Here is a 57,671-nt window from a genome sequence, read left to right as displayed (position 1 = left end):
GCGCCAGCCCGAAGGTCCGCACGTATTCGTCCACAGTGGAGGGTCTGTCGTGCCGGAAAGCCAGGGAGCGCAGGGATATTTCCGGCAGGATGTCACGCATGACGGTGTGGATGGCACCGAGGTCGCGCAGTAGCAGGAAGCGGGCGACGTCGTCCGGCACGCGGCTGTCGTCCATGGCCAGCGCGAGCCGCCCGGCCTCGACGGTCACGTGCGGGATGCAGAAGGTGAAGCTCAGATCCAGATACCGCAGAGCGAAGCGCATCGCGTCCCCCAGCGTCGGGCTGCTGATGCACGCGAAGCCGAAGATGCCGAACGCGCTGACGCGGTACCGCCTGCTCAACCGCAGCGCGACGTCGTCCCCGCCGCCGAGGCCGCGGACCAGGCTCCGGACCACCGCGAGCTCCTGGCGCGCGTCGACCTGGCCGTCGACAGGGGCGTGTTCGTAGGACTCCAGTCCCGCGATGCCGTTCTCGGCGGCGAAGCGGGCCATGAGGACGATGCTCGCCGTGCCGCGCGGGTAGTCCCAGTCCCGGATCACCGGCGGCGGTAGTTCCATGGCCGGGATTATGGATCCCCCCGCAACGATCGGCGCATTGAGGACCGTAACTGTCCTTGATCCCCTTTAGGGTGAGCGGCATGTCCGACACGTTGAGCAGGCGCGCGCTGAACCGCGCCATGCTGGACCGGCAACTGCTGCTCCGGCGTTCGAAGATGACCGCGCTCGAAGCGGTCGAGCAGCTCGCCGGGTTGCAGGCGCAGGCGCCGAACCCGCCGTACTTCGCGCTCTGGACGCGGCTGCACGGCTTCCGCCAGGAAGACCTGGCAGCCCTGCTGGTGGACAAGAGTGTCGTGCGAATCGCGCTCATGCGCGGCACGGTGCACCTGGTGACGCCTTCGGACGCGCTGGCCTGGCGGCCGATCGTGCAGTCGCTCTACGACCGCTCGGTGGTCGGCAACACCCAGTTCGGCCCCGACCTCAAGGGCCTCGACCACCAGGAGATCGCCCGCACCGCCCGCAAACTGCTCGGCGAGCGGCCGCTTTCGTCGGCCGGACTCGGCGCGGAACTCGCGAAGCACTGGGAGGGCACGGCGCCGTCGTCGCTGGTGCATGTCGCGCGGGCGCTGCTGCCGCTGGTGCAGATCCCGCCGCGCGGCGTCTGGGGCAAGTCGGGGCAGCCGACGTATCAGACCACCGGCGACTGGCTCGGCGCCGAACCGGACGAGTCGCCGTCCCCCGAAGCGATGTTCCGGCGCTATCTGGCCGCTTTCGGGCCGGCCAGCGTGCAGGACGCGCAGGCGTGGGCCGGGATCACGAAGCTCGGCGAAGTCGCCGAGCGGCTGCGGCCGGAACTGCGGACGTTCCGTGACGAGAACGGCCGCGAGCTCTTCGACCTGCCCGAAGCCTCTCACCCCGATCCGGACACGCCCGCGCCGGCGCGGCTGCTGGGTCCGTTCGATCAGACCGTCCTGTCCTACGCCGACCGGACCCGGGTGATCAGCGACGAGTACCGCAAGGTCGTCATCACGCAGAACGGCCTGGTCAAGGGCACCATCCTGGTCGACGGGTCCGTGAAGGGCTTCTGGGAGATCAAGGTGGTGAAGAAGGCCGCTTCGGTGGTGATCACGCCGTTCGAACGCGTCCCGAGACGCGATCTCGACGCGCTGGAGAGCTCCGCCCACCGCCTCCTGACCTGGGCGCACCCCAACGCGGAGAGCCACTCGGTGGAGCTCGTGGCCGGAAATCTCGATTGAGTGGCCGGTCGTGTACTTCCTAGCGGGGTGAGGGCTGCGTAGCTTCGATCGGCATGGGCAAGACGAGCGTGCTGATCGTGGGAACGGGCTTCGGCGGGGTCGGGACGGCGATCGAGCTCAAACGCGCCGGGTTCGACGAGTTCACCATCCTGGAGAGCGCGGACGAGCCGGGCGGCGTCTGGCGGGAGAACACGTACCCCGGCGCGGGCTGCGACATCCCATCTCCGCTGTACTCGTTCTCCTACGAGCCCAATCCCGACTGGCCGAAGCGGTTCTCGCTGCAACCCGACATCCACTCCTACCTCAAACGCGTGGTGCGCCGCTACGGCCTCGAACCGCACATCCGCTTCGGAACCCGCGTGACCAGCGCTTCCTTCGACGAGGAACGAGGGCTCTGGCGGGTCGAGACCGCGGGCGGCGAGACGTTCGAAGCAACCGTCTTCGTCCCCGCCGTCGGACAGCTTTCGCGGCCGGTCCAGCCGGACATCCCCGGCCAGGACACCTTCGAGGGCCCCAGTTTCCACTCCGCACGCTGGGACCACGACGTCGACCTGCGCGGCAAGAAGGTCGCGGTGATCGGCACCGGCGCGAGCGCGATCCAGTTCGTGCCCGAGGTCCAGCGCCAAGCGGGCGAGCTGACGGTGTTCCAGCGCACCGCGCCGTACATCATGGCCAAACGGGACACCCACTACCGGCGCTGGCAGCAGCGGCTGTTCCGGCACCTCCCGGCCACGCAGCTGCTCGGCAGGCTCCGGATCTTCCTCCTCGCCGAGTACGCGACCTACGCGATGACCAAACATCCGTTCCTGGCCAAGGTCTTCGAACTGCGCACGGCCCAGCTGCGCCGGCGTCACATCAAGGACCGGGCGCTGCGAGAGAAGCTCACCCCGGACTATCCGCTGGGCTGCAAGCGGATCCTGTTCACCAACGACTACCTGCCCGCGCTCGCGCGGCACAACGTCGCCGTGGAGACGCGGCACATCAGCGCGATCACACCGTCCGGGGTGCTCACCGAGGACGGTGTCGAGCACGAGGCCGACGTCATCGTCTACGGAACCGGCTTCGCGGCGACCGACTTCCTCGGCGAGCTCAAGGTGGAGGGTCTCGGCGGCCGGGCGCTGTCCGACGCGTGGAAGGGCGGCGCGCGGGCGTACCTCGGCATGACCGTGCCGGGGTTCCCGAACCTGTTCTGCGTCTACGGGCCCAACACGAACCTCGGCGCGGGCTCCATCATCTACATGATCGAACGGCAGGCCCGCTACATCCGCCAGGCCGTCGAACACCTGAGCCGTCCCGAAGTGTCCTATATGGACGTCGTCCCGGAGGTCGAGCAGCGGTACGACGAGGAGGTCCAGCGACGGCTCGGCCGCAGTGTCTGGACGACCTGCGTCAGCTGGTACCGCCAGGAGAACGGCCGCGTGAGCACGAACTGGCCGGGTCTGGTGACCGAATACGACCGCCGGACGAAGACGCTCGACCTCGGCGACTACCGGACGGCGGGACCGCGATGAACTACGACGTGCTGGTGATCGGCTCCGGTTTCGGCGGCAGCGTGACCGCGTTGCGGCTCACCGAGAAGGGGTACCGCGTCGGTGTGCTGGAGACCGGCCGCCGGTTCGCCGACGACGAGTTCGCGAAGACCTCGTGGCGGCTGCGGAAGACCCGCAGTGGGCGCACATCACCGACTGGAAGGCCGAGCTCGCCCCGCATTACGACCAGGCGAAACGGATGCTGGGCGTGACGGAGAACCCGCTGGTCACCCCGGCGGACGAGGTGCTGCGCGACGTCGCCGAGGACATGGGCATCGCGCACACCTACCGGCCGACCCCGGTCGGCGTCTACTTCGGCGAGCGCGACGTCGACCCGTTCTTCGGCGGCGAGGGCCCCACGCGGAAGCCGTGCACGCACTGCGGCGAATGCATGTCCGGCTGCCGGGTCGGCGCGAAGAACACGACCGTCAAGAATTACCTGTACCTGGCGGAAAAGGCGGGTACGGAGGTCCATCCGCTGACCACCGCGGTGTCGGTCCGGCCGATCGACGGCGGATACGCTGTCGACACCGTCCGAACAGGACGATGGGCTCGCAGGACCTTCACCGCCGAGCAGGTCGTGTTCGCCGCCGCTTCCCTGGGCACGCAACGGCTTCTGCATTCCTTGAAGGACTCAGGCACCCTGCCGGAGCTGTCACCGCGCCTGGGACTGCTCGCCCGGACGAACTCCGAGGCCGTGCTCGCCGCGCGGTCACTGCGAAAGGACACCGACTTCACCCGCGGCGTCGCGATCACGTCGTCGATCCATCCCGACGCCGTCACGCACGTCGAACCGGTGCGCTACGGCAAGGGCAGCAACTTCATGGGCCTGCTGACGACGGTGCTCGTCGACGCCGAGCCGGGAAAACGCCGGTGGGCGCTGGGCCTGCGCGAGCTGTGGCGGAACCGGCGGGACCTGGTGCGGCTGTACAACCCGCGACGGTGGTCGGAGCGGATGGTCGGGCTGCTGGTGATGCAGACGCTGAACAATTCCGTGACCACGTATACGAAACGCGGGCTCTTCGGCCGCCGGATGACCACGAAGCAGGGCGTCGGCGACCCGAACCCCGAGTGGATCCCGGCCGGGCACGAGGTCACCAGGCGGGTGGCGGACAAGATCGGCGGGCTGGCGCAAGGCGCGTGGACGGATCTGGCGAACATCCCGATCACCGGCCATTTCATCGGCGGCTGCGCGATCGGCGACAGCGCCGAGACCGGCGTCGTCGACCCGTATCAGCGGGTGCACGGCCATCCGGGGCTGCACATCGCCGACGGCTCGGCGATCTCGGCGAACCTCGGGGTGAACCCGTCGCTGACCATCACCGCGCAGGCGGAACGCGCGATGTCGTTGTGGCCGAACAAGGGTGAGGCCGACCCGCGGCCGCCGCTCGGCTCCGCCTACCGGCGGCTCTCGGCTGTCGCTCCGCTCAAGCCCGTCGTGCCTCCGGAGGCCCCGGCGGCCTTGCGGTTGCCGCTCACGCCGCTCTGACGTGGAAGAGACGGGTGCCGTCGCCCGCGCGACGCCGGCACCCGCCCGGTCTAGCGGCGGATCATCACGGGAGGCCGGCCAGGCCCGCGCTCACCGTGTTCGACCACGAGTAGCCCTGCGAGGCGTCCCAGTTGATCGACCAGGTCATCGCGCCCCGGATCGTCGGGTACGTCGTCGACGGCTTGAACGAACCGCAGTTCGTGCCCTTCGCCAGGCAGTTCAGCGCGTTGACCGTGTTGCCGGGCGACTGGTAGCCACCGCCCGCGGCCGAACCGGAGGCGGGCAGGCCGAGACCGACCTGGTCGGCCCGCAGGCCGCCCTGCAGCTGAAGACAGGCCAGCCCGGTGAGGAAGTCGACGGTGCCCTGCGAGTACACCTTCTGGTCGCAGCCGAGCATCGAACCGCTGTTGTAGTACTGCATGTTGACGATCGTCAGGATGTCCTTGACGTTCAGCGCCAGCTTGAAGTACTCGGCACCGGTGCTCTGCATGTCGATCGTCTGCGGGGCCATGGTGATGACCGTGCCGCCACCGGCGTGGATGGCCCGCAGCGCCTGCGCCATGTAGGTCGAGTTGACGCCGTTCTCCAGGTCGATGTCGACGCCGTCGAACCCGTACGCCGAGATGAGCGACTTCATGCTGTTGGAGAAGTTCGTCGCCGCGGCCGAGGAGTCGACGCGGATCGTGCCCTTCTCGCCGCCGACGGACAGGATGACCTTCTGCCCGCGCGCCTGCGCCGTCTTGATGTCGGCCTTGAACTGCGCGTCGGTGTAGCCGCCGAGCTGGCTCGACAGACCCGAGTCGAGGGTGAAGGTGACCGCGCCCGGCGTGGTCGTCGCGTCGGCGAAGGACACCGCGATGATGTTGTACTTCGTCGGGACGTCAGCGAGCTTGAGTGCCTTCGCGCCGTTGTAGAAGTTCTGCCAGTACCCGGTGATCAAGTGCTTCGGCAGGTCACCGGGGTTCGGGTTGGTCGTCGTGGTCGTCGGCGGGTTCGACGTGGTCGGCGTGACACTGGTGGTGGGCGACGACGTGGTCGTCGTCGGCGTCGTGGTCGGCGAGCCGCCGGGGCCGTCGAGGTTGACGTCGTCGGCGAAGTACGCGGGCTGGCCGTACCAGCCGTGCAGGTAGATCTCGACGCTGGTGGTGGACGCGCCGGTGGTGAAGCTCAGCGAGAGCTGCGACCAGCTGCCGGTGCCCGGGGTCCAGGTGTTCTTGTCCCCCGTCCCGGTGCCGGTGACCCCCAGGTAGGTGTAGCTGCCCTGCACCCAGGCCGACAGTGTGTACGCGGTGTTGGCCTTGACCGGCACGCTCTGCGAGCAGCGGGCGTTGTCCTGCCCGGCGGGAGTGGCGCTGAGCGCGCGGGTGCCCGAGTGGACCGGCGTGGTGACCACCGACGACGTGCCGGAGCAGGTCCAGCCGCTCGTGGTCCCGAGTTCGAAGCCCGGGTTGGTCAGGATGTTGGCGGCCGAGGCACTGCCCGAGACCGCGAAAGTCACCCCCAGGCACACGGCCAGTGACGACAGCAGGGCGAGGAACGCGTGTTTCGGCTTGACTTTCACAGCTGGCCTCCACGAACAGGTGACGTCGGCCACATCAAAATGGTACAGACCAATACAACTGTCAAGGGTTCGGTTAGGGGAGGCCATACGAAAGTCGGCTCGGCACGAGCGGCAGAATGCAGGGTCCGAGAGCACCCGAGGGCGGATTCAGGAGCGTGGGAGTGAGCGTGCAGGACCTGCAGACAGTCGAGCAAAAGATCGCCGAAGAACTCGGTGTGCGCGAAGGGCAGGTCAAAGCGGCCGTCGACCTGCTGGACGGCGGATCGACCGTGCCGTTCATCGCCCGGTACCGCAAAGAGGTCACCGGGATGCTGGACGACGCCCAGCTGCGCACGCTCGAAGAACGCCTCCGCTACCTGCGGGAACTCAACGAGCGCCGGGTCGCGGTGCTGGAGTCGATCCGTAGCCAGGGCAAGCTGGACGAGGCGCTCGAAGCCTCGATCATGGCGGCGGACACCAAGTCCCGCCTCGAGGACATCTACCTGCCGTACAAGCCCAAGCGGCGGACGAAGGCGATGATCGCCCGCGAGGCCGGTCTGGAGCCGCTCGCCGACGGGCTCATGGGCGACCCGAACACCGATCCGCACGCCGCCGCCGCGGTGTTCGTCGACGCCGACAAGGGTGTCGCGGACGCGCAGGCCGCGCTGGACGGTGCCCGCGCGATCCTCGTCGAACGCTTCGCCGAGGACGCCGACCTCATCGGTGAGCTCCGCGAGAAGATGTGGTCGCAGGGCCGCCTCGCCGCCAAGGTCCGCGACGGCAAGGCCGACGAGGGCGCGAAGTTCTCCGACTACTTCGAGTTCTCCGAGCCCTACACCAAACTCCCCTCGCACCGGATCCTCGCGATGCTGCGCGGCGAGAAGGAAGAGATCCTCGACCTGACGATGGAGTCCGAGGAACCGTCTGACGAGCCGAAGACCGGGCCGACCGACTACGAGACGCGGATCGCGCACAAGTTCGGCATCAAGAACGAGGGCCGTCCGGGCGACAAGTGGCTCGGCGACACCGTCCGCTGGGCGTGGCGCACGAAGATCCTGCTGCACCTGGGCATCGACCTGCGGATGCGGCTGCGCCAGTCGGCGGAGGACGACGCCGTCCGCGTGTTCGCCGCGAACCTGCGCGACCTGCTGCTCGCCGCCCCGGCGGGCACCCGCGCCACGATGGGCCTCGACCCCGGTTTCCGCACCGGCGTCAAGGTCGCCGTGGTCGACGCGACCGGCAAGGTCGTCGGCACCCACGTGATCTACCCGCACCAGCCCGCGAACAAGTGGGACCAGTCGATCGCCGAACTGGCCGCGCTGTGCGCACGGCACAAGGTGGACCTGATCTCGATCGGCAACGGCACCGCGTCACGCGAGACCGACAAGCTCGCCGGCGAGCTGATCAAGAAGCACCCGGAACTGAAGCTGACCAAGGCCGTCGTCTCCGAAGCGGGCGCTTCGGTCTACTCGGCGTCGGCGTTCGCGTCGCAGGAACTGCCGGGCATGGACGTGTCGCTGCGTGGCGCGGTCTCCATCGCGCGCCGGCTGCAGGACCCGCTGGCCGAGCTGGTGAAGATCGACCCGAAGTCGATCGGCGTCGGGCAGTACCAGCACGACCTGTCCGAGATCTCGCTGTCGCGTTCGCTCGACGCGGTGGTCGAAGACTGTGTGAACGCGGTCGGCGTGGACGTCAACACCGCGTCGGCGCCGCTGCTGACCCGCGTTTCGGGCATCACCACGAGCCTGGCGGAGAACATCGTGACGCACCGCGACGAGAACGGGCCGTTCAAGACGCGGACCGGGCTCAAGGAGGTCGCGCGGCTCGGCCCCAAGGCCTTCGAGCAGTGCGCGGGCTTCTTGCGGATCCCGGACGGCGACGACCCGCTCGACTCGTCCTCGGTGCACCCGGAGGCCTATCCGGTGGTGCGGCGGATCCTGTCCTCGACCGGGACCGACCTTCGCGCGCTGATCGGCAACTCGCGGACGCTGCAGGCGCTGAAGCCGTCCGAGTTCGTCGACGACACCTTCGGCCTCCCCACGGTGACCGACATCCTCGCCGAACTCGACAAGCCGGGCCGCGACCCGCGTCCGGCCTTCAAGACCGCGACCTTCGCCGACGGCGTCGAGAAGATCGGCGACCTCAAGCCGGGGATGCGGCTGGAAGGCGTCGTGACGAATGTGGCCGCGTTCGGCGCGTTCATCGACGTCGGCGTGCACCAGGACGGGCTCGCGCACGTCTCGGCGCTCTCGAAGAACTTCGTCAAGGACCCGCGTGAGGTCGTGAAGCCCGGCGACATCGTCAAGGTGAAGGTGCTGGAGGTCGACGTGCCGCGCAAGCGGATCTCGCTGACGCTGCGCCTGGACGACGAGCCCGGCAAGCCCGCCCGCGAGCAGGGCGGCGGCGGTGGCGGCGGCGGTCGTGACCGCGGCCAGGGCGGCGGTGGCCAGCGCCAGGGCGGGCAGCGTCAAGGCGGTCAGGGCGGCGGCAACCGCGGTGGCGGCGGCCGGGACCGGAGCGGGAACTCCGGGGGCGGCGGCGCCATGGCGGACGCGCTCCGGAAGGCCGGCTTCGGCAAGTAAGCCCAGAAGTCCGTGAAGGCCTCCTTCCCTACTCTCAAGGTAGGGAAGGAGGCCTTCACGGGTCTTTACGGGTTCATCGCGTAGGCGCCGGAGAGGTCCCGCACGAGCGACCACACGTGGTCGAAGCGGGCCGCGTCCACGACCGGCTTCCGGATCGACGCCAGCGCGAGCGACTGCTGCGCCTCGGTCGAGGAAGACTTCCCGTGCAGGTCGATCGCGGCGACGCTGAAGTCCTGCACCAGCGTCCCGAAGATCTGGTCGACGACCTCGGTCTCGATCCCGGTGATCTCCGCCTGCTCCAGCACCAGCTGCCCGTAGACGACCAGCGTGAACAGCTCGGTCAGCGCGAGCCCGAAGTCGAGGTCCTGCTGCTGCGCCTCGTCCGGGGCCGCGTCGGTGAACAGCTTCACCAGCGCCTCGGCCTGTTCGGTGAACCGCGCGACGTTGGGGATCGCGGACGCCTTGGCGTAGGCCTCACGCCAGTCGTGGAACCGCACCTTGGACAGCCCGCGCGCGGGGCCCTGGCGGAACAGGAACTCGTCGTCGGCCGCGTCGGAGCGGGTCGGCACGGGCTCGTAGTCCTGCGGCGCGAACAGGTACGCGGGCACGAACTTCGCGATCAGCGCGAGGTTCACCGCCACCGTGCCTTCCAGCTTCGGCAGGCCGTCGATGTCGTTCTTCGACATCGCGAGGTAGGTGTCGGCCTCGAAACCCTTGGCCGCCACCACATCCGCGACCAGGCCGATGACCTTCTGCGCCTCGGTGGTCACCTTCATCTTGGTGATCGGGTTGAACAGCAGGTACCGGCGGTCTTCCGGGCCCGCGCTGCGGAAGTAGTCCACGGCGCGGTCGGAGAACAGCTTCATCGCGACGAGCCGCGCGTACGCCTCGACGAATCCCCGGCGCACGTGCGGGAAATCGGTGACCTTCTTGCCGTAAAGCACCCGGTTGTGCGCGTGCGTGATCGCCTCGTACAGCGAGTGCGTCGACATCCCGATGCCGCCGAAGCACAGGTTGAACTTGCCGATGTTGACCGTGTTCAGCGCCGCGGAGAACGCCTCGGCACCGACGTGCAGGATGTCCTCTTCGGACACCGGGTAGTCGTCGAGCTCGAACTCGGCGACGTACATCTGCGACGGCACGACGTTCTTCACCACACGGTAGTTCGGGTGCTCGGAGTCCGCGTAGAAGAACACGTACTGATCCGGGCCCTCGACACCGTCGATGCGGCCGAACACCGACACGGTCCGCGCGCAGTTGCCGTTGCCGATGTAGTACTTCGACCCGTTCGCGCGGTAGCCGCCCGCACCGTCCGGGGTGAGCACGAGGTCCGACGAGTAGATGTCGGCTCCGTGCTCCTTTTCGGACAGTCCGAACGCGGCGACGCCACCGGCCGCGAGCGAGTCCGCCGCGCGTTTGCGGGCGGCCTCGTTCGCGCTCTGCCACACCGGGCCGAGGCCCAGGATGGTGACCTGCCAGGGATACCAGTAGTTGAGCCCGTAGAAGCCGAGGATCTCCGACAGGGCCGCGACCCTCGCGGTGTCCCAGCGCTTGTCGGGATTCCCCTCGGCGTTCGCACCGGGAGTGAGGAACGTGGCGAACAGGCCTTCCTTGCCCGCGAACTCGATGAAGTCCGCGTAGAAGGTCTGCTCGTGGTAGTCCTCGACGAGCTTGCGCTTGCCACGCTGCTCGAACCACTCGATGGTGGCACGCAGCAGGCGACGCGTCTCCGGGTCGAACTGCCGTGGGTCGTACCCACCCGGGTTCAGCAACAACGCGGTCGCCTTTTCGCTCATGGTCACTCCTGGTCAGCCGAAGTTACTACTCGGTAACCGTAGCGTGCCGCTTCGCCGTCCGGCCACCGAACTCGACCGAAGTCACCCGTCCACGCTCGTCGCGCAGGAAGCGGGCGGTGGGTTTGCGGGTGTCGGCGGCCGGGGCGATCGCGTCCCCGCCCAGGAAGACGGCTTCGAACGGCGGCGGCGACGGGAAGTCTTCGATCTCGGCGACCAGCTGAGCCCACAGGGCGCCGTCCCGGTCGGTGACCAGGAACGCCAGGTCACCGGTCTGATAGCGCCCGAGGTATTCGGCGAGGTCCGGCTGGGGTGACGGCGCCGGGGTCGCGAGCGGAGGCAGCCCGAGCAGGTTTTCCAAGCACCAGTCGACGACCTTCGCGCCCAGTGCCGCCCCGCCCGCGCTGTTGGTCAGCACCGTGACGGCGAAGTCCTCCTCGGGCAGGGTCACGAACTCCGAAAGCTGCAGGTTGCTCACGTTGCCGCCGTGCCGGACCAGCCGCGCCGCGCCGTGGGTCGTGTGCAGCCAGCTCAGCCCGACCTCCTCGAACCGCAGCGCGGCCTTGCGCTGCGGCGCGCGCAGGAGGTCGCGGGTGGCGGCGCTGATCGGCGGCTTGCCCTCGGCCTCGCCGGTCAGGAAGAACCGGGCCCACTTCAGCTGGTCGCCCGCCGTGGACCACAGGCCCCCGCTCGCACTGTCCGCCCTGGTCAGGCCCACGGTGTGCTCGACAGCGGGTTCGCCATCGCGCACCACGTGACCGACGGCGTGACGGCGGGTGAGCACCTCCCACGGCAGGTAGTACGACTCGGTCATGCCGAGCGGTTCGAGCAGCCGGGCGCGGACCACGTCCTCGAAGGGCTCACCCGACACCACCTCGACGACCCGTCCGGCCAGCTGGAACCCGGCGTTGCAGTAGGAGAACACCTCGCCGGGCGCGAAGTTCTGCGGCAGTTCGCCGAACCGCTCGATCGCCAGCGCCAGCGCGTTGTCACCCCATCCGGTGGTGAAATCGACGTCGCCGAGGAACCCGGCGGAGTGCGTGAGCAGATGACGCAGGGTCACCGTCTCCCGCGCCACCGGATCCGTCAGCGGGAGACCCGGGAGATGGACGGCGACCGGCTCGTCCAGGTTCAGCGCCCCGTCTTCGACCAGGGCGAGCACGGCGGCCGCGGCGAAGGTCTTGCTGGTGGAGCCGATCATGAACAACGTGCCGGGATCGACCGGAAGCCCGGTGTCCACACTGGACACCCCGGTGGCGAACACCGACTCCGCGCCCCGGTGCGTCACCCCCACCACGGCCCCGGGGACGCCCGCCCCGCGAGCCTCCTCGTCGAGCACCCCTTGCAGCTCCTGAACGTTCGACACCCGTGTCCCCTTTCGTCCGGTCAGGCCAGCGTTTCACCGTGGCACGGGCATCGGATCGTGGAAACCGACGAACATCGGCCGCCCGCTTCGTCGGTACCGGCAAGCCGTGACCGGGGTGCGGGCGATATCACGTAGCCCGGGAGATCACGGCCCGGGTACACTGATCGTGCGGTCCGCTCAGTTCTGCCTCGGGCCGCGTTTCGTTGTCGAAGACCACGCGCCGCGGCCCCCGAGGTCTGCGCCGGGCAGGACAACCCTTTCTATCCTTACGGAGATACCAGGGCGCACCCGCGTCCATACGCTTATGAGCACACCTACTTTCACCGAACTCGGCCTGCCCGAGACCCTCGTCGACGCGCTGGCCGAGCAGGGCGTCACCAGCCCGTTCCCGATCCAGGCCGCCACGCTGCCGCATTCGCTGGCCGGCCGGGACGTCCTCGGCCGCGGCCGCACCGGCTCCGGCAAGACCTACGGCTTCGTGCTGCCCGTCCTCGCCCGGCTGGCCGACGGCCCGACCCGGCGCCGCCCCGGCCGCCCGCGCGCGCTGGTCCTGGCGCCGACCCGCGAACTGGCCACCCAGATCGAGGCGTCGTTCCTGCCGCTGGCCAAGCCGCTCGGCCTCAAGGTCACCACCATCTTCGGCGGCGTCAGCCCCAACCCGCAGATCACCCGGCTGCGTGACGGCGTCGACATCGTCGTCGCCTGCCCCGGCAGGCTCGCCGACCACATGCGCTCGGGTGAGGCGAAGCTTGACCACGTCGAGATCACCGTGCTGGACGAGGCCGACCACATGGCCGACCTCGGCTTCCTGCCCGACGTCCGGCGCATCATGGGCGAGACCCCGGAGCGCGGGCAGCGGCTGCTGTTCTCAGCGACCCTCGACGCGGGCGTCGACGTGCTGGTCAAGCGCTTCATGCACGACCCGGTCACGCACAGCGTCGACTCGGCCCAGTCGCCGGTCTCGACCATGAAGCACCACGTGCTGCACCTGGAGGAGACCCACCGGCTGCCGGTGCTGATCGACCTCACCGCCGCGCCGGGCCGCACGCTGGTGTTCACCAGGACCAAGCACCGTGCCAAGCAGCTGACGCGCAAGCTCATGGCCTCCGGCGTGCCGGCGGTCGAACTGCACGGCAACCTCGGCCAGACCGCGCGGACGCGCAACCTGGAGGCGTTCGCCTCCGGCGCGGCGAAGACGCTGGTCGCGACGGACATCGCCGCCCGCGGCATCCACGTCGACGACGTCACGCTGGTCATCCACGCCGACCCGCCGGTCGAGCACAAGGCGTACCTGCACCGCTCCGGCCGCACGGCGCGCGCCGGCGCGTCCGGCACCGTCGTCACGCTGATGACCGACGAGCAGGTCAGGGACGTCCGCGACCTCACCCGCAAGGCGGGTATCAAGCCGACCACGACGCAGCTCGGCCCCGGCCACCCGCTGCTGTCGGAGCTGGCCCCCGGTGAGCGTTCGTTCACCGCGTCGCCGCGGCGGCCGATCGTGGACACGCGCCCGAAGAAGGTCACCGCCAGCGGCGAGGCCATCCGCGGCAAGGGCGAGGAAGAAGAGCGTCCCGTCAACCGGGGCACCAGGACCGGTCGCGGCCGTGGCCCGTCCGCCGGTGGCCGGGGTGCTTCCGGTGGCGGCCGGGGTCGTGGTGGCTCCTCCGAGGGTCGTTCGCGTCAGCCGCGGACCGAGGGCGACCGCCGTGGCGGCGCTTCCGCCGGTCAGGGCCGTCGTGCGGCCGAGACCGCCGGCGGACGTCGCGAAGGCGCACCCAAGGGCGGCCAGGCTCGCCAGGGGCGCCACAGTGCCTCCGAGTCCCAGCCGCGCCGGGGTGGCACTTCCGCCGGTGCCTCGAAGTCCCAGTCCTCGCGGAACCAGTCCGGTGGGGCTCCGGCCCGCCGGGGCGGTGCCGCCGCGTTCTCCTCGGGAACGCGCGCCGGCTCTCGCCGCTCTCGCTAGGTCTCTCCGGACACGCGTGTCTGGAGCCGGATCACGAAGTTCCGGCTTCAGACACGCGAGTTTCCCCTCTAATCACGCGAGTTCCGCCTCTGATCACGCGAGTTCCGGCTTTGATCACGCGCGTCGGGCGGCGGAGCGGGCTTCAGCGGCCGCGCGACGCTCCTCGAAGCGCGACGCCTGGGTTTCGAGGGCCTTCAGGAACTGGTCGAGTTCGTCTCGCGCCTTCTCCCCCTCCTCGCCGAGCCCTTCCAGCTCGAAGATCTTCCACTGCCGCAGTAACGGCCAGATGACCTCGTCGTGGTGGATCCGCAAGTCGTAGATGCCCGCTTTCGCGATCAGCGCGGCCTTCCGCGTGAAACTCGGGATCACCGCGCCCGGCATCTGGAACTGGATGACCTCGTCGGTGATGGCGCGCATCATCGCGTCGGGGGAAAGCTCCAGCGACGCCTGCACCAGGTTCCGGTAGAAGAGCATGTGCAGGTTCTCGTCCATCGCGACCCGCGCGAGCAGCTTCTCGCACAACGGATCCTGCGTGTACTTCCCGGTGTTGCGGTGCGAAATCCGCGTCGCGAGCTCCTGGAACGACACGTACGCGAAGACGTTCAGCAGCGCCTTGTCGCCACTGTCGTACCCGGCCTGCATGGTCTGCATCCGCGCTCGCTCCAGCTCGACCGGGTCCACCGCGCGCGTCACCAGCAGGTAGTCGCGGATGCAGATGCCGTGGCGGCCTTCTTCGGCGGTCCAGCGGTGCACCCACGTGCCCCACGCGCCGTCGCGGCCGAAGGCGCGCTCGATCTCGCGGTGGTAGCTCGGCAGGTTGTCCTCGGTGAGGAGGTTGACCTCCAGCGAGGTCCGCGCGATCGGCGACACCCTCGACTGCTCGGGATCCCAGGGCTCCCCGCCCAGTTCGGCGAAGTTCTTCCCCTCGCTCCACGGCACGTACTCGTGCGGCATCCACTCCTTGGCGACCGTGAGATGCCGGTTGAGGTTCTCCTCCACCGTCCCCTCGAGTTCGAGCATCAGCCGGGTGCTTTCGGGGACCGCCATGCGTTTCTTCCTTCCGGGGTACGGGAAACGCTACCTACGACACCGTAACTTACGGTGCCGTAGGTAGGCCACCTCCGGGAGATGAACGCCGGGACTCGTGAGTGGCAGGGAGGCGCCTTTGCCCTGCCCCTCGGTAACCGTCATCGCCACTCACGAGGCCAGAGATCCCAGCGGGCACCCGAATCGACGATGAAGGATTCAGGACACTCAATGTCCCCATTCCTTCACCGTCGCGAGGTCGCACGGCTTCGGGTCGGCTTCGGATGTCGCGAAAGCCACTTTCGGGACGTCTGATGTCCCGAAAGTGGCTTTCGCGACATCGGGCGTGGCGGTGAGGTGGCGGTACAGCGGGTCGTGAGTGGCAAGTGTCGCCCTAACGCGACTTACCACTCACGAGGCCGGAACGGCCGCCGGTTTCGGCACCAGCTGCTCGATCGCGTAAGGGATGCTCAGCACGGTGTTGAACGAGATCGCGGCGCCGACCGGCGGGTTCTCGTAGGTGATGAACAGATCCCGCTTGTCCGCCGAGACCTTCAGCTTGCGCCGACCGGCCGGATCCCGAGCGCCAGCACGGCGTCGTGATCGGACAGGCCGAGGGTGACGATCCGCGACGGCTGCTTCTCGACCGTCGTCAACCCGTACTTGTGCTCGACGGTCACCGGGAAGGTGCCGCGCGCCTCCGCCGGTACCAGCGTTTCGTCGACCGATTGCGAAGCTCCGCATCCGGCCACCAGCAACGACATCATCAGCACGGTCAGGCAGCCTGGCCAAAGTCCTAAAGGGACGCGGTGAGACCTCGGGCACGCAGGACCGAGCGTTCCAGCGGCCGGAAGACCAGCAGTTCGATACCGACGCCGACCAGCAGGATCAGGAAGATCGCGGAGATCACGCCTTCCATGCTGTTGAACGACGAACCTTCGTTCAGGTACGCGCCGAGCCCCTTGCCGAGCGCCGGGGACAGCGCGATCAGCTCGGCGGCCATCAGCGAACGCCACGAGAACGCCCAGCCCTGTTTGAGTCCGGCCAGGAAGCCGGGCAACGCCGCGGGCAGCAGGATGTGCCGGGCCGACGAAAGCCGGTTCGCGCCCATCACCTGGCCGACGCGCGGCAGGATCGGCGGGATCTGGTCGATGCCCGAGACGAGGCCGTTCGCGATCGAAGGGACCGAACCCAGCAGGACGACGAAGTAGATCGAGGCGTCGTTCAGCCCGAACCACAGGATCGCCGCCGGCACCCACGCCACCGACGGGAGGCTCTGCAGCCCGGTCAGGAACGGCCCGACCGCGGCGCGGACGAGCCGGACCTTCGCCACCAGCAGGCCGAGCGGGGTCCCGATGACCACGCCGATCAGGAAGCCCAGCGCCGCCCGGTGCACCGACGTCCAGACGAACTCGAAGATCTCGCCGGTGGTCGTGATGCCGACGAGTTCGTCCCACACCGCGAGCGGAGCGGGCAGCATCGCCTCCGGCCAGAACGCGGCGGCCCACAGGGCCTGCCACAGCGCGACCAGCAGGGCCAGGAAGACCACCGGCGGCACGAAGCCGCGCAGGAACCGCTTCCCCCGGCTTTCCCGGTTTTCCCCGGTGGGGGTGTCGAGCGAGTCGAGCCCCGCGCCGACGGCCTCGTCCGCCGCTGTGTCGGGGCCGTCAAGCCGCGGCATGGGTACTGATCACCTCCCGGAGATGACCGGTGATCTCCAAGGTCAGCTCTTCGGCGTCGGAGGCTTGGACGTCGCGCCATTCCCGCACGACCCGGCCCGGCCGCGACGAGAGCAGCACGACCCGCTGGCCGAGCCGGACGGCCTCGCGGACGTCGTGGGTCACGAACAGCACCGACGTGCCGGTGCTGCGGTAGACGCGCAGCAGTTCGCCCTGGAGGACGTCGCGGGTGATGGCGTCGAGCGCGGCGAACGGCTCGTCCATCAGCAACAGCGACTGCTCCGGGTCACCGCCGACGCGCAGGGTCGCGGCCAGCGCCCTGGCGAGCGCGACGCGCTGCCGCATCCCGCCGGACAGCTCGTGCGGCCGCTTGTCACCCGCGCCCCCGAGGCGGACGAGTTCGAGCAGTCCGGCGGCCTTCTCGCGGCGCTCGGTCCGGCTGAACCCGGCGAGGCGCAGCGGCAGTTCGACGTTGCGGGCCGCGGTCAGCCACGGCATCAGCGCGGCCTCCTGGAACATCACCGCGGGCCGGGAGGTCTCGAGCGTGATCGAGCCCGACGTCGGCCTGTCGAGGCCCGCGACCAGGTTCAGCAGGGTGCTCTTGCCGCAGCCGGAGGCGCCGAGAAGACAGACGAACTCGCCGGGGGCGACCGTCAGATCCATCCCGTCGAGGGCCACGACGGCGCGGCCGGTCGGCCCGAACACCTTCCGGACCCCGTCGAGCCGCACGGCGACACCGGTGGACAGGCCGGGCTCCAAGGTGGTCGTCATCGCTGATCCCCTCCGGTCACTTCGTCAGCCCGGGCGCGTTCACGCCGGGCTTGCCCTGCTCTTTGAGCACGGCGTTGAGCGGGCCGAAATCGGCGAACCCCTTGAGGTCCACCGCGGACTTCACCACGCCCGCGGTCACCGAGTCCTGCGCGAGCTGGGTGAAGGTCGACGCCACCGGATCGATGCCGAGGTCGATGCCGGAGAAGGCGCGGTCGAGGACCGCCTCGCTCAGTGTGCTGCCCGCGAGCGCCTTCAGTTCTCCGTTGACCACCTTCTTCGCCTCGGCGGGGTTGGTCTTCGCCCAGTCGATGGCGGCGAGTTCGCCCTTGAGGATGGCGGTGACGGTCTCCGGGTGCTGCTGCAGGAACTCGCTGCGCACGATCACGACCGTGGTCGGGAACTTGCCTTCCGGCCACAGGGTCTTCTCGTCCAGCAGGACCTTCGCGCCCGCGTCCAGCACCAGCCGCGAGGACCACGGCTCCGGCAGCCAGCCGCCGTCGAGTTCGCCCTTCTTGAAGGCGTCGAACGTCTTCGGGTTGTCGAGGTTGGTGATCTTGACGTCAGGCAGTTTCTTTTCGGCGATGAACTTCTTGAGCGCGACGTCCTGGGTGTTCGCCAGCGACGGCGTCGCGATGTTCTTGCCGGTGAGCTGCTCGGGCGTGGCGATCTCGGGCTTCACCACCAGTTGCGCGCCGCCGCTGACCGCGCCGGAGACGAGCTGGATAGCGCCCTTCGACTTGGTGAAGGCGTTGATCGCCGGCCCGGAGCCGATGAAGGCGATGTCGAGCGAGTTGCCGAGCAGCGCGTTGACCTCTTCGGGGCCGGCGTTGAACGTCTGCGTGGTGAGCTTCGTCGAGCCGAGTCCCTTGGCGAAGAAGCCGTTCTTGACCCCGATCAGCGCGGGCGTGTGCGTCACGTTCGGGAAGTACCCGACGCGCACCTCGCCCGCGGCGCCCTGGCTTTTCTGCTCCGACGGCGCCGCGGCGTTCTCCGCGCGTGAACACCCCGCGATCCCACCGGCCAGGGTCAAGGCGGCGAAGGCCGCGGCCAGCAAGCGGGTTCTGTGGTGGGTGCTCACGGGGATGTCGCCTTTCGGGGGATACAGCTCAGCCTCGGGTGGTGGCCGCGAGAGTCGCATGTTCACCCACCTGCCTGCATCGCCATCCGGATGACGGGAAAGATGCTGAGAAAGCTTGACACCAGGCGGAACCGTTGTTCCACATGTCAGGACAGTCGTCCCGGACGCCGCTCCCCCGATCGGGCGCCCTCCCGGTGTAACGGTCCGGGCCGAACGGGCGAATGACGCTTAGTGGTGACGCACCCTCGGACCGTCGCGATGGCGGGCGTGCTGACCGCCGGTATCGGGCTGGGCGTCGTCGCGACGACGCTCAAGATCGCCGACGGCACGCACACCGCGCTCGACACCACCCTGTCCACCACGACCGGGTTCCTCTTCCTCCTCGCCGGCGCCGTCGCGCACGTGCGCCGCGCCTCGAATCCCATCGGCGTCCTCATCGCCTTGGCCGGGCTCGCGTTGTTCGCCGAGGACCTCCAGTTCGCCGGGAACGCCGTCGCGCACACCACCGGGCTGGCGCTGACGGCCGCGTCCAGCCCGGTGATCGCGCATCTCGTGCTCGCCTTCCCCCACGGGCGGCTCCGGTCCCGCTGGGAACGCGTGCTCGCCTTCTCCGCCTACGCCGTGGTCTTCGGGTCGGCCGTCCTCGGCCTGCTGGTCAACGACGATCCGAAGAACCTCGCCGCGATCGCCGCGTCCCCGGAGGCCGAACAGCTGGTCAAACGGCTGCTGGAACTCGTCGGCGCGCTGATCGGCGGCGGGGTCGTGGTGGTGCTGCTCTACCGCTGGCTCGCCGGACGGCTTCCGCAGCGGCGGCTGCTCTCCCCCGTCCTCGCGATCGCCGTGGCCGGCGCGGTGAGCACCACCGTCGGCAGCGCGCTCGGCTCCGCGAATCCGGCGTCCGAGCCGCTGCTGGAGGTCTACCGGATCTCGTTCTGCCTGTGGCCGCTGGCGTTCCTGATCGGGGTGCTGCGGGCCAGGGTCGGCAACGCGGAGATGATCCGGCTCCTGCTGGAACGCGACGGCTCCGGACTGGCCGCGCTCGTGCAGGGCGACGAGGTGTGGAAGGACAGCCGGTCGATCGACGCGCTCGACGCCGCCGCCGGGCTGGTGCTGGACAACCAGCGGCTCGCCGCGGAACTGGAGGAACGCCTCGTCGAGGTCCAGGCCTCGCGTGCCCGCATCGTGGCCGCCGCCGACGACGAGCGCAGGCGGGTCGAACGGGATCTGCACGACGGCGCGCAACAACGGCTGGTCAGCGTCGTGCTGCTGCTGAGGATGGCCGAACGGCGGCTCGGGGACGACCTCACCCCGGCCGTCGCGACCCTGCTGACCGGCACCGTCGACGAACTGCAGGCCACCATCACCGAACTACGCGAACTCGCGCGTGGGCTCCGGCCCGCGATCCTCACCGAGGCCGGGCTGATCCCCGCGGTCCGGTCGCTGCTGGCCAGGGTCCCGCTCGCCGTCGACCTCGCGGGGGCGGACGTGCCCCGGCTCAGCGGCGCCGTCGAGGCGACGGCCTACTTCGTCGTCTCGGAAGCGGTCACCAACGCCCTGAAACACGCGCGGGCGCGGGAGGTCCGCGTGCGCATCGACGTCGAGGAGGACAGCCTGCGGGTGGACGTCCACGACGACGGCACCGGTATGGCCGACCTCGACGGCGGCTCCGGGCTGCACGGCCTCCGCGACCGGGTCCGCGCGCTGGGCGGCGAACTGACCGTCGACGGCGAGCCCGGCGCGGGCACCACGGTTTCGGCCGTCATTCCCCTGGGTGGTTAGGCCAGCCCGCGGATAGTGCGCGCGGGCGGGCGCACGCCCTGGATCGACGCGATCATCTCCAGCACCTGGCGGGTGCGCTTCACCTCGTGCACCCGGAACACCTTCGCGCCCTCGGCCACCGCCCACGCCGTCGCGGCGAGGGTCCCGTCGACCCGCTCCGCGAGCTCCACGCCGAGCGTCTCGCCGACGAAATCCTTGTTGGACAGGGCCATCAGCACCGGCCAGCCGGTGTCGGCCAGTTCCCGCGCGTGCCGCAGCAGCGCCAGGCTGTGCCAGGTGTTCTTGCCGAAGTCGTGAGTCGGGTCGATCAGCACCCCCGCACGCGGTACGCCGAGCGCGACGACAGCCTCGGCGTGCGCCGTCGTCTCCGCGACGACGTCCGCGACGATGTCCGGGTAGCGCACCCGGAACGGGCGGGTGCGCGGGACGGCGTTCCCGGTGTGCGAGCAGACGTAGCCGGTGCCGAATTCCGCCGCGACCTCGGCCAGCTTCGGATCGGCCCCCGCCCAGGTGTCGTTGATCAGGTCCGCGCCCGCCTCGGCCGAGCGCCTGCCCACCTCGTGGCGCCAGGTGTCGACGCTGATCACCAGGTCGGGGTGCAGTTCGCGGATCCGTTCGACGAACGGGACCACCCGTCGGATCTCTTCCTCGACGTCGACCTCCGCGCCGGGGCCCGCCTTGACCCCGCCGATGTCGACGATGTCGGCCCCCTCCGCCACCGCCCGCGCGACGGCCGCGAGCGCGTCCGGGTCCGAGAAGGTCGCGCCCTTGTCGTAGAAGGAATCCGGGGTGCGGTTGACGATCGCCATGACCAGGGCGCGGTCCCGGGCGACGCGGCGCCCGCGGAAGGTCAGCTCGTTCACGGACCGATCGTAGGCGAGCGGGGAGCGTTCGCGGAGAATGCCGCCCATCGGGACCGTCCCGGGGACCGGGAACGGCCATTCGAGTGGCATATCTGATATATGACGCAAGAGATCGGATCTCTCTTGACTCGTCGTCGAGAAGGCGAGTAGACGTTGTCCCGCAAGGAAGTTCAGCCCGGCGACCAGGTCGCCCCACAGCTGGTCGGGATGTCGACGGACGGCGGATCGGCATCCCGGCCACCACTCCCCCGGTTTCCCGGCGCAGGAAGGGCCTCGAAATGTCACCGGATCCTCTTCGCGCGGCACGGCTCTCGCGGCGCACGGTACTGGCGGGAACCGCGGGCGCCCTCGGCGCGCTCGCCCTGCCCGGCGTGGCCACGGCGGCGCCTGTGGACCTGTCACGGGCCGTCGTCGACTCGACGATGAAGCGCTACACCCCGGCCACCCTCGGCGGCTGGGGCTACACCCGCGGCCTCTACCTCTACGGCCAGTACCTGGTGTACCGGCGTACCGGCGAGAAGGCCTACCTCGACTACATCCTCGCCTGGTACGACCGGTTCGTCACCGAAAGCGGGATCTCGAACGGCTTCACGAACCTCGACGCGATGCGGTCCGGGCAGATGTTCCCGTTGCTGTACACCGAAACCGGGCAGGCGAAGTACAAGACCGCGGCGGACCAGCTGCGCCACCGGTTCCCGTCCTATCCCCGGACGTCCGACGGCGGGATGTTCCACGCCACGAGCAAGACCGGGCAGCTGTGGGCGGACGGCGTGTACATGGCGCAGCCGTTCCTCGCCCTGTACGGCAAGACCTTCGGCGATCCCGGCTACTGCTACGAAGAGGCCGCGAAGAACGTCAGCGTCTACTTCGACCGGCTCAAGGAGCCCGCCAAGGGCCTGCTCTACCACGCCTACGACGAGGACGGCTCGGAACCGTGGGCGTCCGGCGCCGGACGGCATTCGAAGTACCACTGGGCCCGTGCGATCGGCTGGCTCGGGATGACCTCGATCGACCTCCTCGAGATCCTGCCGGCCGGGCATCCGCGGCGGCAGCGTCTCGTCGACGTCGTCAAGTTCCTCGCGGCGGGCTACACCCGCTGGCAGGACCGGGCTTCGGGCCGCTGGTTCCAGCTCGTCGACCGGGGCGGCGACAAGGACAACTGGCTGGAGACGTCGGCCTCGGCGATGTACACGTTCCTGCTCTCCCGCGCGGTGGAACGCGGCCACGTCGGCCAGGAGTACCGACCTGTCGCCGCGAAGGGCTATCGCGGCGTGTTGTCCCAGATTTCGACCGGTTCCGACGGATTGACCGACATCGCGAACATCTCCGAGGGCACCAATGTCGGCGACACGGCGTATTACTACGGGCGTAAGCGCAACACCAACGATTTCCACGGTCTCGGCGCGTTCCTCATCATGAATGAGCAACTAGCTTTCTGAGGTCACCGCACCGGCCGAAAGACGCTTTCCCCAGGTCACGAGCGGGGAAGGCGTCTTTCGGTCGTTTTCCGGGCAGTGCCGGGGCTTGACGGGAGGCGCTAACATCGCACGCTGCGACGCCCACTCCCAGGAGGGACGACCGGATGCGCGAGACGCCGACCCAGGCTTCTTATACCCGGCTCGAACTCGGTGACACCAGCACGATCCCGGTAGGTGTGACGGTTTCCCCGCACGTCTCACTGGTTTCGATGCTCGTCGAGGTCGTCGGCGGATACGACCGCGGCCTGCCCGCAGCCTGGCGCCGCCAGGTGGGCTCGGCGATCCCCGAGCAGGGATACCGCGCGGCGAGCGCGCTCGCCCGCCGGGGCACCTCGGTGCAGCCGGACTTCATCGTCCCGATCAGCCCCGGCGCGGACTCGTCCGCCGCCGCCCAGGCGGAAATGCTGCGCGAGCTGACCGAGGCCGACGTCCTGAAGGGGCTGGAGGAGGTCTTCGGCGACAGGCTGCCCGCGCAATGGCGGCAGGCCGCCGACCATCCCAGACGCTGGGTCGCCTCGCTCGCGGACGCCTTCACCGCGACCAGGCTGGCGACCGAGAACCTGTGGACCAAGGCCCGGCCCCTGCTCGACCGCGAGATCGAACGGATCGGGGTCGCCTCCGTCCGCGGCGGGACCGACGCGGTGCTCGGCCTGCTGCGGCCCCATTTCCGGTTCAGCAACGGCTCCCTGCTGCTGCCCGACGCCGAACCGGCGCGGTACACCACCCGCGGCCGCAAGCTGATCCTCGTCCCGATGCTCGCGGGCTGCCGGTCGGCGGTGTCCAACTTCGACGAAGAGGACGCCATCTGGATCGGCTATCCCTTGCCGGGACTCGACGGCCTGCTCGAGAACGGCAAGCAGGAAACAGCCCCCGGAGTCGACGGACTCGACCTGGTGGTCGGCGCTCACCGCGCGAAACTGTTGCGGCACCTGGGGAAACCCGCCCGGATGGGGGAGATCGCGAATCTGCTGTCCTGTGCCGCGAGCACCGCGACGTACCACTGCGAACAACTTGTCTCGGCGGGCCTGATCCAACGGCACCGCGAGGGTCAGGTCGTCCTCGTGGTCCGGACGCCTCGCGGCGACGCGCTGGTGGACCTGCTCTCGTGAGTGGCAAAGACGGTTCTGACCATCCTTACCACTCACGAGCCCCCTAGACCTTCTGCAGCCCCGGCTTCCCGGCCTCGACGACGTAGCTGCGGTCCGCGGCCAGGGTCACCTTCGAGAAGTCGTACTCGGCGGTGTCCGAAACCGTCATGAAGTCCGCCCGCATCTGCGTTTGCGACGCCGTCACCCGGACGTAACCGCGTTTTCCCCGGCAGTACTTGATATGCGGGTTGTTCGACAGCCACGCCGACGACGGGTCGGTCGCGGTGTCGCTGTTGCTGGTGACCGAGGTCGTCACCAGTTCCGAACCGAACACCGGGTCGCTGTGGTTGAAGTAGTCGCGGCGCAGATCGGCCGCCCAGTGCCGATGGACGTCGCCGGTCAGCACGATCGGGTTCGGCACCTTGCGGTCCACGATGCCCTTCGCGATCCTGTCGCGCGAAGCCTCGTAGCCCTGCCAGGAATCGGGGCTCTCACAGGTCGCCTTGTTGCCGTCGCCGTCACGGGTGGCGAAGAAGACCTGCTGGCCGAGGAAATCCCACTTCGCCGGCTGCGTCTCCAGCGCCTTCAGCAGCCACGCCTCCTGTGCGGTACCCAGGATGCTGCGCGACGTCGACCGCATGTCGGTGCACGACGGGCCCGCCGAACCCGAGGGGTCGGGCACCTGCGCGTTGCGGTACTGCCGGGTGTCGAGCATGTGGAACCGGGCGAGGTTGCCCCAGCCGAACTGCCGGTACAGGCGGATGGTCGCGCCGCTCGGCTTGGCGGTGGAACGGATCGGCATGTTCTCGTAGAACGCCTGGAATCCGGCGGTCTTGCGCGCCGCGGTGGCCGGGCTGGTGGTGCCGTTCCAGTTGTTCATCACCTCGTGGTCGTCGAAGACCACGATCCACGGCGCCATCGCGTGCGCGTTCTGCAGATCGGCGTCGGTCTTGTGCTGGGCGTGCCGGGCGCGGTACTGGGCCAGCGTCGTCACGTCGTCGGTGAAGGCCAGTTTCCGCGGATTCCGTTCGGCGGCGACGCGGCCGGACTTCCTCTCGTACATGTAGTCGCCGAGGAACAGCACCAGTTCCGGATTGTCGGCGAGCATGCCCTTGTACGAGTGGTACCAGCCCTCCTCCCAATGCTGGCAAGAGGAGAAGCAGTACTTCAGCTGATTGACCGCGGCACCGGCGGCGGGAGCCGTCCGGGTCCGGCCGACCGGCGAAATGTAGCCACTGGTCTTGAACCGGTAAAAGTATTCACGTCCCGGTTCCAGTCCGACCGGCTCGATGTGCACGCTGTGCCCGGTGGCACGGGCCGCGGTCGCGGTGCCGTTCTGCGCGATCGAGGAGAACGCCTGGTCGTTCGCGATCTCCCAGTCCACTGTGTACGAAGCGTCCGGCATGCCGCCGAAGCCGTCGGGGTTCAGCGGGGCCTGCGCGAGCCGCGTCCACAGCACGACACTGTCCGGCAGGGGGTCACCCGAAGCGACACCGAGCTGGAACGGGTCGCGGATCGCGGGCGCCGCCGCCATCGTTCTCGCGTTCGCCCACGAGGGCACTGTCGACGACAACGCCGCCGCCGAAACCGCCGCGGCACCACCGAGGAGTACCGCCCGCCGGTTCACCTGACCCATGAGAATTCAACCTTTCGAAGTGGGGAAAGAACGGGGAGGGATTTCACGCGGCGTAATCGGTGAGGCCGCCACTGCAGGCTTCGAGCGCCGGATTCGCGGCGGCGTTGGCGACGCAGACCTTGTAATAGACCCACGATCCCTTCGCGACCGGGACGGCCTTGTCGACGTGGGTGCCGTTACCGCCGGAAGCCCAGACGTAGAACGGCCCGGCGCCGCCCTTCAGCCAGTACGCGACCACGGCGGACTTGCCGTCGGCGTCCTTGTCGTAGACCAGGAAATGCGCGTCCGACGAGCGGAACTGCCCCTCGCCGGCGCAGACGCCGGTGGAACATTCGGCGCTGCCGGAACCGACCCCGCAGTCGGGCGCGATCCGCTGATCCGAGCCGGTGTAGACGTAACCGTCGGAAATGTAACCGCCGAGCGCGGGGACGTAATCCCACAACGTCGTCTTGCCGAGAGGACCGGTGACCTCGGTCCCGATCGTCTGGCAGTCGATGGTCACCGCGGCGCCGTTGGCCACCGTGCGCACCGCGGTCGAGGTGGTGCTCGGGGCGCGGCGCACGTTCAGCGGATCACCCGCCGTCTTCACCGTCCCGGTGGCCGCGGCCAGCGCGGGAGTCGCGCCGGCGAGGCCCAAGGCGCCCGCCGTCGCCAGCACGAGAAAGAAGCCGGCGAGCCGCCGGACACTTGAACGCTTCATGGCTTCCAGCGTCGACCGGCGTCGTACACATCACGTACAAACCGGACCGGCGTCTGCACATGCATGCGAATGGATCTAGCCAACCATGGCGGGACGGCAATATTATCGGCGGATATGGGGCTCCTGCCGTATTGGCGGTTTAGGTGACTATTCTCGGGTTTCGCGTTCTCGGTCCGCTCGAAGTGGCGGTGGACGGACAGGTGGTGCCGCTCGGCGGCCCCAAACCACGTCTGCTGCTCGCCGCTCTCCTGCTTCAACCCAACGTCGTCGTCTCCACGGAACTGCTGATCGAGGTCCTGTGGCCCTCGTCGGCTCCCCGTTCCGCGGCGGCGAACATCCGCACCTACGTCCATTCACTCCGCAAACGTCTCGCCGATCGCGACCCCGGACTGGGGGAACGCATCGGCAGCCGGGCATCCGGCTACATCCTCAAAGCCACCCCTGGGGAGATCGACCACATCAGATTCGGCGAGCTGGCCGCCCGCGCGCAGGACGCGCTCGGGCACGGGGAGGCCGAATCCGCCCTCGACCTGCTGGACCAAGCCGAAGCGCTGTGGCGTGGAGAAGTTCTCGAAGGACTCCCCCACGACCACGGCTGGGGCGCCACCGTGGCCCGGCTGACGGAATCGCGGCTCGCGGTACAGGAACAGCGGTTGCGGGCGAGGATCGAACTCGGCCGGACCGCCGAAGCCGTCGCCGAACTGCGCGGCCTGGTCACCGAGCATCCCTTGCGCGAGGAACTCTGGCAGCAGCTGATCGTCGCGTTGCGGGCCGACGGCCGCACGGCCGACGCGATCGAGACCTACGAAACGGCCGAAAAGGTACTCGCCGACGAACTCGGCACCGAACCGGGGCCGCGGCTGCGGGAACTGCGGGCCTCACTGGTCTTGACGCACTCCCTGCCCCCGGAAGCCGTGGCGGCCGCCCTCACCCGGCCGATGACCCCGGTCTGCCAGCTGCCGCTGGACCTGCCGGACTTCACCGGCCGCGACGAAGTGGTCGGCGAGCTCGCCTGCCTCTTCCGCGACCGCCGCGAACGGGAGAAGCCCGCGATCGCGGTGCTTTCGGGGGCGCCGGGCGTCGGCAAGTCCTCGGTCGCGATCAGGGTGGCGCACGCGGTCCGGGAGGACTTCCCGGACGGCCAGCTGCACGTCGACCTCGCCGGGACGTCGTCCTCGCCCCGGCCCCCGATGACCGTGCTCGCCGAGTTGCTCCGCGCGTTGGGCGTCCCCGACGCGGGACTGCCGCGTGATCTTCCCGAACGCGCGGCGCTGCTGCGGTCCCGGCTGGCGACCATGCGGCTGTGCGTCGTCCTCGACGACGCCGGCAGCGCGGCGCAGGTCCGGCCGCTGCTGCCCGGCGCGGGCGCCTGCGCGGTGCTGATCACCAGCCGGGTGCGGATGCCGGATCTGGCCGGGGCCACCCCGGTCGACGTCGACCTCCTGCCCGAGGCCGAGGCCGCGAAGCTGCTCGAAGGCATCGTCGGCACCGACAGGGTCACCGCCGAGCCGGAGAGCGCGGCCGCGATCCTGCGCCACTGCGGGTATCTGCCGCTGGCGATCCGGGTCGCCGGGGCGAAGCTCACTCACCGGCCGGGCTGGACGCTGCGCGTGCTGGCGGACAGACTGCGGGACGAAAGACGAAGACTCGACGAACTCCGCGTCGGCGATCTGGCCGTCCGCGCCAGTGTCACGCTCAGCTACGACCTCCTGCCGATGTCGGCGGCGAGCGCGTTCCGCGGGCTGGGCGGGCTCGGCTCGGTCCAGTTCCCCGCCTGGGTGGTCGCGGCCCTGCTCGGCCGCGCGCACGCGGACGACGTCCTCGACGTGCTGGTGGACTCCCACCTGGTCGACCTGATCGGCTCGGACGGCACCGGCGAGCCCCGCTATCGGCTGCACGACCTGCTGCGGTGCTACGCCGCCGAACTGCGCGCGCACGACATCCCGGCGAAGGCGCACGACGCCACGAAGCGGGTCCTGGAGGGCTATCTCGCGCTCGCGCTCGAAGCCGCGGACCGGATGCCGATCCACTTCTTCGGGCTCTACCGGGACGACACGGCCGTCCAGCCCGCCCTCCCGCCGGGAACCGCGCAGCTGGTCGAGGATCCGGCCGCCTGGTTCGCCGCCGAGCGGCACACCTGTGTCGCCGCCGTCGCACTGGCCGCCGACCTCGGCTTCGACTCGCTGGCCTGGCGCCTCGCCGCCGCGCTGACGCCGTACTTCGACCAGCGCGGCCACCAGGACGACTGGCTGCACACGCACGCCGTCGCGCTGGCCGCCGCCCGCCGGTCCGGCGAGGTCCACGGGGAGGCGATCATCCAGCGCAACCTCGGCCAGGTCCAGCTGTACCAGGACAGTTACGCCGAGGCCTTGATCGCGTTCGAGCAGTCGCAACTGCTGTTCGACAAGATCGGCGACGCGCGGGGAGCGGCGATCGCGCTGGCCGGGCTCGGCACCGTGCTGCGGATCAAGGGCGAGGACGCCGTCGCGCTGGAGCACTGTCACGCCGCACTCGACCAGTTCTCGGCGGCCGGCGATCCGCACGGTGAGGCCGTCGCGCGGATCGCGATCGGCGCGGTGTGGCTGGCGCGGCGCCGGTTCGCCGACGCGGAACGCTGGTTCACCGAAGCGCTCGAACAGTCGGCGGACATCGGCGACCGGCATCGGGAGGCGCACGCGTTGAAGCGGCTCGCGATGCTGCGGCAGCATCAGGGCAACCTCGCGGGCGCGCGGGAACGGGTCGACCGCGCCATCGCGATCTTCAACGAACTCGGCGACGACCATTGTGTCGGCTACGCGAACCAGAACCTCGGCGAACTGTATCTGCACAGCGGCGATCTGGCCCACGCGCAACTGCTGCTGGTCAATTCGCTGAGCGTGCACCGGCGCAACGGGGACCGCCGGTCCGAAGCCGAGGTTTCGCAGTTGCTCGGGGAACTGCACGAGGCGCTGAGCCAGCCCGAGCGATCGCGGACCTATTCGGAACGCGCGCTGGCGTTGTGGCGCGAACTCTCCGCGCGGCCACAGGAATCCGCGCTCGCTTCGCGGTTGCAGGAGTCCGCCGAAGCCTCTTACGGCGGCTCCGCGAGCGCCTGACCCTTTCGCAAGTCGGCACCTGGTTGCGGTCCACCTTCCGCGACCAGGTGCCGACTTGCGTTTGTATCGATCGTGTACAGGTCCCGGCGAAGCTCCCTTCATAGCAACCGAGAGTGCTCGAAGGGAGACCGGAATGGTCCGGACCGTGAAGGCCCGCCGCGTGATGGCGGCCGTGCTGGCTGTGCTGGCTTCGGGGGCGGTCACCGCGCTGGCCGCCAGCCCCGCGAACGCGGCGCCCGAAGGAACCTGGCGCGCCGATCTGTCCACTGTGGATGGCGACGACGTCAACGTCCGCAGCGACGGCGGCGTGCTCAGCCTGGAAAACGCCGCCTGGCACAGAAAACCCGACTCCATCGGCAGCCAGGGTTACCTGCTGCTGGCCGAGCAGCAGCTCGGAAAGCCGGTCAACCGCGTCACCGCCCAGGTGGCCGCCGACGCGCCGAAGGGCACCGAGGTCGAGGTCGACGTCCGCGGAAAGCTCAACTCCAACGACTGGACGGAGTGGACGCCTACCGAAGGCGGCGCCGCCCAGCTGTCCACTTCGGTCTCCACGGTCCAGGTCCGCATCGGACTGCGCACCCTGAACGACGGCGTGACCGCGAAGGTCAGCGACGTCACCCTCCAGGGTGAACTCGGCCCGCAGGCCAACGCGATCGGCGCGGCCGCGGCCCCGCTGACGTACAAGGTCTTCGCCACCCGCGAAGGTCTCCCCGGCGGCACCACCGCCAACGGGCACGTGATCAAGTCCCGCGACCACTTCGTCGCCCTGCCTTCGGGCCGCGGTCTCGCGCCGAAGAACACCGGCAACTACACCGTCCGGGTCTGCCGCACCGACAACAGCCGCTGCGAGTACGCGCCGGTGTGGGACGTCGGCCCGTGGAACACCAAGGACGACTACTGGAACCCGTCGGCCACCCGCCAGATGTGGAAGAACCTGCCGCAGGGCAAGCCCGAGGCGCAGGCCGCGTACCAGGACGGCTACAACGGCGGCAAGGACGAGTTCGGCCGCAAGCCCGCGAACCCGGCGGGTATCGACCTCGCGGACGGCACCTTCTGGGACGGCCTGAAGATGTCGGACAACGGCTGGGTCAACGCCTCGTACCTGTGGACCGGCTCCGGCCCGACCGGCGTCGTCAGCACGGCGGGCGACCCGATGAACGTCCGGGCGTCGGCGAGCACGAGCGCGGCGATCAAGGGCCTCGCGGCGAACTACGCGAAGGTCAACATCGAATGCTACGTCGAGGGTGACACCGTCACCGGCAAGTTCGGCACCAGCAACATCTGGGACCGGATCGGCCCGGGACACTACATCTCCGACACCTACCTGCAGACCGGCTCGGACCTGCCTGTCGCACCGAAGTGCTCGTAACCCCCTGATCGCGAAGGCCCGGCGTACCCCATAACGCCGGGCCTTCGCCCTTTTCGTGTGTCACTGAACGGCGCTTTTATTCACAACCATGAATGGTCTTCACAAGCGCGTAATCGTCGTGCGAAACTCCCGTGACGCATTTCCCACTGACGAATGGCGGGCATTGTGAGCGTTTCCCGGCGAACCCTGCTGACCACCGCTGCCGGTGCCGCCGTCGCGGCGACGGCGATCACCCCGGCCGCCGGTGCGGCTACCGCGGCGGAGCAAGAAGCCGACGGGCTAAGGACTTTCCGCCGGACGGCCGACTACGCGGTGACCAAACTGCGAGCCGTCGCACCCGGCGTGACGACCTTTCCGGAGATCACCCGGTTCGAGAAATGGACCTATTCCGCCAAGGGCGGCTGGATCGGCGGTTTCTGGCCGGGCACCCTGTGGCTCGCCTCGCTCTACAGCGGCGACCCGCGATTCCGGACCCTCGCGGCGGCGTCCGCGGAAAAGCTAGCGCCACGCCAGTACGAGACGAGCGATCACGACCTCGGATTCCTGTTCTACCCGTCCTGGGTGACCGGCTGGCGGCTCACCGGCGACGAGAAATGGCGCACCGGCGCGCTCAACGCCGCCGCGTCGCTCATTCAGCGATACAACGAAAAAGGGAAGTTCATCCGGGCGTGGGGCGCGCTCGGCACCCCAGGCAACGCCGGCCGGGTCATCGTCGACACGATGATGAACCTCGACCTGCTGACCTTCGCGAGCGAACAGACCGGCGACCGGAAGTACCTCGACATCGCCGTCTCGCACGCGAAGACCACCGAACGGGTCTTCGTGCGCCCGGACGGTTCGACTCCGCACGTCTTCGACTTCGACCCGGCCACGGGCGCCGAGATCGGCCCGAACTCCGTGCAGGGCTACAGCCCGACGTCATGCTGGTCACGCGGTCAGGCCTGGGCGATCTACGGGTTCACCACGATGTACCGGCGCTCCGGCGACCCGCTGTTCCTGCGGACCGCGCAACGCCTGGCCGACTTCGCGCTCCACGCCCTGACCCCGGACAACGTCCCGGTGTGGGACTACCTCGCGCCGCAGGCCCCGCACGACATCAAGGACTCCTCCGCCGGCGCCGTGATGGCGTGCGGGCTGCTCGACCTGGCGAAGGTCGCGAACCGGCCGCAGTACCGCGAGGCGGCGATCCGGATCCTCACCGCGCTGTGCGGCACCTGCCTGACCACGAAGTCCACCCGCGCCGAGGCGATCGTGGCGCGGGGTACGCGCAACCGTCCGGCCGAGGACGGTGTCGAGGTTTCGTTGCCCTACGGCGACTACTACCTGCTCGAAGGCCTCCTGCGGGTGCTGATGCCCAAGGAGATCGAGAAGGCTATCGACCTCTCGACCGTCTGACGCCCCTTGCCCTCTACCGACCGGATTCCAGCCGCGGTCGAGCGCAGGTCCGGTCCGTGAAGGCCTCCTTGCCTACCCTGAAGGTAGGGAAGGAGGCCTTCACGGACCTCAGGCGACTCGTGAGACCCGACCGGACGCCTCAGTGCGCATGACCCTCGTGGCCACCGTGGTGCGCGTGGACTTTCGCGTGACCCAGCCCGCGCCCGATCATCCACTTGTTCACCGGCACCGTCAGCACGAACGCGACGGCCAGCGAGAACGCCAGCGCACCCCAGAACAGCAGGCTTCCGAGCCCGGCGTCCATGGCGCCCGGCACCACCACCATGACCCCGTTGTCGACGATCTCCATGACCGCGATCGACACGGTGTCGGCGGCCAGCGCCACCTTGAGCGCGGCGCCGAACGCGAGGCCCGACTTCAGCACGCCGCGCATGGTCAGCGCGTAACCGAAGACGAAGGCGAGCGCGACCGAGAGAACGATCGTCCCCGCGTTGTGCAGGCCGAGCGCCGTGCCGATCACCATGCCGAGGACCTCACCGATCGCACAGCCGGTGAGGCAGTGCAGGGTCGCCGACGCCGCCATAGACCAGCTTGCTCCGTACCGTGTCTCGTTCATGCGGGGAATATACCCCCCACCCGTATATACCGCACGGTGATCCGCGCCTCCCGATCGCTCACCGTCACCTCGGTAGGGCGAGGCGGTAATCGTCCCAGGTCGATGAACTCACTTCCGTAACCCTTTGCGCTCATCCGGTTGACCGGGGTAACCGAAGACCTTAGTTTCGCCGGAGGTCTCCACCGCGCGCAGACCGATCGGCTGGTTTCAGATGATTCCGTGACTATGGGGTGGAGATGCGAGGCCCGACGAAGACGCTCGTTGTGGCCACTGTGCTCGTTTTGGGCATGGTGTTCGGGCTGACCGGCTGCGACGGTCAAGCGCCGGCGGGAATGGCGGCCAAGCCGATCCGGATCGCGTTCGTGCCGAAGGTCGCGGGCATCCCGTACTTCGAGGCGATGAGCACCGGCGGACAAGCCGCGGCCAAGCAGCTCGGTGTCGAATGGACCTCGACCGGTCCGACCACGGTGGACCCCGCGGCGCAGGTCTCGATCGTGCGTGGCCTCGTCGACCAGCAGGTGGACGTCATCGCGATCGCCCCGAACGATCCGAGGGCGATAGCGCCGGCGATCACCGAAGCGCGGGCCAAGGGCGTCCATGTGATCACTTCGGACACCGACGCGCCGGGCACCGATCGCGAGCTCTTCGTCAACCAGGCGACCTCGGACGGCATCGGCAAGGCACTCACCGACGCCCTGATGAAGAAGATGGGCGGCGCGGGGAAGTACGCGATCGTCTCCTGCGGCGAGACCGCCGAGAACCTCAACGCGTGGATCGCCGTTCAGCGTGCCTATACCACCAGGGAGTATCCCAACGCGCAGCTCGTCGAGACGGTCTACGCCGGCGAGAACAAGGAGAACGCCACCACTCTCGCCAAGAACCTGATGACCAAGTACCCGGATCTCACGGGCCTGGTCGGCGAGTGCACGACGTCCGCGCCCGGGGTCGCCGAGGCGGTCCGCTCGCAGCAGAAGATCGGCCGCGTCTTCACCGTCGGCGTCGGGACCCCGCAGGCGATCAAGCCGTACCTGCTGGACGGTTCCGCGTCGCTTTCGGTGCTGTGGAACGTCGAATCGCTCGGCTACCTCACCGCCTGGGCGGGCAAGCAGATCGCCCAGGGCAAGCGGCTCGCGCCGTCGAACAAGGTCAACCTCGAACTCCCGGCGATCAAGTACGAGGAAGACAAGAAGACCGTGCTGCTGGGCGATCCGCTGCTGATCACGCGCGAGAACGTGGACCAGTTCAAGTACTGACTCACCGGGACCGCCGGACGGCGCCCGCCGCCGCTCCCCCGCCGAGGATCAGGACCAGCGCGGTCAGCCCCCACCGCCGCTTCTCCTTCGTACGCGCGTGCGAGTCGGTCTTCGCCGCAGCCTTCCGTTCGAGGGGCGCGGCCGCACGGGACGGCTTCGGCGCGGGAACGGGCGGCGGCGGGATCACCTTGGGCGCGGGTGTGGGCGTCGGACTCGGCGAAGGCGTCGGAGTCGGACTAGGACTCGGCGACGGGCTCGGGGCCGGGCTGGGCGACGGCGACGGCGTCGGAGTAGGAGTCGGGCCGGGCGTCGGAGCAGGAGTCGGTTCCGGCGTGGGAGAAGGCGTGGGGTTCGGGCTGGGCGTGGGTGACGGCGTGGGAGTGGGCGTCGGCTTGGGCGGCTCCGGTTTCGGCGGCTCGGGCGCGGTGAGGCAGCCCGCGGCGTCCGAACCCGCCAACGGCGGACCCGAACGCACCTCGGTCACCTGCCCGCCGCGGTCCAGGCGGTACAGCACGCTGCGCCCGCCGATCCGGTTCGCCGTGGCGTACAGGGCGCCGTCGCGGCCGAGCACGACGGAACCGTAGACGTCGGCGGGCGGGAACCGGGCGTCTTCGGCCTCGCGCACCTTGCCGGACGCCGGATCGATGGTGATCACGGCGCCTTTTCCGCGCCAGGTGGTGGAAACGCCGTAGAGCAGTCCGTTGTGGTAGGCGAAGTCGTTGACGTCGTGGGCGAGCGTGATCGGCCGCAGGAACACCGTCCTGATCACCCGCAGGTACCGCTCCCCCGGCGTCAAGTCCACTGTGTACAGCGTGCCGTTCCTGAGCAGGTACCAGGAGTTCCCGCCGATCGCGCCCGCGGTCACCCCCGCGACGGGACTCCACACCGGCAGCCGGTTCCCGGCGCGCGTGATCGGGCCGAGGTCCTGGGTGCTCCCGTCACGGTCGATCGTCACCGCGTGCGCGCCCCGGCTGAGTCCTTCGGCGACACCGAAGACCAGGTCCCGTGTCGCGGAGTAGCCGAGCGCGTTGAGCCGGTACCCCGGATCGGTCACTCTCGACGTGGTCCCCGAACCGACGTCGAGCCAGCGCAGCTTCGACTTCCCGGACGACCCGGTTTCCGCCTGTACCACCAGGCAGGATTCGGCGGCCCGCGCGGCCATCGGGGCCAGCAGCGCCGACGCGCCGACCAGCCCGGCGACGGCCGCCGTCGCCGCCGCCCGCGTCACTCCGTCCACAGTGCCCACCGGCTCAAGCGAGCCTCGCCAGCGCGGAGGTGAACGCGTCGGGCGGGATCCGCACCCCGCCGCCGAACGGGTTCTGCAGCTGGTAGATCGCGAACAGCAGCAGCGTGACCGTCCCGGCCAGCGTGGACACGATGACCAGGTGCGCGGCCAGCCGGGTGCCGCCGAACAGGTTGGGCAGCAGTACCGAGATCAGGCTGCCGAGGATGAGCGCGAACCAGACCACGCCGCCGACCCGGCCGCCCTCGACCGCGTTCAGCCGAGCCTGCCGGGCCTCGTAGACCTGCCACAGCTGGGTGGACGCCTCGGCCTTGCGCTCGCGGATCCAGTCGTCGTCCGACGGGGCCTTGTCGACGGCCTTGCGCAACTGGTCCAGCTGCGTCCAGCCGAGGTCGGGGACCGCGGCCCCGCCACCCGCCATCTGCGGCCACTCCTTCTTTTCGACCGTGGAGATGTACTCCGCGCTCAGCTTCCGGACCTCGTCCTTGACCTCGGTGCCCAGCGAATCGGCGGCCCAGACGGCGGCGACCAGGCTGTCCGCCTCGTGGTAGGAGCCGTCCCGTGCCGCGCTCGCGGAGTCGAAGAGGGAGATCAGGATGAACGCGACCAGGACGGCGTGCAGCCCGCCGACGATGGTGAACACCTGGCCGGCGGCGTCATTGTTGTCGGGCCGCCCTTCGTCCCAGCCGAACTTGCGGACGAGGTAGCCGACGAATCCCGCGAGGGCCGCCGCGCCGACGACCCAGGCGATGCCGGTCAGGTAAATACCCATTCGACTCCTTCCCTGCGATGACTGCTGAAACTAGTTCACACTTCGGCACGCGGAAAAGACCGGTTGAATCAATTCATACAAGCGGCGGATGAGCGCCAGTCGATCATCACCGGCTCGGCCCAATTTCTCATAGGGCGAAACGAATTCCGATACGCGCCGGAAAGGCGCGTCACCAGTCGGAGAGCACGGCTTCACGACCGAGTGAGTATCCACCACGAGAAGTCACCAACGTGGCCATATACCGACATTTCGAGCAGCCTCGTAGCCCGAACGGCCGCCGGGAGCGACGCGAGCGGCCCAGTCGGCAAACAGGTGAACCTCCCCGGAGACCCGATCGAGTTGTTTGTCAGGGCATTACCGCTTGCTATGTTGACTTTGCGCCTGCCCCTTCGAATGGGTATCCGCGAATTGTGCGAACAGCAGTTCACCAGGGCGGAATACCCGCCATGACGATGGGCGGATTTCTCAGTGACTGTCACTTCCACCACCACCGGCGCCGAGGTCCGGGTGATCCCGCCGGAACTGGGCGAACTCCCGCCGCTGCGGGGTTTCGGCGACGAAGAGGTGCTCGCCGGCCGGTTGGTCCCACGTGAACTGTCCCCCGGCGACACCCTGACGGAGTTCGGTCACCGGGCCGACCGGATTTTCCTGATCGCGCACGGAAAGATCGGCGTCGGCGTGTACGGGGACGAGACCGCCCTCGGGGTCCTCGCCGAACTCGGGCACGAAGGCTGAAAGGGGAGTCCGTTGACGACCATCGACATCCGCACCGGTGCCCGGCCCGCGGGCGAAGTCCTGACCTGGAGCCGGAATCTGCTCGATCCGGCGCTGCGCGAGGCCGTCGACGGACTGCCCGAGTCGATGCGGCTCATCGCCGGCTATCACTTCGGCTGGTGGGACGAACACGGCCGTCCGTCCGCTTCGGACGGCGGGAAGGCGCTGCGGCCGGCGCTCGCGCTGTTGTCCGCTCAGGCCGTCGGCGGTGACGCCGAAGTCGCCGTCCCGGTGGGTGTCGCCCTCGAGATGGTGCACAACTTCTCCCTGCTGCACGACGACGTGATGGACCGCGACACCACCCGGCGGCACCGCCCGACGGCTTGGACCGTCTTCGGCACGGGCGCCGCGATCCTCGCCGGGGACGCCCTGCTGTGCGGGGCCTTCGAGATCTTGGCCCCGTTCGGGCAGACCGCGCTGCGGGTGCTGAGCACCGCTGTGATCGACCTGCTGGAGGGGCAGAGCGCGGACCTGAAGTTCGAAGAACGCGGTGACGTCGACACCGCCGAATGCGTACGCATGGCCGAGGGGAAGACCGGCGCGTTGCTCGGGGCGTCCTGCACGCTCGGCGCGCTCGCCGGGGAAGGGAGGCAGGATCAGGTCGACCGGCTGACCGAGTACGGGAGGGCACTCGGGCTGGCGTTCCAGCACATCGACGATCTCCTCGGGATCTGGGGCGATCCGGAGGTGACCGGGAAGCCGGTCCACTCGGATCTCTCCAACCGGAAGAAGTCCCTGCCGGTGGTGGCCGCGCTCCACTCCGGGACCGAAGCCGGGCGAGAGCTGGATGTCTTGTACCGCAAGGAAAGCCTCGACGCCGCGGAGTTGCCCCACGCGGCGGAGCTGGTGGAACGGGCGGGCGGCCGGACTTGGAGCCAGGAGCAGGCCGACGCGCTCCTGACCGGCGCGCTGCACCATCTCGCCGTTTCGAACCCGGTGCCCCGCCCAGGCGCCGAGCTCGCGGCCCTCGCGAAACTGGTGGTGCGGCGACGATATTGAAGACGGGTGCGGAAAGGCAGGGGTGGGCCGAGGAGTTCAATGCCCGGCCCACCCACTGTCAGAGCGAAGGGGTCAGCGCCCGGGGCGGGTCAGCCCCTGCTCACCGGCACCCCGGCCGAGAACGACCTCGTCGGTGGCCTTGAGCGCTTCCGCGCCGGCGTCCCCGCCCTTCCCGGCGGTCAGATCGAGCAGCCGGATCGGCGGGCCGAGCTGGACCAGGGTCGGGACGTACTCGGCCTTGTCGACCTTCCAGCGTTCGCCGTCACGCACGAACCGGAACCGCGCGGCCGCGCCCTGTTCGGTCGAGCCCTTCGGTTCCGAATGCCGGGCGACGCTGTTGCCGAGGCCGTAGGCGACCCACTTGCCGTTGATCTGCTCGAAGGGCTGCACGACGTGCGCGTGGTGGCCGATGATCAGGTCGATCGAGTCGTCCCCGAGGAGCTTCTTCGCCAGTGAGCGCTGTTCGGCGGTCGCGTCGTGCTGGTACTCGGTGCCCCAGTGCAGGCTGGCGACGACGACCTGCGCGCCCGCCTTCCGCGCGGCCTTGGCCTGGGCGATCACGTCTTCGGCGTCGATCTGGTTGACCAGCCAGGGTTTCCCCGATGGCACCTTGATCCCGTTGAACCCGTAGGCGAAGGAGATCTGGGCGACCTTGACGCCCTTGACGTCGACGATCAGCGGCTTCTTCGCCTCTTCGGCGGACCGTGCCGAGCCGGTGTGCTTGATCCCCGCCTCGTCGAGTTTGTCGAGTGTCCGCGTCGCGCCGTCCACGCCCTGGTCGATCGTGTGGTTGGACGCCGTCGAGCAGTTGTCGTACCCGGTGTCCTTGAGCGCGTCGACGATCTCGGGCGGAGCACTGAACGACGGGTACCCGCTGTACGGCCCGCCCTTCGGCGCGAGCGGGGTCTCGAGGTGACAGATGCCGAGGTCCGCGCCGGAGATCAGCGGTTTGATCCCGGCCAGCAGCGGCCGGTAGTCGATCTCGCCCTTGCCGTCTTCCTTGGCCTGGTCGGTCAGCGCGGGGTGGATCAGCACGTCCCCGGTCGCGACCACGGTGAACGATCCGTCCGGCGCCTGGCTCGCCTGTGATTGTGACCGCGGCGCCTCGGACGCGGCGGGAGGCTGCTGCTGCTCGGGGGCGGCGCTGCACGCGGCGAGCAGCAGGGCGGCGCCGAAGAGGGCGGCGGTTCTTCGAGCACTGGACTGACGGACGCTGGTCTTGCGGGCGCGGGAGCTGAACATCGGTTCCCTCGATCGGGTGACTTGTCTTGTTCATCCTGCCTTACGCCCATCGGGGATGACACTCAACCAAAGTCAACAAGATCGATCGGACAAACTTCGGACAAGTTCACCAGGATCGCTCGTCGGCCAACCAGGCCCCGACAGGCGATTAGTACGACCACAGCCGTCCGCCGTGACTCAATCGCGCCTTGACGTCACCCGTAAGAGTGTTTAGTAATACGAGTCACACTCTTCCGCTTCGTCCTGGGAGCATTCGATGTCCACAGCTTCGCACAGGTACCTGCCCTGGTGCATTGTTGGTTCTTGTTTGATTGCCGGTGTCGTGTTGACCGGCTGCTCGTCCGGAAAAGAAACCGCCGCGCCCCAGCAGCAGGCTCCCGCGAGCGGCAAGGCAACCCTCTTCTACCTGCAGAAACAGGGTGATCAGCAGTACTTCGTCGAGCAGGCGCAGGGCGCGCAGGAGAAGGCGAAGGAACTGGGCGTCGAACTCAAGGTCGTCAACCTCGGGCAGGACGCCAACAAGGCGATCACCGAACTCGACGCCGCGCTCGCCCAGGGCGCCAACGGCATCGCGATCGTCGTCCCGGACCAGGCCATCGGCCCGCAGGTGCTCGACAAGGCCAAGAGTGCGGGCATCCCGATCCTCGCCTCCGACGACGTGATCAAGGACGGCGGCGGGACGAAGTCGCCGTTCGTCGGCTTCAACGGCTCCCAGATGGGCGATTCGGTCGGCAAGGAAGCCGCGAAGCTGTTCAAGGCGGCGGGCTGGACCGCGGCCGACACCAAGATCATCAGTGCCTACAAGCAGGACCTGACCGTGTGCTCGGACCGCGTCTCGGCGGCGAAGGCCGCGTTCGACAAGACTCTGTCTGATCAAAACAGCGGAGCTCCGGTCCCGGTGATCGAGGTCGGCACCGACAACACCCCGGTGGACGCGCAGAACCGCACCGGCGCGGTGATCGGCTCGAACCCGGGCGTCAAGCACTGGGTGGTCTGGGGCTGCAACGACGAGAACGAGACCGGCGCCGTGACCGCGCTGGCGAACTCGGGCGTCCCCGCGAACGACATCATCGGCGTCGGCCTCGGCGCGTACCTGACCTGCAAGGACTGGGCCGCGGGCAAGGACACCGGCAACAAGTCGGCGCTGTTCATCTCCGGCGCCGAGGTCGGCCGCACCGCGATCGGACTGCTCGTGGACAAGGTGAAGAACTCCAAGGAGCTGCCCCCGGAGACGATCGCGAAGACCCAGATCGTCACCAAGGACAACTACAAGCAGGCCGGCGTCAACTGCATCTGATCCCGCGTGGAGGCGTTTCCATGGCCACATCCGAACCCGCGGCGGTGCTGACCGCCGAAGGGATCAGCAAACGGTTCTCCGGGGTGACGGCGCTCGACGGCGTCACCCTGGACTTCCGGCCCGGCGAGGTCCTCGCGCTGATGGGCGAGAACGGCGCCGGCAAGTCCACCTTGCTGCGGGTGCTGTCCGGTGACCACGGTCCCGATGACGGCCGGCTGCTTCTCGGCGGCGATCCCGTGACGTTCGACAGCCCGCGGGCCGCGATGGCCGCCGGGGTCCGGGTGATCTACCAGGAGCCGGAGATCATCCCGCACGTTTCGGTGGCGGAGAACGTCTTCGTCGGCGAACTGCCCGCGCGGGGGCGGCTGGTCAACCGGCGGACCCTGCACCGGATGACGGTGGAGGCGTTGCGGGAGTACGGGTTCGAGGGCGTGCTGCAGCCCTCGACGCTCGGGAGCAAGCTGTCCGCCGCGCAACGGCAGCTGGTCGAGATCCTGCGGGTGCTCACCGCCGCGACACCGCCGAAGGTGATCGCGTTCGACGAGCCGACGTCGTCGCTGTCCGAGCACGAGGTCGACGCGTTGTTCGCGCTGATCCGGCGGCTGCGCGACAGCGGGGTGGCGGTCGTCTACGTCTCCCATCGGATGAAGGAGATCTTCCAGCTCGCGGACCGCGTGGCGGTGCTGCGCGACGGCAAGCTGATCGGCGTGGAGGACGCGGCGGCCACCGACGAAGGCCGGCTGGTGCGCATGATGATCGGCCGCGATCTGTCCACTTTGGAGCGCCGGACCGCGCAGGAGACCGGCCGGGTCGTGCTGCGGCTCGACCGGGTCACCACCGACGACGTCACGGACATCTCCCTGCGGGTCCGCGCCGGGGAGGTCGTCTGCCTCGCCGGGCTGGTCGGCGCCGGGCGTTCGGAACTCGCGCACGCCATCGTCGGCGACCTGCCGGTGCGCTCGGGAACCGTGGAACTGGACGGGAAACCGTTGCGTGCCCGCACTCCCGGCGACGCGGTCAAGGCGGGGATCGGGTTCGCGCCGGAGGAGCGCAAGACCGACGCGTTGCTGATGCAGCGATCCGTGCGGGACAACGTCTCCATCGCGGTATTGGACCGCCTGCGCCGGTTCCGGGTGGTGCGGCGGGCCAAAGAACGTGAACTCGTCGACGAATACGTGCGCGAACTGCGGGTGCGGACGCCGTCGATGGAGCAGGAGGTCCGCAAGCTCTCCGGCGGCAACCAGCAGAAGACCGTGCTGGCCCGCTGGCTCGCCCGGCGGCCGAAACTGCTGATCCTCGACGAGCCGACGCGCGGTGTCGACGTCGGCGCGAAGGCCGAGATCTACCGGATCATCGACGGCCTCGCCGCCGAAGGCATCGCGCTGCTGGTGATCTCGTCCGATCTGCCCGAGGTGCTGAGCCTCGCCGACCGGATCGTCGTCCTGCGCGCGGGCCGGATCGCCGGGGAACTCGGCCGCGACGACGCGACCGAGGAAGCCGTGCTGACCCTGGCCATCCCCGCCACCGAACCCGCCGCCGAAGAAGACCAGGAGATCGCCTCGTGAGCACCCCCACGCGCACCGGATCCGAAGAACGGGCCGACTCCGCCGCCGCGGAGACCGAGCGGGTCTCCCCCGCCCGGCGGGTGCTGACCGCGATCGGCGTGCAGAACTCGAGCCTGCTGCTCACCCTGATCGCGCTGGTGATCCTGATGAGCTCGCTGAACGAGAACTTCCTCCTCACCAACAACCTGCTGCTGATCGGCAGCGCGATCACCATCATGGGCCTGCTGTCGCTCGTGCAGACCCTGGTGATCATCCTCGGCGCGCTGGACATCTCGGTCGGCTCGATGGCCGGGCTCGCGTCGGTGGTGTCGGCGATGGTGTTCACCTCGACCGGGAGTTCGGCGGTCGGGACGCTGGCCGCGATCGGCGTCGGCGTGGTGTGCGGCCTGGTCAACGGCATGATCATCATCTTCGGCCGGGTCAACCCGGTGGTCGCGACGCTGGCGATGCTGGCGACGTACAAGGGTATCGCGCAGGTGATCTCGGACGGCAAGGCGCAGGGCTACACCGGCGCCGACGACCTGTTCATCTTCCTGGCGAAGGGATCCATCGCCGGGCTGCCGACGCTGGTGTGGGTGTTCCTGGCCGTCGCGGCGGTACTGCACTTCCTGTTGCGCTACACCGACATCGGCCGCAACATCTACGCGATCGGCGGCAACGACACCGCCGCCCGGCTGGCCGGGATCAACATCAACCGCTACATCATCGGTGTGTATGCCCTGGTCGGGGTGGTCGCGGCGATCGCGGGACTGCTGATCACCGCGCGCACCGGGTCCGGGCAGCCGACGTCCGGCTCCGAAGGGCTCGAACTGCTGGCCGTCACCGGCGCCGCGCTCGGCGGCACGATGCTCAAGGGCGGCAAGGGATCCATCATCAGCACCGTGCTGGCGGTGATCATCCTGGGCGTGCTCAACAACGGGATGTCCGGGCTCGGCGTCAACCCCTTCTGGCAGAACATGGCCACCGGGACACTGCTCGTCGTCGCCGTCGTGCTCCAGCAGGTCCGCGGCGGGGAACGTCGGGTCGGCCTGCCCGTATGACCCGACATGCCCGGATCGTCGACGAACTGGGCAGGCTGATCGTCGCCGGTGTCTTCGGGGCCGGGCAGCCGATCGTGCCGGAAGACCTCGGGCGCCGGTTCTCCGCGTCGCGCACGATGGTGCGGGAAGCGTTGCGGGTACTGGAATCCAAGGGCATGGTGACGGCGCGGCCGCGGGTCGGTACCTGGACGCGGCCGCCGGAACACTGGGACGCGATCGATCCGGACGTCATCGCCTGGCGGGTCGCCGGACCCGATCGCTCACGGCATCTGGCGGAACTGTTCGAACTGCGGCTGGCGATCGAACCGCAGGCGGCGAGAATGGCCGCGTGGCACCGTCGCCCGGACGAACTCGGGGTCCTCGTCGCGGCGTACGGGCTGATGGCCGACGCTCCCGATCTTCGGGCGTTCCGGGAGGCCGACAGGGCTTACCACGCGGCCCTGCTTCGCGCGTCCGGCAACCCTTTGATCGCGCAACTGCACGTTCCGGTCGTCGCGGCGCTCGAAGAGGTTCCCGGCGACGACGTGCTCGCGGCCCATGCGCTCGTGGTGGCGACGGTGCTCGGAAAGGACGCGGACGGCGCGGAGTCCGCGTCGCGCCGGTTGCTGGAAACCGTTGTGCCGTACCGCTCACCGGCATCTTGACACCCTGAGTGGTACACACCATTCTCGATTCCGGGTTTCCGGGCACGGAGGCTCACCGCCGCCGCGAAGTGCTTGAGGAGGACGCTTCATGCGTTTCCCCGGAATTCGCCGGGTCACGGTGCTCGCCGCGACGACACTCGGCGCGGCGGCACTCGGCGCGAGTCTGGTGGCCGTGCCTTCGGCTGTCGCCGCCGAACAGTGCTCCGTGGCGAAGTCGATGATCGCGGCGGGCGACTACTGGGTCGCAAACGGGACGGACCTCGCGGCGAACTCGTGGCAGAACGGCACCTTCCACGTCGGGAACCTCGCGCTCGTGCGGACGACGGGCGTCTCGAACCACAAGACACTTCCATGGGCGCAAGACAACAAGTACCTGCTGCGAAGCGATCCGGCGCGGCCGTTCTTCCCCGATTTCCAGGCCGCCGGCGAGGCGTACCTGGATCTGTACTCCTTCCATCCCGACGCGCCGGTGATCGCCGACGTCCGCAAGCGGGTCGCCGACGAGGTCGCCAGCGTGGAGCAGGGGCATACGGCGTACTGGAACTATGTCGACGCGCTGAACATGGCGATGCCCTCGCTGGCGCGGATCGGCGTGATGGACGGCAGCGAGCCGACCCTGTCCGCGATGCAGAAACTGTTCCGCTCGGCGGAAAAGAAGCTGTTCGACGACGGTCTGGGGCTCTGGCGCCGTGACGCGGGCAGCGACGCCTACTGGTCGCGCGGCAACGGCTGGGCGCTCGCCGCGCTGGCGAAGGTGTTGCAGGTTCTGCCTTCCGACGACCCGCGACGGCCGGAGTACACGCGGGTGTTCAAGAAGATGGCGAACACGCTGTGGTTCCTGCAGCGTCGGGACGGTTTCTGGAACACGGATCTGCTGCGGCCGTGGAACCACGGCGGGCCGGAAAGCAGCGGGACGGCGTTGGTCACGTTCGGGCTCGCGTGGGGCGTCAACGCCGGGATCCTCGACGCGGGCAAGTACCGGCGCACCGTCGATCGTGCCTGGGAGGCGTTGTCCACCAAGGCTCTGCGGGCGGACGGTTTCCTCGGGTACGTGCAGCCTGTCGCTTCCGGCCCCGGGCCCGCCCGTGCCGATGACACGGGCGCCTACGGCGTCGGCGCCTTCCTGATCGCGGGACAGCAAGTCGCCCGCCTCACCCCCGGCTGCTCCTGACGCGTTTCGTCCTCTGGATGCGGAGTCAAGTGAGGCAGTCGGAGGGATCGCCTCGGCGTAGGGCCGGGTCGTCCTGCGGGAAGGTCCGCGCGACGCCCGGCCCACTGGACCGCGTCTCGAACCGGACGGTCACCCGCCCGTGCCCGGCGCCCTGTACCCACCCGCTTCCGTACTCGTCGTGCACCACGTCGTTCCCGGGCCGCCAGGTCGAGGAGACGACGACCTCCGGCGCGGGCGCCCGCTCGACCACGGGCACATCGGACGCCGGGACGGAAAGCGTGAACAGCGGATCCTGATGCGGCACCGAAAGCCCGGAGAACGCGACCCCGGCCAGCCGCACCCCGCCGAACTCGGTCGGGTCGATCAGCAGCCGCTCCGCCATCGAGGCGAGCTGGTCGAATTCGTCGGTGGCCGAAACCATCGTCTCCGAACGCGTCACCGTACTGAAGTCGGTGTGCCGGAGTTTCACCACCACCGTCCGCGCGACCCTGTCGGCGTTGACGAGCCGTTTGTGCGCGTGGACGGCGAGGTCGCGGACCTCGCGCCGCAGGCTCGCCAGGTCGATCAGGTCCCGGTCGAAGGTCGTCTCCGCGCTGACCTGTTTGAGCTCCGCGCGGTCGGACACCGGCCGGTCGTCGACGCCGGTCGCGAGACGCCGCAGGTCCCGGCCGACCACACTGCCCAAAGTGGACACCGCGTCGGCGTCGGAAAGCGCGGTCAGCTGGCCCAGCGTCCGGACGCCGATCGCGCGCAGTTTCCCCTCCGCCACCGGGCCGATCCCCCACAGCACCCTGGTCGGCAGCGGCGCGAGGAAATCGCGTTCGGTGCCCTGGTCGACGACGAGCAGCCCGTCCGGTTTCGCCAGATCCGACGCGACCTTCGCGACCTGCTTCCCCGACGCCGCCCCGATCGACGCCACCAGGCCGATCTCGGACCGGATGTGCTCCCGCAGGCGGGTACCGAACTCCCGCACCTGGTCCGACGAGGCCCCGGCCAGCGACGGCGGTTCCGCGAAGGCCTCGTCGAGCGAGATCCGTTCCAGCACGGGCGCGTACCCGGCGACGAGGTCGAACACCTGGGTGCTCAGCAGTTCGTACAGTTTGAACCGAGGCGGCAGGATGACCCCGTTGGGCGGCAGCAACCGCCGGGCCTGCGACATCGGCATCGCCGATTTGATCCCGTGTTCGCGCGCCTGGTAGCTCGCCCCCGCGACCACGCCGCGCGGGCCCGCGCCGCCCACCAGTACCGGACGGTGGGCCAAGGTCGGCCGGGTCAGCTGTTCACAGGAGGCGTAGAACGCGTCCATGTCGAGGTGGATGACCCACCGGTCATGCCCGCCCATCGCCCGGCACCTCGAGAAGACGGTGCAGGGCCTTCGTGTACTCCTCGAACGCGGCCCGGCCCCGTGTGGTCAGCTCGACCAGCGTCACCGGCGTGCGATGCTCGAAGGCCTTGGTGATCTCGACGTAGCCGGCGTCCTCGAGTTTGCGCAGGTGTGTCGACAAGTTGCCCGGCGTCATGTCCAGCAGCTGCTGCAGCCGCGGGAAAGTGATGCGGTCCCCCGGCACCAGGCTCGACAGCGCCACGGTGACCCGCAGCCGTGCCTGCGCGTGGATCACCGGATCGAGCTGGGGCAGCCCGTCTTCGCTCATCGCGAACGCACCAGGAACACCAGTGACGCCACCAGGAAGCCGCCGCCGCCCGCGAGGCTCAGGACGAGGAAGTTGTGCGGTCCCCCGGCCAGCACGCTCGCCGCGCCGCACGCGATGATCCACACGCCGAGGCCGTACTGCAGCTTGCTCTGCCACAGCATCCCGCCGGCGAGGTACATCAGGCCGGTCAGCATGAGCGAGGTCCCGGACCACAGCAACGGGATCAGGTCGACGTCGAGGCCGAGGCGGATCAGCGCGGTGTTCACCACCGTCAGCCCGCCGAACGCGATCATCCAGCTCCAGCCGTACATCGCCCCGACGAGCCGGGACGGCCCGCGCACGCCGCGGCCCGCGCGGATGCCGTAGATCGCCGAGTACGCCATGGCCCCGGCGAAACCGGCGATGGTGATCGCCGCGGCGACCCACATCGGCGTCAGGGCGGTGGGCGGCGCGGAAACGTAGATGAGCCCGAAACCGAACAGCCACACCAGTCCCCAGACGGCGAGCAGCACGGCCGGATTCGGCCCGATCTCGCGCCGGGTCTTCTCCGACTGACTGGCGATGAGCGCGAGCGACTCCTCGGGCGTCATCGGCCTGGCGTCGTCGTCGTGCTCATCCTCCACCACCTCGGAAAGCTAACACGCGCTCACAGTCTGGCCGTGTCGAGCCGGAACCGCGCCATCACCACGAGCGCGGGCACCACCAGCCACGCCGCGAGCACTCCGGCGGCGGTCAGCATGCCCGAGCCGCCGAGCACCGGCGCGCGGCCGATCTCGCCGAGCCAGTACGTCGGCATGAGGTGCCCGGCGGTGTTCATCCAGCCGGGCAGGATCTGCAGCGGGATCCACAGCCCGCCGAACATGCCCAGCGGCAGCATCAGCGCGCCGGTCACGGCCTGGACGGTGTCGCCCTTGCCGAACAGGCCGATCATCAGGCCCAGCACCGCGAAGGGCAGCGCTCCGAGCCACAGCGCGCCGAAGATCGTCAGCCACTGGCCGGTTTCGAGCCGGATTCCGCGGATCATCCCGGCCGCGAAGATCACCAGCAGCACGGGCAGCGCGACGAACAAGCCCGCCGACACCTTGACCATCAGATAGCCCGGCGCTCGCATCGGCGTGAGTCGCAGAGTGCGCTGCCAGCCGTCGGAGCGTTCGGTGGCGACGCGGGTGCCGGTGAACAGCGCGGCGGTCATGGCGCCGTACGCGGCCATGTTCACCATGGTCACCGTCGCGGTCGAGATCCCCGGAGCGATCTCTTGGGCGCCGAAGATGCCGCCGAACAACAGGAACATCGCCAGGGGCATGCCGATGGTGAACAGCGCGAACTGCGGGCTGCGGACGATGCGCCTGATCTCCAGCGCGAGGTAGTTCAGGTTCATCTCGAGGCTCCCTCTTCGACGTCGGCCGTCAGCGCGATGAAGGCTTCTTCCAGTCCCACGGCGGTGATTTCGATGTTCGCGGCGAGCGGGAACTCGCGCAGCAGACCGCGGATGGCGGCGTCGGAATCGGCGCAGCTCAGCTCCGCGTGCCCGGCCCGCAGCACCGCGCGCGAAACCCCGGGTAACGCGGCGAGCGCGGCTTCGGTGTCTCGGGTGGCATTCGGGACGACGGCCCGCAGCACCCGGCCCGCGACCGCGGCCCGGACCTCGCCGACCGGCCCGTCCGCGACGACCCCGCCGTGCCGCATCAGCACGACGCGATCCGCATAGTCCTCCGCCTCGGCGAGGTAATGCGTCGCGAAGAGGACCGTCCGGCCAGTCTCGGTGTACTCGCGCATCGACGCCCAGAACCGGCGCCGTCCGTCGACGTCCATGGCCGCCGTCGGCTCGTCGAGCACCAGCAGATCCGGATCGCCGACCAGCGCGAGCGCGAACCGCACCCGCTGCTGCTCGCCACCGGAGAGCTTCCCGCAGCGGCGGTTCGCGTACTCGGTGACGCCGGCGCGCTTGAGCACCTCGCGGGTCGGCAGCGGGTCCCGGTGCAGCGAGGCGAACAGGCCGACGAGTTCGGCGACCGTGGCGTCCCTGAGCAGCGTCCCGTTCTGCGCCATCGCGCCGACCATCCCCCGGTCCATCGCCTCGGCCGCGCTGAGCCCGGCGACCCGCACCTGACCCGCGTCCGGCCTGGTCAGGCCCAGCAGCATGTCGATCGTGGTGGACTTGCCCGCACCGTTCGGCCCGAGCAGCGCCACCACCTCCCCCGGTGCGACCCGCACGCTGACGTCGTCGACGGCCAGGACGTCACCGAAGCGCTTCACGAGCCCTTCGAGGCTGAACGCGTCCGCCATGACTTTCCCCCTTCGAGCACTCTGAACTACAAAGCTCACTTCCACTTTGTAACACAAAGTCCCCTGTCATGGAAACCCCAGAACGCCGTGAAGGCCTCCTTCCCGACTCCATCCATGCCCCCGCCGCCGCCCTCAACGGACGCGCTGCGCGCGCAGCCTGGATTCAAGGTAGGGAAGGAGGCCTTCACGGACTTCTGACTAGGCGGGCACCCGGGAGAGTGCGGCGCCGGAGGTGGCCGGGGGTACCGGAGGTGGTACCGGGAGCGGCAGCGGCGCGCATTCGACGTCGGCCGTCCGCCCTGGCTTGCGGTCCGGCAGGGCCCCGGTCGCCAGGTAGTCGGCGATCCGGTTGTCGACGCACGCGTTGCCGCGCGGGGTGATCGCGTGGCTCGTTCCGCCCGGTTCGCCGATCAGGCGAGCACCGGGGAACCGGCTACGCACTTCGAGGCTGCCTTCGTACGGCGTCGCCGCGTCGAGCGTCTCGCCGATCATCAGCACACTCGGCACCTTCTTGCCGTCGACCTTGACCGGCTTGCCCGGCTTCGCGGGCCAGTACAGGCAAGGCCCGTTGTACCAGGCGTTCTGCCAGGTGAAGTACGGCGCCTTCTGGTAGGTCCGCCAGTTGTCGTGCTTCCACTGCTGCCAGCTCTGCGGCCACTTCACATCGGTGCACTGGACGGCGAGGTAGACGGCGTAGCTGTTGTCGTCGCCGCGACCGCCGAAGGTCTCGAACAGCCCCTTCATCGTCTGCCAGTCACTCTTGTTGACGAACTTCGCGAGCGCGTCGCCGAGCAGCGTCCAGCGCAACTGGTAGTACGAAGCCTGGTTGAAGACGTCGAGGAACTCGTCCGGCCCGATGTAGCCGCCCGCCGGGACCGCGCGCAGCTTCTTCAGTTGCTCGTCGAAGACCTGCTTCACCGCGGCCTGGGTCTTGCCGAGGTGGTAGACGTCGTCGTGCGACGCGACCCAGCCGAACCAGATGTTGAGGTTGACGTCGTAGGCGAGGTCCTGGTTCAGGTTGGCCTGGTACCAGACGTTGCGGGGGTCCACAGTGGAATCGAGGACCATCCGCCGGACGTGCTGCGGGAACAGCGTCCCGTAGACCTGGCCGAGGTAGGTGCCGTAGGAGTAGCCGTAGAAGTTCAGCTGCTCCGCGCCGAGCGCCTTGCGGATACTGTCCATGTCCTGGACCGTGTCGGTCGTCTTGATGTTCTCCAGCAGCGCGCGGCTGTTCTTCTCCGCGCACGCGTCGGCGTAGGACTTCGAGCGCTGCAGCCAGGTCTTCTCCAGCTTCCTCGTCGTCGGCACGTATTCCGGCCGGTTGTAGTCCATGTAGTTCGGGATGCACGAGAGCGCGGGCTTGCTGGAGCCGACGCCGCGCGGGTCGAAGCCGACCCAGTCGTAGGCGTCGCCGGCGTGGTTCGGCACGCGCGGTCCGCGGGTCGCGAGCAGCAGCCCGGAACCACCGGGGCCGCCCGGGTTGGTGAGCATGACGCCCTGGTACTGCGCGTCGGACGTCTTGTGCTTGACGCGGCTGAGCGCGAGCTGGATCTTCTCGCCGCGCGGCCGCGAGTAGTCCAGCGGGACCGACAGGTAGCCGCACTCGGCACCGGCGGTGATCAACGCCGGGTCGGTGCACGCCCCCCAGGTGATGGTCTCGGCGGGCAGTGCCGCTTCGGCCGCACCGGCGGGCACGGTCACCGCGACCGAGGCGAGCGTGGCGACGGCCAGCGCGGTGAGGAGAACACGTCTCAAGGTTTTTCCCTTTCCCTCCACAGGTGAAAGCCCCGAAACCCTATCCACGTCCATGACCTGCGAAAGCCTTCCGGCGAAGGTCCCTACCAACGGCGGGTCCCGATCGTGGCAAACCGGGCAGCCGGTTAATCGGTTGGGAGGACCCGCGGGGCGCGTTAGGATCCCGATCATGATCTATTACGTTCGTCTGCGCACCGCCTGAGACGGCGTGACCGCAGGGCCGCCCGCGACCGGGAGGCCCCTTTTTCTGCGCGCCGTCTGACGTCCCTTCACGATCCGGACAGGACCCCATGCAGAACCAGCACATAGCCATGATCGGCTGCACCGCGCCGAGTCACATCTACCCTTCGCTGGCCGTCATCCGCGAGCTGGTCGCTCGCGGGCACCGGGTCAGTTACGTCGTGGGCGAGCCGCTCACCGGGCTGATCGAACCGACCGGGGCCGAGGTCGTCCCGCACCCCTCGATCCTCCCGCTCGGCGATCAGTCGGCGTGGCCGGAAGACCCGGCGTCGCAGATGCGGGTCTTCCTCGACGAGGGCATCCAGGCGATGCCGGTGCTGACCGATTTCTACGACGAGAACCGCCCCGACCTGCTGCTGTACGACATCGGCGGGCTCCCGGCGCCTCTTCTGGCCAGGCGCTACGGCGTTCCGGCGGTGCAGCTTTCCCCGACGTATGTCGCTTGGGAAGGCTACGAAGAGGACATGGCGGAGATCCTGACCTCGGTCCGGTCGTCACCGACCGGCAAGGACTACTTCGCCACCTTCACCCGGTGGCTGAACGAGAACGGGATCGAGGCCGACGCCTGGGACTGGATCTCCCATCCGGAGCAGGTGCTCGCGCTGCTGCCGAGGGCGATGCAGCCCAACGTCGAGCGGGTGCCCTCGTCGGTCCGGTTCGTCGGCCCGGCGCTGGACCCGGACCGCCTCGCCGACCGGAGCTGGACCCCGCCTTCGAGCGGCAAGAAGGTCCTGCTGATGTCGCTCGGCACGGCGTTCACCGACCAGCTCGACCTGTTCCGCGCGTGCGTGGACGGGTTCCGCGACTCGGACTGGCACGTGGTGATCTCGATCGGCCAGACCGACCCTGCCGAACTCGGGCCGCTGCCCGCGCACATCGAGGTCCTTCCGTTCGTCCCGCAGCTCGCGGTGCTGGAGGCCGCGTCGGCGTTCATCACGCACGCCGGTATGGGCGGCAGCACGGAATCGCTGTGGTACGGCGTGCCGACCGTCGCGATCCCGCTGGCCACCGACGGTTTCGGCAACGCGGCGAAACTCGCGGAACTGGGCGTCGGTGAGGAACTCGCGGCCTCCGACGTGACGGCTTCGACGCTGCGGGCCGCTGTCGAACGGGTCGCCGGGTCGCCCTCGGTCGCTTCGCGTCTCGCCGAGGTTCAGGCCGAGACGCGGGGGAACGGCGGGATCGACCGGGCGGCGGACGCCGTGGAGTCCTTCCTCGCTTAGTCCCTCGCTGATGCTATGAAAGGTCCTTTCCTTGCAAAATTTGCAAGGAAAGGACCTTTCATAGCACGCGCGTCAGGTGCCCCGGATCTCGTTCAGGTAGTTGTAGATCGTGTACCGCGTGACGTCGAGTTCCCCGGCGAGGTGGTCCACCGAGTCCTTGATGAGGAAGAACCCGGCCTCGTCCAGTTCCCGGACCACGGCCGCCTTGTGCCGCTTCTTCATCAGGTCCACCGGGACCCCGGCCTTCGTCACCGCGCGCCCGACGAGGAACCGTTGCAGGCTGTCGACGTCCGGCGGGAACGTCTCGGGTTCGTGCCCGTTGGCCTTCGGCGCGCCGTCGGTCAGCCGGTTGACGCACAGACAGCCGATCGCGACCCCGTCGGCATCCCGCAGGAACAGTGTCGACGAGCGGATCGCGCGCCCGTCGGGTCCGTGGGTCTCGTAGTTCGTCAGGTCCTGGGTGGTCCCGCGACGGACCAGGCCCAGCAGCAGATCCGTCATCGGCCCGCCGACCGTCCGGCCGGTGAGGTCACCCGCGATGGCGACGATCGAGTCCGGCAGCCTGCTCAGATCGTGCAGCAGGACTTCGTTGCCCGGCCCCAGCATCGCCGCGAGCGCGTGCACCGCCGGGACGAGCGCCGTGAGCAAATCCCCCGAGACCGCCGACGCGACGACAGGCGCCTCGAAGACGCGAGCAGGTTTCGTCAGGCGCACCAACGCCGAGCGCACCAGTTCCGCCGTGCTCGCCGGGGTCGACGCGTGCGGGGACAGCCGGACGTGTTCCGGCCGCGCGGTCGCGGCGATCCCGGCGTCCGCCAGCGCGTTCCCCACCTGTTCGGCGGCGTGCCCCGGCAGGGTGAAGGCGAAGATCCCGGCCCGGCGCTCGACGGCCGAGATCACCTCTCCTCCCAGGGATTTCACGACTTCTTCGAGTTCGCCGACGCGTTCGGCGATCCGTCCGGCGATGGCCGCGACGCCCGCCTCCTCGACCAGTTCCAGTGCGGCCGCGAACGCGCCCGAGGTGATCGGGCTCAGGTTCGAGATCGACCACGCGGCCGCGGTGTCGTCGGCCGGATGGATCTCGTCGTCGAACAATCCCGGGTCGCGGGCGCCGGTCCAGCCGGACAGGATCGGTTCCATCCGCTCCAGCGCACGGTCGGACAGGACGGCGAAACCGGTGCCCCAGCCTGCCCGCAGCCACTTCTGACCGCCGACGACGAGCACGTCGGCGACCTCCCACGGCGCCTCGGTCACGCCGAAGCCCTGGATCCCGTCGACGACGAGCAGCCGGTCCCCGGTCACTTCCCGGATCGCCGCCAGATCGGCGCGATACCCGGTGCGGAAATCGACCGCGCTCACACTGACCAGCGACGTCTCCGGCGTCAGCGCCGCTTTGACCGCGTCCGCCGTGACGTTCCCGAGCGGCAGCCGCCGCACGGTCAGCCGTCCCGCCTGTTCCGCCCGCGCCCACGGGTAGGTGTTGGCCGGGAACTCCGCGGCCGACACCAGCGCCTCACCGCCGGGAGCGTTGAACGCGGCCTGGAACAGCCCGAGACTGGTGTGCGGCAGCAGCACCGTGTGGTCGGTGTCGCTGCCGGAAAGCCGCGCGGCGGCGGCCTTGGCCCTGGTCTCCTGCCGCATCAAATCGTCCACAGTGGACGGACCGGCCTTGGTCGAGGCGTCGAGCAGGCTCGCCGTCGTGTCGAGCACTGCGTGCGACGGCGGGCCGAACCGGGCGAAGTCGAGGTACCCGGCCGGTTCGCCGAACTGCAGCAGGTACCGCGGGGAGATCCGCGTCATGCGAGGACCCGGGCCAGGAACTGCTTGGTCCGCTCGTGCTTCGGGGCGCTCAGGATCTCCCCCGGCGGCCCGGTCTCGACGACCGCGCCGTCGGCCATGAACACCACCTCGTCCGCGGCCTCGGCCGCGAACCCCATCTCGTGCGTCACCACGACCATCGTCATCCCCTCCGCGGCCAACGTACCCATCACCGCCAGCACCTCGCCCACGAGTTCCGGGTCGAGCGCCGACGTCGGCTCGTCGAACAGCATCAGCTTCGGTTTCATCGCGAGCGACCGGGCGATCGCGACCCGCTGCTGCTGCCCGCCCGAAAGCTGTGCCGGATAGGCGTCGGCCCGATGCGCGAGGCCGACCCTGTCCAGCAGTTCGAGCGCTTGGATACGCGCTTCCTCGGAGTTCAGCCCGAGCACCCGCACCGGGCCTTCGACGACGTTCTGCAACGCCGTCCGGTGGCCGAACAGGTTGAACCGCTGGAACACCATGCCGATGTCGCGCCGCTGCCGGGCGACCTCGCGTTCCTTCAGTTCGTACAGTTTGCCGTTGCGCAGCCGGAAGCCGATCGGCTCGCCGTCGACCCAGACCTGACCGGCGTCGATGGTCTCCAGATGGTTGACGCACCGCAGGAACGTGCTCTTCCCCGCCCCGGACGGACCGAGCAGGCAGACCACCTGTCCTTTGTGGACTTCGAGGTCGATGCCGCTCAGCACCTCGGTGTGACCGTAGCTCTTGCGGACGCCGACGGCCTTCAACAGTGCCTCAGCCACGTTCACTCCTCACCAGCGGCGCCGTGCGCAAAGCCTTGGCGGCACGAGAGAACGGACTTCGCGACCGGTCTTCGGAATCGAAGGCGCGCTCCAGATAGTGCTGCCCGAACCCGGCGACGGTCACCACGACCATGTACCAGGCCGCGGCCGCCAGCAGCGTCTCCATCACCAGCAGGTTGTTGGACGAGATGTTGTTGGCGGCGTGGATCAGTTCGGTCACGCCGATCACCGAAGCCATCGACGTCCCCTTGAGCATGTTGATGAAGTCGTTGCCGGTCGGCGGGATGATCACCCGCATCGCCTGCGGCAGCACCACCCGGCGCAGCGTCGCGCCCGGCGACATGCCGATCGACTTCGCCGCCTCGGTCTGTCCGCTGTCGACGCTGTTCAGCCCGGCGCGGACGATCTCCGCCATGTACGCGCTTTCGTTGAGCGCCAAGCCGAGCAGCGCGGCGGTGAACGCGGTGATCAGCACGTTGGTCTGCTCGTGCAGCAGGTACCCGCCGAACGGCAGCGGGATCGAGATGAACTCGAAGACCAGTGCCAGGTTGTACCAGATCAGGATCTGCAACAGCACCGGAAGCCCGCGGAACAGCCAGATGTAGCCCGCCGCGAACCAGCGCGCCACCGGATTCGCCGAGCGGCGCATCAGCGCGATCACGATCCCGATGACGATCGCCGAACCCTGCGCGATCACCGCGAGCAGCACGGTGTTGAGCAGGCCGACGGCCATCACGCGGTACCACAGGAACTCCGGGACCGAGTCCCACTGGATCTGGGCGTTCCCGAGCGCGATCCCGAGCAGGATCAGCAGCACCAGGATGACGACGCCGCTGACCCAGCGGCCCCAGTGTTTCAGCCGGACGATCGGCAGCGGCTCGATTGTCGACCGATCAGCTTCCTCCATTGAGCTTCGCCTCCTTGACCGCGCCCTGCTCGACGCCCCAAGCCTGGAGGATCTTGCCGTAGCCGCCGTCGGCGATCAGGGACTGCAACGCCTTCTGGAGCGACTCGGCGAGCGGCTTGTTCTCCTTGTTGACGCCGATCCCGTACGGCCCGCCGTTGATCGGCTCACCCGGGACGACCTCGAAGAACTTGCCCTCGCCCGCGGTGCGGGAGATGTAGACCGCGCTGGGCAGGTCGTTGAGGATGGCGGCGACCCGGCCGGTGCGGAGCTGGTTCTGATTCTGGGTGTCGCTGTCGGTCGCGGTCACGGTCAGCGCGGGCTTGCCCGCCTGCGTGCATTTGCCGTTCTGCTCTTCGGCGAACTTCTGGTGACTCGTGCCCTGTACGACCGCGACGTTCTTGCCGCACAAAGTGTCCGCGCCGGCGATCTGGTCGGGATTCCCCTTGCGGACCATGATCGTGATGCCGGAGGAGAAGTAGTCGACGAAATCGATCTGCGCCTGGCGGGCCTTGGTGTCGTTCATCGCGGCCATCGTGAGGTCGACGCGGCCGGACTGGAGACTCGTGATCAGCGAGCCGAACGCCATGTCCTGGTGGTGCACGGTGACGCCCAGCTTCTTGCCGAGGGCCTTGGCGAGGTCGACCTCGTAGCCGATCGGGGTCTTGCCGTCGGCGGCGTAGAAGTTGTTGGGCGCGGACTGCAGGTTCGAGGCCAGGTGCAGCATCCCGGCCTGCGCGTACTTCGCGGGCAGCGTGCCGGCGACGGCGGCGTCCTTCTGGACGGCCTCGATCAGCGCGGTCGTGTCCGGGATCGCGGACGGCGCCCCCGGTGCCGCGGGTTCCTGGCCGCCGGCCCCGTCGGGACCGCCTCCGCAGGCCGCGGTGAGGAGCGCGGCCAGGCCGGTGAGTACGGCCAAGCGCCAGGTTCGGGTCAGGGTGTGCGGCGTCGACGGCATGACGGGACCTCCACGGTGCCTTGGGTGGTCGCCGACGCTACAACTGGCTGTTGAAGAGGTCAACTGCCAGTTGAATTCTTGTCCGGTGGATGTCATGAAAGGGTCGTTCAGGACAGGTTTCGTCCCGAACGACCCTTTCATGACACTTCAATGACCGGCTGCCGCCAGGTCAGACCGCGATGTAGTTCCCCGAGAGGATGAGCAGGACCTGCACGGTGATGCCGGTGCCGTAGTAGTCCGTGGCGTTCGGCGTCCAGGTGGTGACGCGGGTCCACAGCTTGTCCAGCCAGGCCTGACTGCCCGGATCGTTCATCGCCGCGATGGCGAACGACGCGGTGAAGCAGGGGTGCTGACCCGACTCACCCGAAATCTTGGAGCCCGACAGCGTGTAGCCGGTGGTGATCTTGGCCGGATCGCCCCCGGTCGTCTGCTGGATCCAGGTGTTCATCTTCCGCACCTGGCCCTGCGCCGGGCTGCCCGACACGGTGACGCCGTCGACGCCGAGGCGCCACGGGTCACGGCAGGCGTTGTAGCTGTACTTGTCGTCCTTGCCTTCGAGGAAGTCCGCCGGGGCGGGCTTCGGCGTGGAGTTGGTGTTGACGACGAAGTCCGGGATCAGCCCGGTCTTCGGCGCGTACTGCTGCTGGAGCTGGGTGACGGCCTGCTCCTGCCGGGTACGGACCTGCCCCCAGAAGGAGTCGCCGGTGACCTTCTCGAACGCGCGGAGGTGACCCGGCATCCAGTCCGACGATCGCGAGCTGTTGATGTACTTGCCCTCGTCGGCCCAGTCCGCGAGCCGCATGAACTTGGTGCTGGAGTTGACCTCGCTGCGCTTGATCGCCTTGATGATCCGCAGCGCCTCGGACTTGTAGTTCACCGAACCGGAGCTGCCCCAGACCTTGTCGGCGATGAGCAGGCCGTAGGCGATCTCGAGGTCGCCGTCGGTCGCCGAGTCGACGCCGTTGACGCTCTTGCAGCTCGCGTCCTGCTCGGCGGCGTGGAGATCCTTGTCGATCGACGAGGGGTGCGCCTTCACGAACTTCAGGATGCCGTCGAAGATGGTGCGGGCCTGCGAGTCCTTGTCGCCCATCATCGCGGCGATGGTCATGCCGTAACCCTGACCCTCGGCCACGAAGGCGTGGTCGGCGTCCGGCGCCTTGACCGCGTAAGTGCCTGTCCCGCACTTGGTGGTCAGGAAGTTCTTCTTCCAGAAGTCATAGTACTTGGCGAGCGCCGCGTCCTGCGTCGCCTGCGAAACCGACGGGCGCAGAACGCCCGGCAGGTAAGGGGTTCCTTGAGCGGTGGCCGCGATGGCGGGGGCGGTCGTGGCGACCAGCCCGGCGGTCAGCGCGGCCGCGGCCAGCACTGTCCGAACGGTCTTTCTCATGGCTCCTCCGGAAACGTCGTTGGTGGCGGCGGCGCGTTTCGAGAGTGACAGCCGGATCGGACAAAAACAAGAGAGTTAAGAAAGTTTCCTTACTATTACCTCAAATGACGCTTCC

Annotated in this window: 45 protein-coding genes and 2 pseudogenes (1 of these 47 cut by a window edge); 20 read left to right on the top strand and 27 right to left on the bottom strand. The window is 68.9% G+C overall.

Features of this window, described 5'->3' with window-relative positions; all coding sequences use genetic code 11:
* On the bottom strand, positions 1-556 hold the 5' portion of the coding sequence (locus ACFOSH_RS15830; protein ID WP_378239636.1) for an AraC family transcriptional regulator. Its footprint begins 473 nt before the window's first position; 556 of the gene's 1,029 nt are visible here — the first part of the coding sequence; the start codon lies at positions 554-556; its stop codon lies beyond the left edge, outside the window.
* Positions 557-636: 80 nt separating this feature from the next.
* Between ACFOSH_RS15830 and ACFOSH_RS15825 the strand changes: the two genes are divergently transcribed.
* The 3 genes and pseudogenes from ACFOSH_RS15825 to ACFOSH_RS15815 all read left to right on the top strand — a co-directional run bounded on the left by ACFOSH_RS15825 (position 637) and on the right by ACFOSH_RS15815 (position 4,770).
* Positions 637-1,752, top strand: a complete 1,116-nt coding sequence (locus ACFOSH_RS15825; RefSeq protein WP_378239635.1) for a winged helix DNA-binding domain-containing protein — start codon at positions 637-639, stop codon at positions 1,750-1,752.
* A 53-nt stretch (positions 1,753-1,805) separates the two neighbouring features.
* Positions 1,806-3,263 (top strand): flavin-containing monooxygenase, encoded by a 1,458-nt coding sequence (locus ACFOSH_RS15820; protein WP_378239634.1) that lies wholly within the window; start codon positions 1,806-1,808, stop codon positions 3,261-3,263.
* A pseudogene (locus ACFOSH_RS15815) lies at positions 3,260-4,770 on the top strand (FAD-dependent oxidoreductase). Before ACFOSH_RS15820 ends, ACFOSH_RS15815 begins: the two are co-directional and overlap by 4 nt.
* Before the next feature lie 64 nt (positions 4,771-4,834).
* Here ACFOSH_RS15815 and ACFOSH_RS15810 read toward each other — a convergent pair.
* Positions 4,835-6,331 (bottom strand): chitinase, encoded by a 1,497-nt coding sequence (locus ACFOSH_RS15810; RefSeq protein ID WP_378239633.1) that lies wholly within the window; start codon positions 6,329-6,331, stop codon positions 4,835-4,837.
* 161 nt (positions 6,332-6,492) lie between these two features.
* Here ACFOSH_RS15810 and ACFOSH_RS15805 point away from each other — a divergent pair, with 161 nt between their 5' ends.
* Positions 6,493-8,892, top strand: coding sequence for a Tex family protein (locus tag ACFOSH_RS15805; protein ID WP_378239632.1), 2,400 nt, complete (start codon positions 6,493-6,495; stop codon positions 8,890-8,892).
* Positions 8,893-8,957: 65 nt separating this feature from the next.
* Here the strand turns inward: ACFOSH_RS15805 and ACFOSH_RS15800 are convergent, their stop codons facing one another.
* On the bottom strand, positions 8,958-10,688 hold the full coding sequence (locus ACFOSH_RS15800; RefSeq protein WP_378239631.1) for an acyl-CoA dehydrogenase: 1,731 nt from the start codon (positions 10,686-10,688) through the stop codon (positions 8,958-8,960).
* Between the two features lie 25 nt (positions 10,689-10,713).
* The gene (locus ACFOSH_RS15795) at positions 10,714-12,051 is read right to left on the bottom strand and encodes a serine hydrolase domain-containing protein (RefSeq protein ID WP_378239630.1); all 1,338 of its coding nucleotides are present in this window, start codon (positions 12,049-12,051) and stop codon (positions 10,714-10,716) included.
* 304 nt (positions 12,052-12,355) lie between these two features.
* On the opposite strand from ACFOSH_RS15795, the gene ACFOSH_RS15790 reads away from it, so the two are divergent.
* On the top strand, positions 12,356-14,014 hold the full coding sequence (locus ACFOSH_RS15790; protein WP_378239629.1) for a DEAD/DEAH box helicase: 1,659 nt from the start codon (positions 12,356-12,358) through the stop codon (positions 14,012-14,014).
* A 114-nt stretch (positions 14,015-14,128) separates the two neighbouring features.
* Here ACFOSH_RS15790 and ACFOSH_RS15785 read toward each other — a convergent pair whose 3' ends face one another.
* The 5 genes from ACFOSH_RS15785 to ACFOSH_RS15765 form a co-directional block, all read right to left on the bottom strand.
* Positions 14,129-15,061, bottom strand: coding sequence for an acyl-ACP desaturase (locus tag ACFOSH_RS15785; RefSeq protein ID WP_378239628.1), 933 nt, complete (start codon positions 15,059-15,061; stop codon positions 14,129-14,131).
* A gap of 533 nt (positions 15,062-15,594) precedes the next feature.
* Positions 15,595-15,804: a hypothetical protein gene (locus ACFOSH_RS15780; RefSeq protein WP_378239627.1), complete on the bottom strand. Its 210-nt coding sequence runs from the start codon at positions 15,802-15,804 to the stop codon at positions 15,595-15,597.
* A gap of 32 nt (positions 15,805-15,836) precedes the next feature.
* Positions 15,837-16,721: an ABC transporter permease gene (locus ACFOSH_RS15775; protein ID WP_378239626.1), complete on the bottom strand. Its 885-nt coding sequence runs from the start codon at positions 16,719-16,721 to the stop codon at positions 15,837-15,839.
* Positions 16,708-17,490: an ABC transporter ATP-binding protein gene (locus ACFOSH_RS15770; protein WP_378239625.1), complete on the bottom strand. Its 783-nt coding sequence runs from the start codon at positions 17,488-17,490 to the stop codon at positions 16,708-16,710. Before ACFOSH_RS15770 ends, ACFOSH_RS15775 begins: the two co-directional genes overlap by 14 nt.
* Before the next feature lie 16 nt (positions 17,491-17,506).
* Complete coding sequence (locus ACFOSH_RS15765) at positions 17,507-18,568, bottom strand: ABC transporter substrate-binding protein (RefSeq protein WP_378239624.1); 1,062 nt, start codon at positions 18,566-18,568, stop codon at positions 17,507-17,509.
* A 258-nt stretch (positions 18,569-18,826) separates the two neighbouring features.
* Between ACFOSH_RS15765 and ACFOSH_RS15760 the strand changes: the two genes are divergently transcribed.
* The gene (locus ACFOSH_RS15760) at positions 18,827-20,347 is read left to right on the top strand and encodes a sensor histidine kinase (protein ID WP_378239665.1); all 1,521 of its coding nucleotides are present in this window, start codon (positions 18,827-18,829) and stop codon (positions 20,345-20,347) included.
* Here ACFOSH_RS15760 and folP read toward each other — a convergent pair.
* The gene (gene folP, locus ACFOSH_RS15755) at positions 20,344-21,210 is read right to left on the bottom strand and encodes a dihydropteroate synthase (protein ID WP_378239623.1); all 867 of its coding nucleotides are present in this window, start codon (positions 21,208-21,210) and stop codon (positions 20,344-20,346) included. The genes ACFOSH_RS15760 and folP overlap by 4 nt on opposite strands.
* 278 nt (positions 21,211-21,488) lie before the next feature.
* Between folP and ACFOSH_RS15750 the strand changes: the two genes are divergently transcribed.
* Together ACFOSH_RS15750 and ACFOSH_RS15745 are read left to right on the top strand one after the other, a co-directional pair.
* Positions 21,489-22,649 carry a glycoside hydrolase family 88/105 protein gene (locus tag ACFOSH_RS15750; RefSeq protein WP_378239622.1) on the top strand — a complete coding sequence of 387 codons (1,161 nt, stop codon included), beginning with the start codon at positions 21,489-21,491 and terminating at the stop codon, positions 22,647-22,649.
* A 143-nt stretch (positions 22,650-22,792) separates the two neighbouring features.
* Positions 22,793-23,797 (top strand): winged helix-turn-helix domain-containing protein, encoded by a 1,005-nt coding sequence (locus ACFOSH_RS15745; RefSeq protein ID WP_378239621.1) that lies wholly within the window; start codon positions 22,793-22,795, stop codon positions 23,795-23,797.
* A gap of 43 nt (positions 23,798-23,840) precedes the next feature.
* Here ACFOSH_RS15745 and ACFOSH_RS15740 read toward each other — a convergent pair whose 3' ends face one another.
* Positions 23,841-25,412: an alkaline phosphatase D family protein gene (locus tag ACFOSH_RS15740; protein WP_378239620.1), complete on the bottom strand. Its 1,572-nt coding sequence runs from the start codon at positions 25,410-25,412 to the stop codon at positions 23,841-23,843.
* A gap of 43 nt (positions 25,413-25,455) precedes the next feature.
* Entirely contained in the window at positions 25,456-26,112 is a 657-nt protein-coding gene (locus ACFOSH_RS15735; protein WP_378239619.1) for a hypothetical protein, read from the bottom strand.
* Positions 26,113-26,255: 143 nt separating this feature from the next.
* On the opposite strand from ACFOSH_RS15735, the gene ACFOSH_RS15730 reads away from it, so the two are divergent.
* The 3 genes from ACFOSH_RS15730 (at position 26,256) to ACFOSH_RS15720 (ending at position 31,971) form a co-directional block, all read left to right on the top strand.
* Positions 26,256-29,207, top strand: a complete 2,952-nt coding sequence (locus ACFOSH_RS15730) for an AfsR/SARP family transcriptional regulator (RefSeq protein WP_378239618.1) — start codon at positions 26,256-26,258, stop codon at positions 29,205-29,207.
* Between the two features lie 133 nt (positions 29,208-29,340).
* Complete coding sequence (locus ACFOSH_RS15725) at positions 29,341-30,576, top strand: hypothetical protein (protein WP_378239617.1); 1,236 nt, start codon at positions 29,341-29,343, stop codon at positions 30,574-30,576.
* A 165-nt stretch (positions 30,577-30,741) separates the two neighbouring features.
* The gene (locus ACFOSH_RS15720; protein WP_378239664.1) at positions 30,742-31,971 is read left to right on the top strand and encodes a glycoside hydrolase family 88 protein; all 1,230 of its coding nucleotides are present in this window, start codon (positions 30,742-30,744) and stop codon (positions 31,969-31,971) included.
* Between the two features lie 139 nt (positions 31,972-32,110).
* On the opposite strand, the gene ACFOSH_RS15715 is transcribed toward ACFOSH_RS15720, so the two are convergent.
* Positions 32,111-32,554: a DUF4396 domain-containing protein gene (locus ACFOSH_RS15715; RefSeq protein ID WP_378239663.1), complete on the bottom strand. Its 444-nt coding sequence runs from the start codon at positions 32,552-32,554 to the stop codon at positions 32,111-32,113.
* Between the two features lie 263 nt (positions 32,555-32,817).
* Here ACFOSH_RS15715 and ACFOSH_RS15710 point away from each other — a divergent pair, with 263 nt between their 5' ends.
* Positions 32,818-33,840: an autoinducer 2 ABC transporter substrate-binding protein gene (locus ACFOSH_RS15710; protein ID WP_449224186.1), complete on the top strand. Its 1,023-nt coding sequence runs from the start codon at positions 32,818-32,820 to the stop codon at positions 33,838-33,840.
* A 1-nt stretch (position 33,841) separates the two neighbouring features.
* On the opposite strand, the gene ACFOSH_RS15705 is transcribed toward ACFOSH_RS15710, so the two are convergent.
* Complete coding sequence (locus ACFOSH_RS15705; protein WP_378239614.1) at positions 33,842-35,086, bottom strand: DUF6923 family protein; 1,245 nt, start codon at positions 35,084-35,086, stop codon at positions 33,842-33,844.
* A 4-nt stretch (positions 35,087-35,090) separates the two neighbouring features.
* Positions 35,091-35,855 (bottom strand): bestrophin-like domain, encoded by a 765-nt coding sequence (locus tag ACFOSH_RS15700; protein ID WP_378239613.1) that lies wholly within the window; start codon positions 35,853-35,855, stop codon positions 35,091-35,093.
* A gap of 474 nt (positions 35,856-36,329) precedes the next feature.
* On the opposite strand from ACFOSH_RS15700, the pseudogene ACFOSH_RS15695 reads away from it, so the two are divergent.
* Together ACFOSH_RS15695 and ACFOSH_RS15690 are read left to right on the top strand one after the other, a co-directional pair.
* Positions 36,330-36,572 (top strand): annotated as a pseudogene (locus tag ACFOSH_RS15695) (Crp/Fnr family transcriptional regulator); the annotation flags it as partial.
* Positions 36,573-36,602: 30 nt separating this feature from the next.
* On the top strand, positions 36,603-37,628 hold the full coding sequence (locus ACFOSH_RS15690; protein ID WP_378239612.1) for a family 2 encapsulin nanocompartment cargo protein polyprenyl transferase: 1,026 nt from the start codon (positions 36,603-36,605) through the stop codon (positions 37,626-37,628).
* 72 nt (positions 37,629-37,700) lie between these two features.
* Here the strand turns inward: ACFOSH_RS15690 and ACFOSH_RS15685 are convergent, their stop codons facing one another.
* On the bottom strand, positions 37,701-38,870 hold the full coding sequence (locus tag ACFOSH_RS15685; protein ID WP_378239611.1) for a CapA family protein: 1,170 nt from the start codon (positions 38,868-38,870) through the stop codon (positions 37,701-37,703).
* Between the two features lie 322 nt (positions 38,871-39,192).
* On the opposite strand from ACFOSH_RS15685, the gene ACFOSH_RS15680 reads away from it, so the two are divergent.
* From ACFOSH_RS15680 to ACFOSH_RS15660, 5 genes are all read left to right on the top strand, one after another.
* Positions 39,193-40,167 carry a substrate-binding domain-containing protein gene (locus ACFOSH_RS15680; protein ID WP_378239610.1) on the top strand — a complete coding sequence of 325 codons (975 nt, stop codon included), beginning with the start codon at positions 39,193-39,195 and terminating at the stop codon, positions 40,165-40,167.
* Between the two features lie 20 nt (positions 40,168-40,187).
* Positions 40,188-41,732, top strand: coding sequence for a sugar ABC transporter ATP-binding protein (locus ACFOSH_RS15675; protein ID WP_378239609.1), 1,545 nt, complete (start codon positions 40,188-40,190; stop codon positions 41,730-41,732).
* The gene (locus tag ACFOSH_RS15670; RefSeq protein WP_378239608.1) at positions 41,729-42,772 is read left to right on the top strand and encodes an ABC transporter permease; all 1,044 of its coding nucleotides are present in this window, start codon (positions 41,729-41,731) and stop codon (positions 42,770-42,772) included. Before ACFOSH_RS15675 ends, ACFOSH_RS15670 begins: the two co-directional genes overlap by 4 nt.
* Positions 42,769-43,416, top strand: coding sequence for a FadR/GntR family transcriptional regulator (locus ACFOSH_RS15665; protein ID WP_378239606.1), 648 nt, complete (start codon positions 42,769-42,771; stop codon positions 43,414-43,416). Before ACFOSH_RS15670 ends, ACFOSH_RS15665 begins: the two co-directional genes overlap by 4 nt.
* A gap of 88 nt (positions 43,417-43,504) precedes the next feature.
* Entirely contained in the window at positions 43,505-44,587 is a 1,083-nt protein-coding gene (locus ACFOSH_RS15660; protein ID WP_378239605.1) for a glycoside hydrolase family 88 protein, read from the top strand.
* A 25-nt stretch (positions 44,588-44,612) separates the two neighbouring features.
* On the opposite strand, the gene ACFOSH_RS15655 is transcribed toward ACFOSH_RS15660, so the two are convergent.
* The 6 genes from ACFOSH_RS15655 to ACFOSH_RS15630 form a co-directional block, all read right to left on the bottom strand.
* Positions 44,613-45,929 (bottom strand): DNA polymerase IV, encoded by a 1,317-nt coding sequence (locus ACFOSH_RS15655; RefSeq protein WP_378239604.1) that lies wholly within the window; start codon positions 45,927-45,929, stop codon positions 44,613-44,615.
* Positions 45,916-46,239, bottom strand: coding sequence for a transcriptional regulator (locus ACFOSH_RS15650; RefSeq protein ID WP_378239603.1), 324 nt, complete (start codon positions 46,237-46,239; stop codon positions 45,916-45,918). Before ACFOSH_RS15650 ends, ACFOSH_RS15655 begins: the two co-directional genes overlap by 14 nt.
* Complete coding sequence (locus ACFOSH_RS15645; RefSeq protein ID WP_378239602.1) at positions 46,236-46,865, bottom strand: hypothetical protein; 630 nt, start codon at positions 46,863-46,865, stop codon at positions 46,236-46,238. The genes ACFOSH_RS15650 and ACFOSH_RS15645 overlap by 4 nt, the downstream gene beginning before the upstream one ends.
* A 20-nt stretch (positions 46,866-46,885) precedes the next feature.
* Positions 46,886-47,617: an ABC transporter permease gene (locus ACFOSH_RS15640; protein WP_378239601.1), complete on the bottom strand. Its 732-nt coding sequence runs from the start codon at positions 47,615-47,617 to the stop codon at positions 46,886-46,888.
* On the bottom strand, positions 47,614-48,525 hold the full coding sequence (locus ACFOSH_RS15635; RefSeq protein WP_378239600.1) for an ABC transporter ATP-binding protein: 912 nt from the start codon (positions 48,523-48,525) through the stop codon (positions 47,614-47,616). Before ACFOSH_RS15635 ends, ACFOSH_RS15640 begins: the two co-directional genes overlap by 4 nt.
* 198 nt (positions 48,526-48,723) lie before the next feature.
* Positions 48,724-50,280, bottom strand: a complete 1,557-nt coding sequence (locus ACFOSH_RS15630) for an alpha/beta hydrolase (RefSeq protein ID WP_378239599.1) — start codon at positions 50,278-50,280, stop codon at positions 48,724-48,726.
* 290 nt (positions 50,281-50,570) lie between these two features.
* Here ACFOSH_RS15630 and ACFOSH_RS15625 point away from each other — a divergent pair, with 290 nt between their 5' ends.
* Positions 50,571-51,743, top strand: coding sequence for a macrolide family glycosyltransferase (locus ACFOSH_RS15625; protein ID WP_378239598.1), 1,173 nt, complete (start codon positions 50,571-50,573; stop codon positions 51,741-51,743).
* 72 nt (positions 51,744-51,815) lie between these two features.
* Here the strand turns inward: ACFOSH_RS15625 and ACFOSH_RS15620 are convergent, their stop codons facing one another.
* From ACFOSH_RS15620 to ACFOSH_RS15600, 5 genes are all read right to left on the bottom strand, one after another.
* Positions 51,816-53,543, bottom strand: a complete 1,728-nt coding sequence (locus ACFOSH_RS15620) for an aminotransferase class V-fold PLP-dependent enzyme (protein ID WP_378239597.1) — start codon at positions 53,541-53,543, stop codon at positions 51,816-51,818.
* Positions 53,540-54,307: an amino acid ABC transporter ATP-binding protein gene (locus tag ACFOSH_RS15615; protein ID WP_378239596.1), complete on the bottom strand. Its 768-nt coding sequence runs from the start codon at positions 54,305-54,307 to the stop codon at positions 53,540-53,542. Before ACFOSH_RS15615 ends, ACFOSH_RS15620 begins: the two co-directional genes overlap by 4 nt.
* Positions 54,300-55,214 (bottom strand): amino acid ABC transporter permease, encoded by a 915-nt coding sequence (locus tag ACFOSH_RS15610; protein WP_378239595.1) that lies wholly within the window; start codon positions 55,212-55,214, stop codon positions 54,300-54,302. Before ACFOSH_RS15610 ends, ACFOSH_RS15615 begins: the two co-directional genes overlap by 8 nt.
* Complete coding sequence (locus ACFOSH_RS15605) at positions 55,201-56,169, bottom strand: ABC transporter substrate-binding protein (RefSeq protein ID WP_378239594.1); 969 nt, start codon at positions 56,167-56,169, stop codon at positions 55,201-55,203. Before ACFOSH_RS15605 ends, ACFOSH_RS15610 begins: the two co-directional genes overlap by 14 nt.
* A 169-nt stretch (positions 56,170-56,338) precedes the next feature.
* Positions 56,339-57,556, bottom strand: a complete 1,218-nt coding sequence (locus ACFOSH_RS15600) for a glycosyl hydrolase family 8 (protein ID WP_378239593.1) — start codon at positions 57,554-57,556, stop codon at positions 56,339-56,341.
* Positions 57,557-57,671 lie beyond the last annotated feature (115 nt).

It is taken from the genome of Amycolatopsis speibonae (assembly GCF_042647925.1).
Taxonomy (GTDB): domain Bacteria; phylum Actinomycetota; class Actinomycetes; order Mycobacteriales; family Pseudonocardiaceae; genus Amycolatopsis; species Amycolatopsis speibonae.
The sequence above is the reverse complement of the archived record's forward strand: the minus strand, read 5'-3'. Positions and strand labels throughout refer to the sequence as shown.

What these genes read in the sequence shown, in the direction of transcription:
- ACFOSH_RS15825 (WP_378239635.1), top strand. Translation starts at nt 637, where the DNA reads ATGTCCGACACGTTGAGCAGGCGCGCGCTGAACCGCGCCATGCTGGAC.
- ACFOSH_RS15820 (WP_378239634.1), top strand. Translation starts at nt 1,806, where the DNA reads ATGGGCAAGACGAGCGTGCTGATCGTGGGAACGGGCTTCGGCGGGGTC.
- ACFOSH_RS15800 (WP_378239631.1), bottom strand. Translation starts at nt 10,688, where the DNA reads ATGAGCGAAAAGGCGACCGCGTTGTTGCTGAACCCGGGTGGGTACGAC.
- ACFOSH_RS15790 (WP_378239629.1), top strand. Translation starts at nt 12,356, where the DNA reads ATGAGCACACCTACTTTCACCGAACTCGGCCTGCCCGAGACCCTCGTC.
- ACFOSH_RS15785 (WP_378239628.1), bottom strand. Translation starts at nt 15,061, where the DNA reads ATGGCGGTCCCCGAAAGCACCCGGCTGATGCTCGAACTCGAGGGGACG.
- ACFOSH_RS15780 (WP_378239627.1), bottom strand. Translation starts at nt 15,804, where the DNA reads ATGTCGTTGCTGGTGGCCGGATGCGGAGCTTCGCAATCGGTCGACGAA.
- ACFOSH_RS15775 (WP_378239626.1), bottom strand. Translation starts at nt 16,721, where the DNA reads ATGCCGCGGCTTGACGGCCCCGACACAGCGGCGGACGAGGCCGTCGGC.
- ACFOSH_RS15770 (WP_378239625.1), bottom strand. Translation starts at nt 17,490, where the DNA reads ATGACGACCACCTTGGAGCCCGGCCTGTCCACCGGTGTCGCCGTGCGG.
- ACFOSH_RS15760 (WP_378239665.1), top strand. Translation starts at nt 18,827, where the DNA reads ATGGCGGGCGTGCTGACCGCCGGTATCGGGCTGGGCGTCGTCGCGACG.
- ACFOSH_RS15750 (WP_378239622.1), top strand. Translation starts at nt 21,489, where the DNA reads ATGTCACCGGATCCTCTTCGCGCGGCACGGCTCTCGCGGCGCACGGTA.
- ACFOSH_RS15745 (WP_378239621.1), top strand. Translation starts at nt 22,793, where the DNA reads ATGCGCGAGACGCCGACCCAGGCTTCTTATACCCGGCTCGAACTCGGT.
- ACFOSH_RS15740 (WP_378239620.1), bottom strand. Translation starts at nt 25,412, where the DNA reads ATGGGTCAGGTGAACCGGCGGGCGGTACTCCTCGGTGGTGCCGCGGCG.
- ACFOSH_RS15735 (WP_378239619.1), bottom strand. Translation starts at nt 26,112, where the DNA reads ATGAAGCGTTCAAGTGTCCGGCGGCTCGCCGGCTTCTTTCTCGTGCTG.
- ACFOSH_RS15725 (WP_378239617.1), top strand. Translation starts at nt 29,341, where the DNA reads ATGGTCCGGACCGTGAAGGCCCGCCGCGTGATGGCGGCCGTGCTGGCT.
- ACFOSH_RS15715 (WP_378239663.1), bottom strand. Translation starts at nt 32,554, where the DNA reads ATGGCGGCGTCGGCGACCCTGCACTGCCTCACCGGCTGTGCGATCGGT.
- ACFOSH_RS15700 (WP_378239613.1), bottom strand. Translation starts at nt 35,855, where the DNA reads ATGGGTATTTACCTGACCGGCATCGCCTGGGTCGTCGGCGCGGCGGCC.
- ACFOSH_RS15685 (WP_378239611.1), bottom strand. Translation starts at nt 38,870, where the DNA reads ATGTTCAGCTCCCGCGCCCGCAAGACCAGCGTCCGTCAGTCCAGTGCT.
- ACFOSH_RS15675 (WP_378239609.1), top strand. Translation starts at nt 40,188, where the DNA reads ATGGCCACATCCGAACCCGCGGCGGTGCTGACCGCCGAAGGGATCAGC.
- ACFOSH_RS15665 (WP_378239606.1), top strand. Translation starts at nt 42,769, where the DNA reads ATGACCCGACATGCCCGGATCGTCGACGAACTGGGCAGGCTGATCGTC.
- ACFOSH_RS15660 (WP_378239605.1), top strand. Translation starts at nt 43,505, where the DNA reads ATGCGTTTCCCCGGAATTCGCCGGGTCACGGTGCTCGCCGCGACGACA.
- ACFOSH_RS15655 (WP_378239604.1), bottom strand. Translation starts at nt 45,929, where the DNA reads ATGGGCGGGCATGACCGGTGGGTCATCCACCTCGACATGGACGCGTTC.
- ACFOSH_RS15650 (WP_378239603.1), bottom strand. Translation starts at nt 46,239, where the DNA reads ATGAGCGAAGACGGGCTGCCCCAGCTCGATCCGGTGATCCACGCGCAG.
- ACFOSH_RS15640 (WP_378239601.1), bottom strand. Translation starts at nt 47,617, where the DNA reads ATGAACCTGAACTACCTCGCGCTGGAGATCAGGCGCATCGTCCGCAGC.
- ACFOSH_RS15635 (WP_378239600.1), bottom strand. Translation starts at nt 48,525, where the DNA reads ATGGCGGACGCGTTCAGCCTCGAAGGGCTCGTGAAGCGCTTCGGTGAC.
- ACFOSH_RS15625 (WP_378239598.1), top strand. Translation starts at nt 50,571, where the DNA reads ATGCAGAACCAGCACATAGCCATGATCGGCTGCACCGCGCCGAGTCAC.
- ACFOSH_RS15620 (WP_378239597.1), bottom strand. Translation starts at nt 53,543, where the DNA reads ATGACGCGGATCTCCCCGCGGTACCTGCTGCAGTTCGGCGAACCGGCC.
- ACFOSH_RS15610 (WP_378239595.1), bottom strand. Translation starts at nt 55,214, where the DNA reads ATGGAGGAAGCTGATCGGTCGACAATCGAGCCGCTGCCGATCGTCCGG.
- ACFOSH_RS15605 (WP_378239594.1), bottom strand. Translation starts at nt 56,169, where the DNA reads ATGCCGTCGACGCCGCACACCCTGACCCGAACCTGGCGCTTGGCCGTA.
- ACFOSH_RS15600 (WP_378239593.1), bottom strand. Translation starts at nt 57,556, where the DNA reads ATGAGAAAGACCGTTCGGACAGTGCTGGCCGCGGCCGCGCTGACCGCC.